This is a genomic window from Actinomadura sp. KC345, assembly GCF_004348515.1.
Lineage (GTDB): Bacteria > Actinomycetota > Actinomycetes > Streptosporangiales > Streptosporangiaceae > Spirillospora.
Genome location: NZ_SMKH01000032.1, coordinates 1 through 40,953 on the forward strand (window position 1 = coordinate 1; position 40,953 = coordinate 40,953).

The window sequence follows — 40,953 nt, forward strand, 5'->3', positions numbered from 1 at the left end:
GCGGGGAAGTGGGAGGCGAGGAGGTCGGGGGACTCCTCGCGGCCGTCCAGGACGCGGTTGGTGCGGTTCACCGCGCGCCAGCCGTCCGGGGTGCGGCGCAGGGTCCAGTGGTTGGCGGTGGCGCGGCGGAGGGTGAAGCCGTCCGGGGTGTTGACGATCATGAGGGTGTAGCCGACCGCGGTGGCGTCGTCGCCGGAGACGGTCACGTGCGGGGGGCCGACGACGTGGGCGCAGCCGCCGGTGATCCAGCGCTGGTGGGGCGCGGAGCGGACCATGGCCTCGATCTCCGCCTGGCCGTTCATCATGATCTCGTCCACGTCGTACACGCCGTCCTCGGTCCAGAGGGCGGCGACGCCGGCGGCGCATCCGCTGTCGACGAGGGGGCCGTAGGAGAGGACCAGCCGGGTGATCTCCCGCTCGTCCTCCAGGGCGCGAAGGCGTTCTTCCAGCACGTCGAAGCGTTCTTCCGGGGTCACCGCTTCTCCTCGAAGGTCAGGCCGTGCGGGTCCGCCAGGTCGCGGAGCGCGGCGAGCTGCTCGCAGTGGTGGGCGGGGGACGAGGACGCCAGCCGGACGCCCGCGATCGTGGCGCCCGCCTCGCGCAGGCGGGTCAGCGCGGCGCCGGCGGCGTCCGGGTCGCCGATCGGATCCAGCGGGCGGGACGGGGCGAGCACCACGTCGAAGCCGGGCGGGAGGTCGGCGTCCGCGAGCATCTCCGCGAGCGTGCGGAGCGGGATGCCGAACGGGACCCAGCCGTCGGCGGTCAGGGCGCGCCGCAGCGAACGGGCCGTCCGGCCGCCGATCCACAGCGGGACGTGCTCCTGGACGGCGTGCGGCTCGACGATCATGCCGGAGAAGCCGTAGTGCGGGCCGCGGTACTCGGGCGCGCGCCGGGACAGGGCGGCGCGGAGCGCGGCGAGGGCGTCGTCGGCGCGGGCGCCGCGGCCGGCGAACGAGGCGCCGAGCAGGTCGAACTCCTCCTCCAGGCTGCCGACGCCGAGACCGAGCGTGAGGCGCCCGCCGCTGACGCGGTCGAGCGTCCCGTACCGCTTGGCGATCGCGAGCGGATGGTGGTAGCCGAGCACGAGCACCTGGGTGGCGAGCCGGATCCGGGACGTCCGCGCGGCGAGGTACCCGAGCGTGGCGAGCGGGTCCCAGTAGGCGCCGCCGCGCCGCTCGGCCGCCTCGGCGGGGACGGCGACGTGCTCGCTGCAGGTCACGTGGTGGTAGCCGAGCCGGTCGGCGGTCTCGGCGATCCGGGCGATCTCCTCGATCCCCGCCTCCGGTTCCCATGCGCAGTGGCCGGGAGGCTGTGCCACCACCGGCGTGACAAGGCCGACACGCATCGTCGCTCCCCTCCAAGGCAGGAAAACGTTCTATCACCCTGTCCTGCGGGTGCCGGACCATGATCCCGGTGGGTGGAACTCCGGCTGACCTGGCTAAACCTGGCCCCTTCCCATGGAAGCAAGTGGTTGCTACATTCCAGGTAACAAGAATTCATTTCAGTCATGTGCTGGGAGGGTGCGATGAGCGAGGTCCTGACCACCGAGCACGAGGCGGCCGCGCGGCGCGAGTCGCCGCCGTCGATGATCGAGCGGATGACCCTGATCCTCGACGCGTTCAGCGGGCCGACCGTCCGGCTCACCCTGGAGGACGTCGCCCGCCGCACCCGGCTGCCGCGCTCCACCGCGCACCGGATCCTGGACCAGCTCGTCCGGCAGCGCTGGCTCGCGCACCACTCGTTCGGCTACGGCCTCGGCCCGCGCGCCCTCGGCCTCGGCGGCCAGGACGGCGGGCACGGCAAGATCCGCGAGGCGGCGGCGCCGCTCCTGCACGAGTTGCAGGTCACCACCGGGCTCGTCGCCCACCTGGCCGTGCTGGACGGCGCCGAGGTCTTCTACCTGGACAAGCTCGGCGGGCGGCTCGCCGCCTCCGTGCCGTCGCGGGTCGGCGGCCGGGCCCCGGCGCACTGCACCGCGCTCGGCAAGGCGATGCTGGCGTGGCTGGAGCCCGAGCAGGTGGACGCGCTGCTCGGCGCCGGCATCAGCCGGCTCACCAGCCGCACCATCAGCGAGCTGGGCACCTTCCACCAGGAGCTGCACCGGGTCCGGCAGCGCCGCGGCCTCGCCTTCGAGCGCGGCGAGGCGTTCCCCGGCATCGCGTGCGTCGCGGCGGCGATCCAGGGCCCCGAGGGTCCGGTCGGCGGCATCTCCCTGGTCGGCGACATCCGCACCCCGCTGGAGAACGTCGCCCCGCTGGTGGTCACCGCGGCCCGCGAGACGTCGCAGATCCTGTTCCCTGGCTCGGCCCCCGCCGCCGGGCGTTCGGGCGGCCGTGCCCGGCGCGGCGCCGGCACCGCGAGCCGGGAGGCGACGTGGTCGCCCGAGACCATGAACCGGCTGCTCGCCGTGGACGGCCGGGGCGACTGGATGTGACGCGTCAGCCCCAGCCCCACCGGTCGCCCAGGCCCCACGGGTCGGGGGCGATCGGCGCGTCGGGCTCGTTGACGCCGAACCGGCTGCGGAAGAAGACCATCGGGCGCCGCCAGACGCCGTCGCGCACCTCGTGCCGCTCGACCCCGAGGACCCGCCCGATCACGACCTCGTGGTCGCCGGCCTCGTGCACGTCGTGGACGACGGCGTGCAGGCCCAGCAGGACGTCGGGCAGCCGCGGGGTGCCCCACTCGGACACGTCCCAGTCGAGGCCCTCGAACTTGGCGCCCCGGCTCGACCCGAAGCGCTCGCACAGATCGCGCTGCTCCTCGGCGAGCACGTTGACGCAGAAACGTCCCGCCGAGCGAATCCGCGGCCAGGAACGGCCCCGCTTGTCCGCGCAGAACAGGATGAGCGGCGGCTCAAGGGACACCGACGCGAACGACTGGCACGCGAAGCCGGCCGGCTCCCCGCCGTCCAGGGCGGTGATCACGGTGACGCCCGTGGCGAACTCCGCCATCGCCTTGCGGAACTCGGCCGGCTCGGGCGCGGCGGCGTCGGAGGTCGGGAGTCCGGTGGCTGCGGAGAGCGCTGGCTCGGCTGACATGCGTTCACCTCGGTGTCGTGCGGGACGCGGTCTCTGTCGTCGGGCGATCGGTCCCTGTGGTCACACTGTCTCTGTCGCCAACAAAATGTCCAGCGAACAAAATCCATCCGGACCGGTGGACCTGAAACGTAGGCAGCGCCCGCGGAGAGGGTCCGGGCGTATCCCGTTGAGTGGAAGCGGGCCGCGGCGGCCCGGGGTCCCCGCGGGCGGGACGGGCCGGGATGAGACGCGGGTCCCGCTGATCGGGATCGGCGGCGCTGCCCGGCCGCCGCGACCGATTACGTTCCCGTCAAGCCACCGTCGAAGGACTGGGAGATCATGCCTGCGGAGCTGACCTACGAGTCGACGTTGCGCGAGCTCGCCACCGGCCAGGGCGTCCTGCGCTACCACGAGGCAGGCGACGGCCCGCCGCTGCTCATGCTGCACGGATCCGGCCCCGGCGTCACCGGCTGGCGGAACTTCCGCGGCAACCTCGCCCGGTTCGCCGAGCACTTCCGGTGCCTGGTCCTGGAGTTCCCCGGCTTCGGGGTCAGCGATCCGACCGACGAGCACCCGATGATGGCGGCGGGCGGCGCGGTCGGCCGGTTCCTGGACGGGCTGGGCCTCGACCAGGTCGACGTGATCGGCAACTCGATGGGCGGCATCATCGGCACCCAGTTCGCGCTGCGGCGGCCCGACCGCGTCCGCCGCCTCGTCACGATCGGCGGGATGGGGACGAACGTCTTCAGCCCGTCGCCCGGCGAGGGCATCAAGCTGCTGATGGAGTTCACCGACGAGCCGACCCGCGAGCGCCTGGTCCGCTGGCTGCACTCCATGGTCTACGACCGGCGCATCGTCACCGAGGAGATGATCGAGGAGCGCTGGGCGCAGGCCACCGACCCCGACACCCTCGCGAGCGCCCGCCGCATGTACGGGTCGAAGGCGATGGCAGCCCGCGCGAAGGCGATGGCGCAGTCGGACGAGCCGCCGTACTGGTCGATGCTGCACAAGCTGAAGGCCGAGACCCTGATCACCTGGGGACGCGACGACCGGGTCAGCCCCGTCGACATGGTCCTGGTCCCGATGCGGACGATCCCCGACGTCCAGGTGAACATCTTCCCGAACTGCGGGCACTGGGTGATGATCGAGCAGAAGGCCGCCTGGGAGAGCGCCGTCCTCGCCTTCCTCACCAGGAAGGACGACCGGTGAGCGACGCGGACCGCGAGAGCGGCTGGGACCACGAGTACGACCTCGTCATCGTGGGCAGCGGCGGCGGCGGGATGGCCGCGGCGCTGACCGCGCACGACGCCGGGATGCGGGTGCTGATCGTCGACAAGGGCAAGCGGTTCGGCGGGTCCACCGCGCTGTCGGGCGGCGGCATCTGGGTCCCGAACAACCCGACGCTGAAGGCGCGCGGCCACGACGACAGCCGCGAGTCGATCCGCCGCTACCTGGACCTCCTCACCGAGGGACGCGTCCCCGCGGCGCGGCTCGACGCGTTCGTCGACCACGGCCCCGCCGCGATGGAACTGATCTGCCGCAGCAAGTGGATGCGGTTCTTCTGGACGAAGGGCTACGCCGACTACCACCCCGAGCTGGAGGGCGGCCGCCCGCTCGGCCGGTCCATCGAGGCCAAGCCGTTCGACACCCGCAAGCTCGGCGAGGACGAGCAGTACCAGCGGCCGAACAACATGAAGGGCCCCCTCGGCCTGTGGGTGACCGCCAAGGACTACCACGACCTCGCGATGGCCAAGCGCACCTGGGCGGGCCGGCGCGCGTCGCTGGTCGCGGCCTGGCGCGTGTCGTCCAACATGATCCGCCGCCGGCACATGTCGACCGGCGGCCGGGCGCTCGTCGCCCGGATGCGGATGGCGCTGAAGGACGCCGGCGTCCCGCTGTGGCTGAAGACCGCCATGACCGAGCTCGTCACCGGCGAGGACGGCCGGGTCACCGGGATCGTCGCGGCCCGGCGCGACGGGACGGTGCTCCGCATCCGCGCCCGCAAGGGCGTCCTCCTGGCGACCGGCGGCTTCGACCACAACCAGGAGATGCGCGACAAGCACCTCCCGGAGGGCGGCCGGGCCGACTTCGCGATGGGCGCCCGGGAGAACAAGGGCGACGGCATCACCGCGGGCGAGGCCCTCGGCGCGGCGGTGGACCTGATGGACGACGCGTGGTGGATGCCCGCCGTCCGGCACCCGGCGGGGGCGACGATCCCGCTGGTGTCCGAGCGCGCCATCCCGCGCCAGGTCATCGTGTCCAACGACGGGACGCGGTTCACCAACGAGGCGGCGCCGTACGTCAACTTCGTCCACGACCAGCTCGAAGGCGGCCACGTCCCGGCGTGGTTCGTGATGGACGCCAAGGCCCGCGCCCGCTACCCGTTCGCGCAGATCCTGCCGGGCGCGCCGATCCCGAAGGCGTTCTACGACGCGGGGATCGCGTTCAAGGCGGACACGCTCGCCGGGCTCGCGGAGAAGATCGGCGTCCCCGCGGACGCGCTCTCCGCGACCGTCGAGAAGTTCAACGGGTACGCCCGCGCGGGCAAGGACCCGGACTTCGGCCGCGGCGACTCCGCCTACGACCGCTACTACGGCGACCCGAACCTGAAGAACCCGAACCTCGACGCCCTCGAGACGGCGCCGTACTACGCGTTCCGGCTGGAGGTCGGCGACCTCGGCACCAAGGGCGGGCTGGTGTCGGACGAGCACGCCCGCGTCCTGCGCGAGGACGGCTCGGTCATCGAGGGCCTGTACGTGACGGGCAACTCGTCGGCGTCGGTGATGGGCAACGAGTACGCGGGGCCGGGCGCGACGATCGGCCCGTCCATCGTGTTCGGCTACATCGCGGCACGGCACGCCGCTGGAAAGGCCACAGAACGGTCATGACGGCACTCAAGGCGCGGGTGGTGGAGGTCGTCCAGGAGACGGCCGACGCGCATTCGCTCGTCCTCGAACCCGCCGAGGGCGACCGGGACCGGTTCTCCTACCGGCCCGGGCAGTTCCTCACCGTCCGGGTCCCGTCCGGGGACGGCTGGGCGGCGCGCTGCTACTCGTTGTGCAGCTCACCGCTCACCGACGACCGGCTCAAGGTGACGGTGAAGCGGGTCGCGGACGGCCTCGGGTCCAACTGGATCTGCGACAACGTCACGGCGGGCGACGTCCTGGAGGTGCTGAGGCCCGCGGGCACGTTCACGCCGTCCTCGCTGGACGAGGATCTGCTGCTCGTCGCGGGCGGCAGCGGCGTCACGCCGGTCATGTCGATCCTCAAGTCGTGCCTGGCGGGCGGGAGCGGGCGCATCGCCCTCCTCTACGCCAACCGGGACGAACGCTCGGTGATCTTCGCGGACGAGCTGCGGACGCTCACCGAGCGCCACCCCGAGCGGCTCACGGTCGTCCACATCCTGGAGACGGTGCAGGGCCTCCCGACGCCCGCCACCCTCCGGTCCCTGGCCGCCCCCTACACCGGACGCCAGGCGTTCGTGTGCGGCCCGGAGGTCTTCATGGACATGGTCACGGAGATGTTCACCGGCCTCGGCATGCGGGTCCACATCGAGCGCTTCTTCTCGCTGGAGAACGACCCCTTCGAGGAACCCGAGCCCCCTGAGGAGGCGCAGGACGCGGGTGACGCCGGTGAGATCGAGGTCGAGATGGACGGCGAGACGCAGACCGTCCCGTGGCCCAAGTCCGAGAAGCTCCTCGACGCGCTGCTGCGCGCCGGGGTGGACGCGCCCTTCTCCTGCCGTGAGGGGAACTGCTCGGCCTGCGCCTGCGTGGCCCTGGAGGGCGAGGTCACCCTGGACGCCAACTCGGTCCTCGACGAGCAGGATCTCGCCGACGGCCTCATCCTCGCCTGCCAGGCGAGGCCGGTCACCGACCGGCTGAAGATCACCTACGACGGCTGACGACACCCACGGGAGACAGGCGATGGCGAACCGCGCGCTAGACACGATCATGGAACGAGCGGACCAGATTCGCGAGCTCGGTCCCGCCAACGAGAAGCTCGGCCGGCTCGACGACAAGGCCGCCACGGTGCTGCGCGACGCGGGGGTCGTCCGGCTGCTGCAGCCGGAGGCGCACGGCGGCCTGGAGGTGCATCCGCGCGAGTTCGCCGAGACCGTGCTCGGGATCGCCTCCCTCGACGGCTCCACCGGCTGGATCGCGGGCATAGTCGGCGTCCACCCGTGGGAGATGGCCTACGCCGACCCGAAGGTCCGCGAGGAGGTGTGGGGCGAGGACCCCGACACCTGGATCGCGTCCCCCTACGCGCCCATGGGCATCGCCCGCCCGGTGGACGGCGGCTACGTCTTCAACGGCCGCTGGCAGTTCTCCTCCGGCACCGACCACTGCGACTGGATCTTCCTCGGTGGGATGCTCGGAGACGAGGAGGGCGCGATGGTCCAGCCGCCGCAGTCGCTGCACCTGATCCTGCCGCGCTCCGACTACGAGATCGTCGAGGACTCCTGGAACGTCGCGGGCCTCCAGGGCACCGGCAGCAAGGACATCATCGTCAAGGACGCGTTCGTCCCCACCTACCGGACGCTGGAGTACTCCAAGGTCGTGGACGGCTCCGCGGCGCGCGAGGCCGGGCTGACCAACCCGTCCTACCTGATGCCGTTCTCCTGCGTGTTCCCGCTCGGCATCAGCGCCGCCGTGATCGGCATCGCCGAGGGCGCGCTGCACCACCACATGGCCTACCAGCGCAACCGCGTCCAGATCACCGGCACGAAGATCAAGGACGACCCGTACGTGCTGTACGCGATCAGCGAGGCCGCCGAGGAGATCAAGGCGTCCCGGACCGCGCTGCTCGACAACTGCTCGCGCACGTACGACATGGTCGCCGCCGGACACGTGCCGACGTTCGCCGAGCGGGCGGCCGGCCGCCGCACCCAGGTCCGCGCGGCGTGGCGGGCGGTGCAGGCGATGAACGAGATCGTCGTCCGGTCCGGCGGGAACGCGATGCGCACCGACAACCCGATCCAGCGCTTCTGGCGGGACGCCCACGTCGGCCTCGCCCACGCCATCCACGTCCCGGGCTCCGTCTACCACGTGAGCGCCCTGACGGACCTGGACATAGAACCCCCGCAGGGCCCGATGCGCTCCATGATCTGAGGCCCGCCCACCCCGTTGACTTGCGGCGTGTTGTTGTTATGAGCGCCTTCATAACAACAACACGCCGCAAGTCAACGGAGGAGGGCGTGGTCGGCGACCAGCTTGGGGGTCCAGATGACGCGGGCCCGGAGCTTGTCCGCGGCCGGGTCGGTGACCAGCCAGACCACGGCGGCCGCCGGGGCCTCCTCGGGTGTCGGCTCGAAGCCCTTGCCCTTGAGGGCGTCGAGGCCGCCTCGGGCCGCGCCCGCCTCGGTGACGACGAAGCCGGGGTCGAGGTTGAAGGCGCGGACCCCGCGCTCCCGGTACTCGGCGTTGACCGCGCCCGCGAGCCGGCCGAACGCCGCCTTGGACGCCGAGTACGCCACGCCCCAGCCGCCCTCACCGGGCGGCCCCGGCGGATCGCTGGTGGCCGACCCGGAGCACAGGTTGACGATCGTTCCGCCTCCCTGGTCCAGCATGGCCGGGAGGACGGCCTGGAGCAGGACGATCTGGTTCAGGTAGTTGGCGGTGACCGTCCGCTCGGCCACCTCCACGTCGAGGTCGAGGAAGCGCTCGTGGGTGCCCGCGATGTGCGCCACCGCGTTGTTGACGAGAACGTCGACGCGTCCCCAGGTGTCCAGGACGGTCCGCGCGGCGGCCCGCACGCTCGCCCGGTCCAGCAGGTCCATCCGGACGGGCAGCGCCCGCGCGCCGAGCGCCTCGATCTCCGCCCGCGTCCGCGCCAGGCTGCCGGGCACCGGAATCGCGCCGGACGTGCCGTGGCGCGGCGGGATCCGCCCCGCGCCCTCCTCGGCGGTGCGCGCGGTGAAGGCGACGTCGTGCCCGGCGGCGGCCAGCGCGAGCGCCGTCCGCCGCCCGATGCCCCGGCTCGCGCCGGTCACCAGCGCCACCGGTTTCGTTTCCGTCATACCCCGATGACACCCGCTTCCGCCCGGACCCGCCGCGCGACTCTCACTGAGCGGGAAGGCCCCGGCGGCGGGCGGGCGGATTTGGCAGGTTGAGGACCGACGCCCGCCGTACAAGCCGTGCTATCGAAGGGATCCAGGACAGTGACGCAGATCCGAGGGCTGGGATATCTGAGGGTCCAGACCCGGCACATCGAGCGCTGGCGCGAGTTCGCCCTCGACGGGCTCGGGTTCGCCGAGGGCGGCGGTCCCGATCCGGACGGGCTCTACCTGCGCATGGACGAGCGCCGGTCGCGGCTCCGACTGCTGCCGGGCGACTCCGACAAGGTGCTCGCCGTGGGCTGGGAGGTCCGCGACCAGTACGCGCTGGCCGCCGTCCGCGAGGCCGTCGAGAAGTCCGGGACGGCCGTGACGGCGCTCAAGCCCAAGGAGGCGGCGGAACGCGACGCCGAGGAGGTCATCGCGTTCACCGACCCGGGCGGCACGCCCGTCGAGGTGTTCTTCGGGCCGGTCCTCGACCACAGCCCGGTCATCACCGGCTTCGCGCAGAAGTTCGTCACCGGCGCGATGGGGATGGGCCACGTCGTGCTGCCCACCGCGAACTTCGCCGAGACCGCCGCGTTCTACAACGAGGTGCTCGGCTTCCTGCCGCGCGGCGCGATGAAGGTCGGCGGCCCGGTGCGGATCCGGTTCATGGGCGTCAACCAGCGCCACCACAGCCTCGCGGTGTGCCCGGCGCCGCACGACGGCGATCCCGGCCTCGTCCACCTGATGGTGGAGGTCGACACCCTGGACGCGGTCGGGATCGCTCTCGACACAGTCAAGGAGAAGGGCTTCTCCATCTCGTCCACGCTGGGCAGGCACACCAACGACAAGATGGTGTCGTTCTACGTGCGCGCCCCCGGCGGCTGGGACATCGAGTACGGCTGCGAGGGCATGCTCGTCGACGAGACGTACTACACCGCCGAAGAGATCACCAAGGACAGCTACTGGGGCCACGACTGGTCGGGGTCCGAGCCGCTCGCCGCGTTCGCTCCCGTCGAGAAGTGACCCCTCCCCGGTCTTCGGTCGAGCCGGTCGCGCTGAGCGGCGTCGGGGAGTTCGACCACGAGTGCGACGTGCTGGTGGTGGGCTTCGGCGCCGCCGGTGCCGCCGCGGCGTACGAGGCCGCGGCGGCGGGCGCGGACGTGCTCGTCCTGGAGCGGTCGAGCGGCCCCGGCGGGACGTCCGCGCAGTCGGGCGGGGAGCTGTACCTCGGCGGCGGCACGCGGGTGCAGAAGGCGTGCGGCTTCGACGACACGCCGGACGACATGTTCGCCTTCCTCAAGGCGGCGCTCGGCCCGCACGCGGACGAGGAGAAGCTCCGGCTGTACTGCGACGGCAGCGTGGAGCACTTCGAGTGGTTCCGCTCTCGCGGCGTGCCGTTCAAGGAGAGCCTGTTCGACGCGCCGGGCTGGATGCCGTACACCGACGACGGCCTGATGTGGCTCGGTGAGAACGCCTGGCCGTACACCACGATCGCCCGGCCCGCGCCGCGCGGGCACCGCCCGGAGACGCCGATGTTCGCCGGCGGCGTCCTGATGGACAAGCTCGTCGCGGCCGTCGCGGAGGCGGGAGCCGTCACCCACCACGACACCTACGCCACGAACCTCGTCGTGGACGGCGGCCGCGTCGCCGGCGTCGTCGCGCGCAGGTTCGCCGAGGCGGTGACCTACCGGGCGCGCAGGGGCGTCATCCTGACCTCCGGCGGGTTCGTCGACAACGAGGAGATGCTCGCCGACCACGCCCCCGTGCTGCTCGGGCACGACAAGGTCAGCGACGGCACCAGCGACGGATCCGGCATCCGGATGGCGACCGCGCTCGGCGCCGCGACCCGCCGCATGGCGACCGTGGAGATCGCGCTCACCGCCAACCCCGCCGTGATCTGCCGGGGCATGCTCGTGGACGGCCTCGGCCGCCGCTTCATCAACGAGGACGTCTACCCGGGCCTGTTCAGCCACCGGGCCGTCCTGCACCAGCCCGGCCCCTACTGGGCGATCATCGACGAGGCCGGTCACGACGAGATCGCCGAGGCCGACATGTGGGGCGTCCGCCCCAAGCACGCGGCGGAGACGCTCGCGGAGCTGGAGGAGTCCCTCGGGCTGCCGTCCGGCTCGCTGGAGGCGACCGTCGAGACCTACAACAGGTTCGCGGAGAAGGGCGAGGACCCCTACTTCCACAAGGACCCCAGGTGGCTGCGTCCCCTGAAGGGGCCGTTCGCGGCGATCGACCCGGCCGACGGGTTCTTCGGCGCGGGCAGGCACGGCGCCGGGACGGGGGCCGGCGGGTTCACCCTCGGCGGGCTGGACACCACCGTGGACGGCGAGGTCCTCAACCACTCCGGTGAGCCGGTCCCCGGCCTGTACGCCGCGGGGCGCACCGCCTCCGGCATCCACGGCGAGGGCTACATCAGCGGGACGTCCCTGGGCGACGGCACGTTCTTCGGCCGCCGCGCGGGACGCGCCGCCGCGATCACGAAAGGTTCTGCATGAAGTACGCCGTCCTGCTCCCCGTCGCGGCGGGCGTGACCGCCGATCCGCAATGGATCGGCGCCTATGTCCGGCACGCCGAAGCCTGCGGCTTCGAGTCCGTCGGCGCGGTCGAGCACGCGGTGGTCGCGAGCGGCTACTCCAGCGTCTACCCGTACGACGCCTCGGGCCGCATGGAGCTGGCCGACGACCTGGACATCCCCGACCCGCTTGACCTGCTCGCGTTCCTCGCCGGGCAGACGTCGCGGATCGGGCTCGCCACCGGTGTGCTCGTCCTGCCCGACCACCACCCGGTGGTGCTCGCCAAGCGGGTCGCGACGATCGACGCGCTGTCCGGCGGGCGGCTGCGGCTGGTCGTCGGCATGGGCTGGATGCGCGAGGAGGTCGAGGCGTGCGGCGCGGACTTCGACTCGCGGGGGCGGCGCGGCGACGAGCAGCTGGAGGTCCTGCGGAAGCTGTGGGCCGACACCGCGCCCGGCGGGGCGACGCACGACGGCGAGTTCTTCCGGTTCAAGGGGGCGATGAGCTACCCGAAGCCCGTCCAGAAGGGCGGCGTGCCGATCCACGTCGGCGGGCACACCAAGGCCGCCGCGCGCCGCGCCGGCCGCTACGGGGACGGCCTCCAGCCGCTCGGTGTGGCGGGGGACGAGCTTCGTTCCTTGGTCGCGCTGATGCGCGAGGAGGCCGAGAAGAACGACCGTGACCCGGACGCGCTGGAGCTGACGCTCGGCCACTCGCTGTCGGCAGTCACCCCGGAGAAGGCGGGGAAACTGGGCGCCCTCGGGGCGGGACGGCTCGTCCTGCGTGGCAAGCCGACCACGGACCTGAACGAGGCGTGCGACGAGCTGTCGGCCTGCGCCGAGCGCCTCGGCCTCTCATGACGCTCGGCGCCGCCGACCGGATCGCCCTCGGTGACCTGGTCGCCCGGTACGCGCTTTACGCGGACCGGCGTGAGATCGACGCGATGGCCGCGCTGTTCACCCAGGACGCGGTGCTCGTCCTGCCCGACGCGCCCGGCGTGCTCGATCCGGTGCGCGCCTTCACCGGACGTGCGGAGATCACCGGCACCCTCGCGGTGCTGCGCGGCATACCGGTCACGTTCCACGCGCTGGCCGGGGAGGTGTTCGACGCGGGCGCCGGGCCGGGCACCGCCACCGGGGAGGTCGCCTGCGTCGCCCACCACCTGACCGAACGCGGCGACGGCGGGACGTCGGACCTGGTCTGGCACTGCCGCTACACCGACGCCTACCGGCTGGAGGACGGCATCTGGCGCATCGCCCGGCGCGAGCAGCGGATCGACTCGATCGAGACCCGTCCCGTCAGGCGATGGCGCGGGTGAGTGGGGACCCGAGGACAGCGCCACCGCGTCCAGGTGCTCGCGCCAGCGGCCGGAAATTGAACCCCTCACCGTGACCAGCACGTAGTGGAAGCCGATGGCATCCATCATCTTCTGCGGCGAACAGGCCACGGAAGCAGTCACAAACCAGAAGCAGTCACAAACCAGAGAGGAAAACGAAATGCCTCAGTTGTCGCGGCAGCAAGTCGAGCAGACGATGGCCAACGGCGGGACGCTGGAGTTCGGCGGAGACGTGGTCGCCGCCTACAGTGCCATGAATCTCGCCCGTGCGTGCGAGCATCTCAGCGGTGGCAGCCTCACCTCCAAGGACCTGACATACCTGCGTCTGGCAGGCGGCCAGGCCCACATCACGATGAGCCTGGAGATCGTGCCGGCGGAGGCCAGCGCGGGGGCGCAGACCCACACATTCAGCGGAAACATGTTTTCCGTCCACAGAGTGACTCTCGCCGTTGCGTGCGAGCGCCTCAGTCGTCTCCACGGTGGCAACTTCACCGTCAACGACCTGAGATACGCGCGTCTGACAGGCCGCCAGGCCCACGTCACAGTGAGCCTGGAGATCGTGCCCGCAGGCTCGTAGCGGCACGTCATCCTGGTGACGCGCCGCCCAACCCACGAGCCGGTCTCCCTCCAAGGGAGACCGGTCTTTTGGTGCGATCGAACACGTCATCCCGGCAACACCATGCCGCAGGTGAACGTGTCTCGGTGGAGGTTCATACGTGGTGGCAGGCCACGTGGTGGCCTTCGGTCGTCTGGCGTAGCTTCGGTTCTTCTTTCGCGCAGCGGTCGGTGGCTAGGGGGCAGCGGGTGCGGAAGCGGCATCCGCTCGGCGGGTTCAGCGGTGACGGAAGCTCGGCGTTCTCCTGCTCGCCCCCCTGCTCGCCCTCGCCTTGGGCGGCCTCCGGCACCGAGGCGAGGAGGAGGCGCGTGTAGGGGTGCAGCGCCGAGCCGGCCAGCGCGCCGGACGGGACGACCTCGCAGACCTTGCCCAGGTACATCACCATGATCCGGTCGCTGACGTTCTTCACCACCGCGAGGTCGTGCGCGATGAAGATCATGCTGAGGCCGTGCCGCTCCCGGGCGGCCTCCAGGACGTTGAGGATCTGCGCCTGCACGGAGACGTCCAGGCTCGACACCGGCTCGTCGCAGATCAGCACCCGCGGGTCGAGCATCAGCGCGCGGGCGATGCAGACGCGCTGGCACTGGCCGCCGGACAGCTCGTGCGGACGGCGGTCCCAGACGGTGGCCGGGTCCAGGCCGACCGACTCCAGCACCGCCTCGATCCGGGCCCGATCCGGCTTGCCGCCCCACACCGACGGCCCCTCGGCCACGAGGTCGGCGACCTTGCGGCGCGGGTTCAGCGCGGCGACCGGGTTCTGCAGGATCATCTGCATGGTCCTGCGCCGCTCGCGCAGGTCGGCGCGCCCCAGCCCGGTCAGCTCCGCGCCGTTCAGCCGCACCGAGCCGCCGACCGGCGGCGGAAGCTGCATCACCGCGCGTCCCGCGCTCGACTTCCCGCAGCCCGACTCGCCCAGGATGCCGAGCGTCTCCCCGTCCACGAGGTCGAAGCTGATCCCGGAGACCGCGTGGACCTTCTGCCCGCGTCCCGCCGGGAACTCCACGACGAGGTCCTCGACGGCCAGGACGCGGTCGCCGGACTCGCCGGGCCGCAGGTGCGTCGTACCGGTCCCTGCCATCAGGAGCCTCCAACGTTGACGGGGTGGTGGCAGGCGAAGGCGCGGCCGCCGTCGGCGCGGAGCGGCGGCGGCGTCTCGCAGGTGGGCGACGCGTGCCGGCAGCGGGGCGCGAAGGCGCAGCCCTCCGGCGGATCCACCATGTTCGGCGGCGCGCCGTCGATCGTCCGGAGCGTGGAGTGGGGCGGGTCGGCCAGGCGCGGGACGGAGGCCAGCAGCGCCTCGGTGTACGGGTGCCGCGGGCCGGCGAACAGGTCGCCCGCCGGGGCCAGCTCCGCGAGCCGCCCCGCGTACATCACCGCGACCCGGTCGGCGCGCCCGGCGACGACCGCGAGGTTGTGGCTGATCAGGACGATGGCCGTCCCCAGCTCCGACTGGAGCCGCCCCAGCAGGTCGAGGATCTGCTTCTGGACGGTGACGTCCAGCGCGGTCGTCGGCTCGTCGGCGATCAGCAGGGACGGCTCGCCGGCCAGCGCGATCGCGATCACGACGCGCTGGCGCATGCCGCCCGACAGCTGGTGCGGGTACTGCCCGAGCCTGCGGCGCGGCTCGGGGATGCCGACCATGCGCAGCAGTTCCTCGGCCCGGTCGCGGGCGGCGGCGCGCGACAGCCCGCGCATGCCCTCGGTCAGATGGCGGCCGATCCGCTTGACCGGGTTGAGGGCGGTCCCCGGATCCTGGAAGATCATCCCGACCTCGGACCGCCACAGCCTGCGCCGTCCGGAGGCGCTGAGGGCGTGCACGTCCTGGCCGTTCAGGACGACCTTCCCGGTCACGGTCATCGACGGCCCCGACGTGTACAGGCCCATCGCCGTCCGGCCGAGCACCGACTTGCCCGAGCCGGACTCGCCGACGATGCCGAACATCTCCCCGGGCCCCACGGTGAAGGACACGCCGTCCACCGCCTTGAGCGGACCCCGGGGCGTGTGCATCTCGGTGTGCAGGTCCTCCACGGCGAGGACGGGTGCGTCGTTCATACCGGCTCCCTAGAGCTTCGCCTGGCGGGGGTCCCAGCGCTTGCGGGCCTTCTCGCCGATGAGGTTGAACGCGAAGACGGTCAGGAAGAGGGTGATGCCGGGCACCAGCACGATGTGCGGGTACCGGGTGAAGGCGTCGTTCTCCTCACCCTCGGCGATCATGTTCCCCCAGGACGGCGCGGGCGGCTGGACCCCGAGGCCGAGGAAGCTCAGCGACGCCTCCGCGACGATCAGCACCGACACCATCACCATGCCGTAGGACGCGAGCGGCAGCACGACGTTGGGCAGCAGCTCCCGGGTCATGATCCGCCACCGGGACGCGCCGATCGCGTCGGCCGCCACGACGAACTCGCGCTGCGCGAACGCCATCGTGCTCGCCCGCGCCATCCGGATCATGCTGGGGATCGCGAGCAGCGACAGCGCGAGCGCGATGTTGCGCAGGTTCGGCTCCAGGACGGTGCCGAGCGCGATCAGCAGAATCAGCGGCGGGACGGCCAGCAGCGAGTTCGTCAGCACACCGACCGTGGCGTCGGCGCCGCGCCGGAAGTACCCGGCCGCGATCCCGATGGCTCCGCCCACGACCATGCCGATGGCGACCGCGCCGAGCGACACGACGAGCGACGACCGCGCGCCGTGGACGACGCGTGCGAGCAGGTCGAGCCCGAAGTTGTTCGTGCCGAGCGGATGCGGGGTCGACAGGTCGGGGACGGCCATGCCGGGCGTCCCCAGCGTCTTGACGATGTCCTGGTGCTCGCCGAGCGGCAGCAGCGGCGCGGCGACGGCCGTGGCGGCCAGGACGGTCACCCAGCCGACGCAGAGCCAGAACAGCAGGTCGAAGGAGCCGCCGAACACCGCCCGTCCGAGCGCGTTCAGCCCGAGGTAGGCGGCGGCGAGGCCGATGACGACCGCGGCGGCCTGCGCCCAGCCGTCCCCGGCCAGGACGGTCACCGACAGCCCGAACACGACGAGCCCGGCGGCGGCCAGGGCGGAGCCCCACCACCGGGGCCCCCAGCGGGGGCCGGACCCTCGCGCGGCTGCGTCGATCGTGTGCGCCTCAGACATGTGCCCGCCTGATTCGTGGGTCGAGACGGCCGTAGGACAGGTCGATCATCGCGTTCACCAGCACGTAGATCAGCGCGATCACCAGGACCGCCCCCTGCACCATCGGGACGTCGCCCTGGTCGGCCGCGCTGATGATCAGCGTGCCCATGCCGGGCAGCGCGAACAGGTACTCGACGATCACCGTGCTGCCGATGAGCCGGCCCAGGCTGATCCCCATCAGCGTGATCAGCGAGAAGGACGAGGGGCGCAGAGCGTCCCGGAAAAGCACGTGCAACGGCGTCATCCCCTTCGCCTTCGCCGACAGGATGAAGTCCTCCTGCAGCGTCGTGATGAGGTCGCCGCGCAGGACCCGCGTGAACGTCGCCGTCTCCATCAGCGCGATCGTCAGCGCGGGCAGGAACGCGTGGTACAGGTTGTCGCCGATCCCGTCGCTGAGCCGCGACCACTCCAGTCGCGGGAACCAGCCGAGCCGCTCGGCGAACAGCGCGATGAGCAGCATGCCCGCGAGGAAGCTCGGCACCGACAGCGTTCCGAACGTCACCGCGCTGACGACCCGGTCCACCACCCCGCCGGACCGGTACGCCGACCACATCGCCAGGGGGACCGCCAGGAGCAGCGCCATCACCATCGCCAGGACGGCCAGTTCCACGCTGACCGGCAGCGCCGCCGCGATCCGCCCGGCGACATCGCTGTACGGCGGGATGAACGACTCGCCCAGATCGCCGGTGAGCGCGTCGCCCACCCAGTGCCCGTAGCGGACGGGGAGGGGGTCGTTCAGCCCCATCGACTCCCGCTGCTCCTCGTACTCCGCGGCGGTGTGGCCCTCGCCGAGCACCACCACCGCAGGGTCGCTGGGCATCAGGCCCACCAGCGCGAACGTGCCCATGCTGACGATCAGCAGCACCAGCGCCAGCTCGATCAGCCGTCTCGCCAGATCGCGCCCCATGTCGTCTCCCAGCCCTGTCCGATTCGGCCCTGTCCGGTTCAGCCCTGTCCGGTTCAGCCCTGTCCGGTTCAGCCCTGTCCGGTTCAGCCCTGTCCGATCCAGGCGTCGTCGAGCAGGACCATGCTGTTGACGGTCCCGACGACGCCGTGCACGGTGTCCGGCCAGGCGACCAGCTCGGGCTGGGGCCCGAGCACCAGGGCCGGGACATCCTCGTTCCACTGCCGCTGGATGCGTCCCATGACCTCCCGCTGCTCCTCGGTGGTCGCCGCGCCCCGCAGCTCCTCGATCAGCGCGGACATCGCCGGGGTGGTGGGCATCCCGACCGTGAGGTTGCCCTCGGTGTGGAGCGTGGCGTACATGCGGGCGAACGGCCCGGCCTCGCGCCAGCTCAGCGCCCAGCCGGCCACGTCGTAGCTCTTGCGGACGGCCACCCTCGTGATCTGGTCGGAGACGGAGCGGACCAGGTCCAGTTCGACGTCGAAGCCGACGTTCTCCAGCATCGCCTTGGCCGCGAGCGCGGTCGTCCGGGACGCGGGGTCCTGGGAGTCCAGCCAGGAGACCTTGCCGTCGTAGCCGTCGGCCTTGGCCTCCCGCAGCAGGCGGCGGGCCTTGCCCGGGTCGTAGGGGAGCGGCTCGGCGTCCGTGTGCCAGACCGAGAACTCGGGGAACAGCGCGTTGCTCGCGAGGCCGGTGCCGGGGTAGGCGCGCCGGTAGACCACCTCGGGCTGGATCGCGTGGTGCATCGCCTTGCGGACGCGCGGGTCGGCGCCCGGGTGGCCCGGCAGCGCGTTGACCACGGCGGCGTTGCCGAGCGCGACCATGCTGAGGTAGCCGTGGTGCCCGGCCTTCAGCGCCTTCTGGACGGCGACGGGATCGCGCAGGAACGCGCCCTGGATCCGCCCGCTGCTCAGCGTGGCCAGCGCGGCGTCCGGGTCGTCGACGTACACGATCCGGATCCGGTCGAGGTTCGGCTTCCCGTCCCAGTAGCCGGCGCGCGCCTTGAGGACGGTCTCCTCCTTCGGCCGGTACCGCTCGAAGGCGAAGGCGCCCGCGCCGACGGGGGTGAACTCGCCCCCGTCGTCGGACGACTTCGCGACGATCATCCCCGGGCCGGTGGTCAGCATGAACGGGAACGTCGGCCACGCGTGCCGGAGCTTGAACTCGACCGTCAGGTCGTCGGGCGTCTCGACGGCCGCGACGTTGCTCTTCCAGAGCGCGGCCTCGTCCGCGCCCTTCTTCACGTAGCGCTCGATGCTCCACTTGACGGCCTTCGCGTCGAGCGGCGTCCCGTCGCTGAACGTCACGCCGTCCCGCAGGGTGAGCGTGAACGCGGTGGAGTCGCCGTTGGCCTCCAGGTCCTCGGCGAGCTGCGGGTGGATCTCGCCGGTCTCGCTGTCCCCGCGCATCAGGACGTCGTAGATCGCGGCCATCTCCATGCCGCCGGTGGAACCGGCGACGATGGTCTCGGCCGGATCGAGGAGCCCGGCCTCGGCGTAGGCGGCGAGCGTCATCGTCCCGCCCTTGACGGGCGCGCCGTCCTCGTCCTCGCCGATCATGCCGGCCTTGTACTCGGCCGGCGGCCCGGCGGGCCGCTCCCGCCCGCCGTTCTCGCTCTGCCAGGCGCATCCCGTCGCCGCCATCGCGACGATGAGCAGCCCGGCGGAACGACGGCGCCATCTCCACCCGGACGTCTTCACGATCCTCCCGCGAACCCTCTGCGAACGCCCCCGCTGCCCCCTGCCTGGCCAGGTGTCTTTCGGTAGACCAAAACGAGGAAACAACGAAGACCGGATCAGGGGGAGCGCCGAGTCCCACTGAGTGGGATCCGGTTGACATCCGTGCCGCCGGTTGGCCGAGGTTGTCCCAGGGGGGTGCGCATGCCAGACGAGAAGACCGCCCTGCTGGGCGACGACCGCCCGGCCGGTGAGGTGACGTTCGCCGAGCTGGTCGCGGCCCGCGCGGCCGACGACCGGACGGCGCTGGGCTTCGAGGACGCGTCCTGGACGTGGCGGGAGGTCGTCACCGAGTCCCGCCGCCGCGCGACCCTGGCCCGCGCCGCCGGCGGCCACGTCGGCCTCTTCCTGGAGAACGGCCCGGAGCACCTGTTCTGGCTCCTGGGCTGCGCCCTCGCCGGTGTCCCGGCCGTCGAGCTGAACCCGACCCGCCGGGGCGCCGAGCTGGCCCGCGACATCGCCCACACCGACTGCGCCCTGCTCGTCACCGAGACCTCCCGCGCCCCCTTGATCGAAGGGCTGGCGGACGTCCCGGCGCTCACCGTCGACACGGGCGACCACACCGGCCGCCTGGCCGGAACCCACCCGGCGGAGGTCGCGCCCGTCACCCCTGAGACGATCTTCTCCCTCGTCTTCACGTCCGGGACGACGTCGGCTCCGAAGGCGGTGATCTGCACGCAGGGGCGGCTCGGCCGCATCGCCCTCCAGCAGCGCGACCGGCGCGGCCTCACCCGCGACGACGTCTTCTACGTCGTCATGCCGATGTTCCACTCCAACGCCCTGATGGCCGGGATCGCCCCGGCGGTCGCCACGGGCGGGCGCCTGGTGCTGCGCCGCAAGTTCTCCGCGTCCGGGTTCCTGCCGGACGTCCGCCGCCACGGAGTGACGTTCTTCAACTACGTCGGCAAGCCGCTGAGCTACGTCCTGGCCACCCCCGAGCGGCCGGACGACGCCGACAACCCGCTGCGCATCGCGTTCGGCAACGAGGCGGCCGAGCGCGACATCGGCGAGTTCGCCCGCCGCTTCGGCTGCACGGTCATCGACTCCTACGGCTCCAGCGAAGGCGAGATCCGCCTGAACCGCGTCCCGGGCACCCCCCCGGGCTCGCTGGGCGTCGCCGAAGCGGGCACGCTGGTGATCGACCCGGAGACGCTCCGGGAGTGCCCGCCCGCCGAGTTCGACGAGCACGGCGTCCTGCTCAACGCCGACGAGGCCATCGGCGAGATCGTCGACACGACGGGCGCCGGGAAGTTCGAGGGCTACTACAACAATCCCGAGGCGACGGCGAAGCGCGTCCGCAACGGCTGGACGTGGTCGGGCGATCTCGCCTACCGCGACGCGGCCGGCTACTGGTACTTCGCCGGGCGCGACGACGACTGGCTGCGGGTGGACGGCGAGAACTTCGCGGCGGCGCCCCTCGAACGCCTCCTCGCCCGCTTCGACGCCTTCGCGGACGTGGCCGTCTACGCCGTTCCGGACGAGCACGTCGGCGACCAGGTGATGGCGGCGGTCGCACTGGCACCGGGCCGCACGTTCGACCCGTCCGCGTTCACCGCCTTCCTGGCCGCCCAGCCCGACCTGGGCACCAAGTGGACACCCCGCTACATCCGCCTCGTCGAGGCACTGCCCCGCACCCCCACCAACAAGGTGATCAAGCGCGGCCTCCGCAAGGAAGCCCAAGACACGACAGACCCCGTCTACGAACACCGGAACGCCACGTACACCCCCCGAACCCAACGCCAACGGGCACGTTGACTTGCGGCGTGTTGTTGTTATGGAGCGCCCCATAACAACAACACGCCGCAAGTCAACGAGGCGGGTCAGAGTTGGGCGGAGGCCGCCGCGGCCGCTGTGAGGAGTCCGTAGTCGCGCATCCGGTCGGGCGACATCCGGTCGGCCGGGCCGCAGACGACCAGCGCGCCGAGCGGGAGGCCGTCGGCCCCCGCCAACGCGGCGGCGACGGCCCGTGCGCCCTCCTGGACCTCCTCGTCGTTGGAGGACCAGCCCCGCGACCGCACCCGCTCCAGCGCGGACTCGTCGTCGAACCCGGGATGGGCCGCACGCAACCGCTCCACCTCGCCGGGCGGCAGGAGCGCGGCGATCGCCCGCGCCGCCGCGCTGCCGAGGACGGGCATCTCCGCCCCGGCGGGCATGCTCAGCCGCAGGGGCCGCCGGCTCTCCGCCACTTCGGCGACGGTCAGGCGGTCGCCCTCCAGGACCGCGAGAAGGACGGTCTCCCCGGTGTCGTCGCGCAGCCGCTCCATGACGGGGCGGACGGTCGCGACCAGGCTCGCCGTGCCTCCCTTGCGGGCGAGGCCGAGCAACGCCGGTGCCAGCTCCCACCGGGTGGCCGGCCCGCCGGCGGGCCGGATCCATCCGACCTGGTGGAGCGTCACCGCGGTCCGGTGCACCGCGCTCTTGTCGAGTCCGGTGGTGCGGGCCAGCTCGCTCACCCCGACCGGCTGCCCGTCCGCGATCGCCTCCAGCAGCACGCACGCGTTCCGGACCGACCGCACCTGCTTGACCGTGCTCGTCTTGACCGTGCTCATCTTGACCGTGCTCATCCCGCCAACCTACGATCGACATAGAGAAACAAACGTGTCACATAGTAACACAGCGAGGTGGTCATGTCCGGGTCCCTGTTCCTGCCCGAGCCCGAGCCGCGTGCGGTCAAGTACACGATCGTCTCGGTGGACGACCACGTGGTGGAGCCTCCGCACACGTTCGACGGCCGGCTGCCGGCCAGGCTTCAGGAACGGGCGCCGCGGATCGTGGAGACGCCCGAGGGGAACCAGGTCTGGGAGTTCGAGGGCGACCGGTACACCCAGGTCGGGATGAACGCGGTCGCCGGACGCCGGCCGGAGACCGTCACGTTCGAGCCGTTCCGCTTCGACCAGATGCGCCAGGGCTGCTACGACGTCGAGGCCCGCGTCCACGACATGGACATCAGCGGCGTCTGGGCGTCGGTGAACTTCCCGTCCCAGATCACGGGTTTCTGCGGGCGCGTCTTCTTCGCCACCCATGACCAGGAACTCGGGCACGCCTGCGTGCGCGCATGGAACGACTGGCTGTACGACGAGTGGCACTCCAAGTACCCCGACCGGATCGTCCCGCTCGGCATCACCCACCTCACCGACCCGGATCTCGCCGTCGAAGAGATCCGGCGCAACGCAGCCCGCGGCTTCACCTCGGTGACGTTCCCGGAACGGCCGCACGCCATCGGCCTGCCCTCGCTCTGGGACCGGGACCACTGGGACCCGATCATCCAGGCGTGCGTCGACACCGACACGGTCGTCTCCCTGCACGTGGGCAGCTCGGGGCTGCAGAACCACCCGCCCGGCGCCCCGCGCCTGCAACTCGGCGCCACGCTCTTCGGGCAGCAGTCGCTGCGCGCCTGCGCCGAATGGCTGTGGTCGGAGTACCCGCTGCGGTACCCCGACCTCAAGATCGCGATGAGCGAGGGCGGTATCGGCTGGGTGGCGATGCTGCTCGACCGGCTCGACAACATCGTGGACCGCTCCGGGTACGGCAGAGGCTGGGAGGTGCGTCCCGCCGACGTGCTGCGCCGCAACTTCTGGTTCTGCACGATCGACGACCCGTCCACGATCGACACCCGGCACCGGATCGGCGTGGAGAACATCATGGTCGAGACCGACTACCCGCACGGCGACAGCACCTGGCCCGACACCCAGTCCGTCCTCGAAGAGGCCTGGGGGCACATAGACCCGGCCGAGCTCCGGGCGATGTGCTCGGAGAACGCCGCCGCCCTCTACCGGCACCCGCTGCCCGCCACCGTGCTCCCTCTAAGCTGAAGGAGGACGCGTGTTCGAACCCACGCCCGGCAAGCTCATCCCCGACCTGACCCTCCGGGAGGAGCTCGTCCTCCTCGCCCGCTGCCTCTGGCGCGAGGGCTACAACGACCACCTCGCCGGTCACATCACCTGCGCGCTGGGGGACGGCACCCTCCTGTGCAACCCGTGGCTGATCACCTGGAACGAGCTGCGCCCCCACCAGGTCATCCGCATCGACCTGGAGGGCGGCCTCGTCGAAGGCGACTGGCCGGTCCCGCTGGGCATCCCGCTCCACCTGGCGCTGCACCAGCAGCGCCCCGACGTCGGGTGGGCCGTGCACAACCACCCCCTGTACGGGACCGTCTGGGCCGACATGCGCGAGGTGCCCCCCGCCATGGACCAGAGCTCCATCCTGGGCGGCGGCGAGGTGACCCTGGTGGACGAGTACGACGAGCCGGTCAACAGCATGGAGGCCGCCCGCGCCGCCGTCGCCGCGATGGGCGAGGCGGACCTGGCGCTCCTCGCCGGCCACGGCGTCTTCGTCGTCGGGGGCTCGGCCCGCGCCGTACACCAGCGCGCCACCGCGCTGGAGCAGCGCTGCCAGCGCGCCTGGCACATCCGCGCCGCCGGCGGCGCCCTGGAATCGCCGCTGCCCACCTGGTGGGCCGACAAGATGCGGCGCAGCGACGGCAACGGCTTCGCCGGCTTCTGGGAGGCCATGGTCCGCCAGGAACTCCGCGCGGACCCGGACCTCCTGTCCGGCTAGCCGTACCGGTCGTCCCGGTGGTCCCCGCCGGGCCGGCGCTCGTCGTCGCCCCGCCGGGGCGACTCGATCACCAGGCCCTCGAACTGTTCCGCCACGGCCTGGTACACCTGGGCCCGCCCGGCGCACACGCCCGCGCCCCACACCCGGCCCTGCCGCGACCAGACCCGGGACCGCGCGGTCTCCATCTCCGCGAGCGTCCGCCAGGCCCGCACCTCGCCCGTGAAGACCACCAGCGATTCGCCCGAATCCGGCTCAGGGTCTCCGAAGAGGAACACCGACACCGGGGACGACGCCGGAAACACCGGCCGGACGGCCCCGCGCCCGCCTCGGTGCCATCGGCGCGACCTGGAGCGCCGCCGCGCCGCCCACGCATCGCGCAGCCTCCGCACGGTGATCATCGAACGACCTCGAACCACACGGTGTGCTGCCCGTCCTCCCCGCGCAGCACGCCCCAGCGGTCGGCGAGCCGGCTCACCAAGAGCAGCCCGCGCCCGGTCTCGTCCCATGCCGAACTCCGCGCCGGAATCGCCGGACTTCCTTGCGAGCCGCCGTCGTCCCTGATCTCCACCCGCAGCCGGTCGGACGACATGAGCACGGTCACCCGGACGCCGCCGCCGGGCCTGCCGCTGGCGGTGTGCTGTACGGCGTTGGTGACGATCTCGCAGACCATCAGGTCCACGTCGTCCAGGTCGAAGCCGTCCGCACATCGGGTGAGCCCCCGCAGCACCCGTGTGCGGACGTCCCGGACGTCCAGAGTTCCGGACGAGCACATCCGCTCGGTGCGCTCCCGGTCCCAGACGATCACCACGTGACCCGGGCGACCTGATCGGGCGTCAGCCGGACCGGCCCGCCGGCCACCCGGTGAGCGGTGTCCCGTGGGAACGACCACTCGCCGCCGTCCTGGCCGGCGAGCACCCCCGGTCGTGGTCGCCGCGACGGCACAGCCGGCGGGCGGGTTGGCAGGTTCGACATGGTCCGACTCCTTTCACCCGGGTGAAGGCCCGGGTGCGGGCACCGCCCCCGGGCCCGCTCGGCTTCTGGTCGATCGCCTGCGGCTGGTCGGCCGCTTGTGGAACTCTCTGCATAGGATGCATCACTCAGCGTATTAATGCAAAGGTTGCATCTACATTGCTTGCATTCGCGATCCCCGGGGTGCGGACGGGGCCCCGGCCGCGCTCGCGCCCCGGGCCGACCCGTGGAAAGGAGCCGCAATGGGGGCACCGACGGTGCGACTCCGGCGTCTCGCGGCAGAGCTTCGCCGGCTGCGCAGGACCGCTGAACTCACTCGCGAGCAGGTCAGCGAGCAGACCGGCATCAACGTGGCCACGCTCTACCGGATCGAGACCGCCCGCGTCCGCCCTCAGGCGCGTACGCTGTCCGGGCTCCTGGACGTGTACCGGGTGGAAGAGCCGAAGCGGTCCGAACTGAGGACCCTGCTCAAGCAGGCGGCGACGCGCGGCTGGCTGCACACCTTCGCCTCGGACCTTCCGGAACGGTACGCCTCCTACATCGAGTTCGAGTCCGAGGCGTGCGAGGTGCTGAACTACGAGTGCCTTTTCATTCCCGGGCTTCTCCAGACCGAGCGCTACGCGCGGGCCGCCATCAACGGCGCATTTCCCGAGTCCACCGACGAGGAGATCGAGAGCAGGGTCGACGCGAGGATGCGGAGACAGGCGGCCCTCACGAAAGATCAGCCGCTGAAATTGTGGGCGATCGTGGACGAAGCCGCCATCCGTCGCATTGTGGGTGGAGCGGAGATCATGCGGGAGCAGCTCGACCACCTCCGGGCCGCCACGGCGCGTTCGAACGTGAACCTCCAGGTGATCCCGTTCGACGCGGGAAGCCACCCGGGCATGCCCGGCTCCTTTGTTGTCATGAACTTCGTGGAGGAGATCGGGCCCGACATCGTGTATATCGAAAGTCAAGCAGGAGACATTTTTCTGGAAGAAGACGCGGACATCGCGCGTTATAACCTGGTCAGTGCGCATCTTCGTGCCGTTGCGCTCAGCCCGAGCGCTTCCGATTCACTGATCGCCGCAGTTGGGAAAGAACTGGACTCGGAAAGGGGAGCATGATGATCACCCCGCATGACACATCAAACGCTCTGTGGAGAAAAAGCAGCCGGAGCGGCGGTGGCAACTGCGTCGAGGTCGCCGGTGCGCGAGCCGCCGTCGCGATCCGCGACAGCAAGGCCCCCGGCAACGGGCACCTCACGCTCAGCGCCCGGACGTGGCTCACCTTCACGGCCCAGGTCAGGGCCGGGTGCCACGAGCGGAGCGCGGACGAAGGCGTCTGATCCCTCTCGCGCCGGCGCGCCTTGCCCGGACGGCCTTCACGCCGACGGGCGGTGAGGCGATCATGTATTAGATGAGACATGTACGTCTCATCTGGGTTATGGTCGTCTCATGGCTGTCGATCGTGATCAGGTGTTGCGCGCCGCCGCGGCCCTGCTCGCCCGCAAGGGCAGCGCGACCATGGACGAGGTCGCGCGGGCCGCCGGGATCGGGCGGGCGACGCTGAACCGGCACTTCCCCGGGCGGGACGCCCTCGTCCGCGCCCTGGAGGACTACGGCATCGCCGAGTGCGAGGCCGCCCTGGAGGCGGTGGACCTCGACGAGGGGGCTGCGGCCGATGTGGTGCGCCGCCTGGTACGCCGGATCGAGCCGTCCGCCGGTCTGCTGGCCTTCCTCTACAGCGAGAACCAGCTGTTCGAGGGCGAGGAGCAGAATCCGGGCTGGGCCCGTATCGACGCCCGGCTGACCGGGCTGTTCCGGCGCGGGCAGGAGAGCGGCGAGTTCCGGCTGGACCTCAGCCCGGTCTGGCTCACCGAGGCGCTGTACGGCCTCCTGGCCTCGGGCGCCTGGGCGGTGACCGACGGACGCGTGGCGCGCAACGACTTCAGCCACATGGTCACCGAGCTGCTGCTCGGCGGCGTCGCCCGGCAAGCGGAATCGTGACCGGCACCCGCCGGCCCGCCGGCCCGCCGGAGACGGAGAAGCACCCCGCACGCTGGCTGGCGCTGGCCGTGCTCGTCCTGGCGGTGCTGCTGGTGGCCGTCGACGCGACCGTCCTCGCGCTGGCGACCCCCTACCTCAGTGAGGACCTGCGGCCGTCGGGGACGCAACTGCTGTGGATCGGCGACGTCTACTCCTTCGTGATCGCCGGGCTGCTGGTGTCCATGGGCAGCCTCGGCGACCGCATCGGCCGCAGACGGATCCTGCTCCTCGGCGCCACGGCGTTCGGCGCGATATCGGTCCTCAACGCCTACGCGACCACGCCGGAGATGATGATCGCGGCCCGCGCGCTGCTCGGCGTCGCCGGCGCCACGCTGATGCCCGCGACCCTCGCCCTGATCCGCAATCTCTTCCACGACCCGCGCGAACGCAGCCTCGCCATCGGCCTCTGGGGGGCCGCCGCCTCGGCCGGCATGGCGGTCGGCCCGATCCTGGGCGGTGCGCTGCTGGAGTACTTCTGGTGGGGTTCGGTCTTCCTGATCAACCTGCCGGTGATGGCCGTCCTGGTCGTGGCCGGCCTCAAGCTGCTGCCCGAGTCGCGCAACCCCGCCCCCGGCCCGTGGGACCTGGTCGGCGTAGCCCTGCTGCTGGTCGGCATGGTGGGCGTCGTGTACGCGATCAAGGAGTCCGCCGCGCACGGGTTCGCGCGGGGCGCGCTCGCCGCGGGCCTGCTGGGCGCCGCCGCCCTGCTCGGGTTCGTCCGGCGCCAGCTCACGCTGTCCGCTCCGCTGCTGGACATGCGGATGTTCCGCAACCCCGGCTTCAGCGGCGCGGTCCTGGCCGACCTGATGACCATCTTCGGGCTGGCCGGCGTGATCTTCTTCCTCTCCCAGTACCTGCAACTCGTACAGGACAGGAGCCCCCTGGAGGCCGGCCTGGCCGAACTGCCCGTCGCGGTCGGCGCGGTGGTGGCCGGGCTGCTGGCCGGGCGCGCGGCCCGGCGCTTCCCGGTCCGCGCCGTGGTCTGCGGCGGGCTGGCCGCCGTCGGCCTGGGGCTCGCCCCGCTCACCGTGATCGACCCGTCCACCGGGTATCCGCTGCTCGGGACCGCCTTGCTGGTCGTCGGCATCGGCGCCGGCTTCGCCTTCACCGTCACCGCCGACGTGATCCTCTCCAGCGTCCCCAAGGAGCAGGCGGGCGCCGCCTCCGCGGTGTCGGAGACGGCGTACGAACTCGGCACCGCCCTCGGCATCGCCCTGCTCGGCTCGATCGTGACCGGCGTCTACCGGGGGTTCGACGGCCCGGCCGGAACCCCGGACGCCGCGCACGAGTCGCTGGGCGCGGCCGTGCAGATCGCCGAGCACCTGCCGCCCGGCACCGCCCCGGCGCTGCTGGAGGCGGCCCGCGACTCCTTCGTCGACGGTCTGTCTCTCGCCGCCGGCGCGGGGACGGCGACCCTGCTGGCCGCCGCCACCGTCACCTGGTTCCTGCTACGGGGCCGGAAACTCGACGACGAGCCCGCGGAACACTGACCCGGACCGGCCGGCGGCGTCCGTCCCCACGGGCGAGGGGGCGGTGCCGTGCCGCGGCTATGACGGGTCGGGGAGCATGCGGCGCATCGCCTCGTGGGCGGCCAGGACCTTGCGGTCGCGGGGGAAGCCCGCGCGCTTCCGGGCGGCCTCGTCGTTGCCGCCAGCGACCCAGACGGGGCCGTCCTTGAGGTGGTCGAGGCCCTCGCGGGCGATGTCGTCGGGCTCGGCGACGTTGAGGCCCGGCATGTCCATGTTCAGGCCGGCGCGTTCCATCGCCGGGGTGCGGGTCACGCCGAGGACGAGTTCCAGGACGTCCACCCCGTGCTCGCGCATCTCCAGCCAGAGGCCCTCGGCGAAGACGCGGCCGAACGCCTTGACGGCCGAGTAGATGCTGATCTGCGCCTGGCCCATGTAGCCGGCGAGGGAGCCGACCAGCAGGAGGCCGCCGCGTCCGCGCTCCTTCATGAGCGCGCCGAAGTGGTGGGTGAAGGCAAGCTGCGCGGTGATGTTGAGGTCGATGACGCCCTGGAAGCGGTCCAGGTCGCCGGTGACGAACTCGTGGCCGTAGCTGTTGGCGCCCGCGTTGAAGACGAGAAGCCCGACGTCCAGGTCGTCGGTGACCTCGCGGAGCGCCTTGAGCGGGTCGGGGGCGACGAGGTCGAGTTCGAGGGTGCGGACCTCCACGCCCTTCGCGCGGACGGCCTCGGCGGTCTCCGCCAGGGGGCCGGGCTTGCGGGCGATGAGCACGAGGTTCAGGCCCGCGTCGGCGAGCCGGTGCGCGAACGCGGCGCCGACCCCCTCCGAGCCGCCCGCGATGACGGCCCACGGGCCGTATTCGTCGATCATTGTTCTCCGTCCAGGTCCGGGGACCAGGCGACGCCGTTGATGTGCGAGCCGCCGTCCGCGAACAGGGTGTTTCCGGTCAGGTAGCGGGCGTCCTCGGACGCGAGGAACACCGCCACGGGCGCGATGTCGGTCTCCGGGTCGCCGAGGCGGCCCATCGGGTTGGCCCGGTCGGCGGCGGCCTCGATCTCCGGGTGCGCGGCCGCCATCCGGTGGAACGCGGCGCTCTTGGCGCCGGGGCAGATCGCGTTGACGACGACGCCGGCGGGCGCCCACTCGCGGGCGGCCGTGCGGGTCAGCGTCCGGAGCGCCTCCTTGGCCGAGTTGTACTCCAGGGTCCCCATGTGGGCGTTGACACCGTTCAGGGAGCACATGTTGATGATGCGGCCCCAGCCGTTCGCCTTCATGTGGGGGAACGCGGCCTGCATCGCCCACAGCGGGCCGTAGTAGCCCATGGCGAAGCCGCGGGCCAGGGCTTCGTCGGTCTTGGTCTCGACGCGGCCGACCGTCCCGGCGCCCCAGGCGTTGTTGACCAGGATGTCCACGCCGCCCCAGGTGCCGACGGCTGCCGCGACCATCGCGTGCACCTGCGCCTTGTCGGTCACGTCCGTCGGGACGAACCGGGCGTTCTCCCCGATCTCGGCGGCCACCCGCGTGCCGGTCTCCTCGTTCAACTCCGCCACCAGGACGCGGGCGCCCTCGGCGGCGAAGCGGCGGGCGACGCCGCGTCCGATGCCGTCGCCCGCGCCGGTCACGACCGCGACCCGCCCCGCGACCCGTCCGGCCGGTCCGTCCGCCGTCACTCGACCACCTTGATGGCGCCGGTCAGCGCCGCCTCCTGGATCGCCGAGCGCAGCGCCGGGCAGGTGTCGTGCGGGTCCTGGATGCCCGCGCACGCGGCCCTCGCCTCGGCGTTCCACTGGATGCTCGTCTGCTCCCAGCTCGCCTTGCGCACCAGCACCTCGGCGGCGCAGCGGCGGCACCGGACGGGCAGCAGCGGGCCGTCCAGGAGGCGCTCGTCCCGCAGAGCGCCCTCCCGGCTCGTCATGCCGAGGCCCCCTCGGAGTCCAGGCGGGCGAGGTTCTCGTCGACCTCCTTCTGCCACGATTCGACCGGACGGGTCGTGTCGATCTCGAACTCGAACCGGTCGGTCATCTCCGGCCTCACGTCGGCGACGTCGACGTAGAACTGCTCGTACCAGCGGCGCAGCTGGTAGACGGGGCCGTCCTCCTCGCACAGCAGCGGGTTGTCGATGCGGGCCTTGTTCTTCCAGATCTCGACGTCCTGCTGGAAGCCGAGCAGGATGAACTCCGACAGCTTCTGCGCCGTCGCCTCGGCCGCCTCCGCCGGCAGCGTGTCGCTGTGCTGGACGATGATCCCCGAGTGCAGCGAGAACGAGTTCTGGTCGATCGGGTAGTGGCAGTTGATCAGGACGGAGTTCAGGTCGTACCCGTCGTAGTGGTACGTCAGCTCGTCGATCATGAAGGACGGGCCGTGGTAGGACGCGACCGAGGTGTTGCCGAGCATCCGCGGCCCGCCGCCGCCCGAGCCCTCGCGCCTGCGGCGGGAGTCCTCCCTGGTCACGCCCTTCATGATCTGGGTGGCGACCTGGCCCTCGAAGATGTTCTTGAAGAACGTCGGGAAGGACTGGTGGATGTAGAAGAAGTGCGCCATGTCCACGACGTTGTCGATGACCTCGCGGGCGTTGGTGTGGACCACCTGCTCCGTCCAGCGCCAGTCGGTCCAGTCGTCGCGGGTGGCGCCCTCGATCACCGGGATCGTCACGTCCGCCGGGGGGTTGTTCCCCTCCGGGTCGTTCCAGACGAACAGGAGCCCGTCCTGCTCCATCGTCGGCCACGACGCGGTCCGGGCCCGCAGCGGGACGCGCCGCGCGTAGGGGATCGACTTGCAGCGCCCGTCGCCGCCCCAGCGCCAGTCGTGGAACGGGCAGGCGATCTCGTTGCCCTTGACGGTGCCCTGCGACAGGTCGCCGCCCATGTGCCGGCAGTACCCGTCGAGCACGTTCGTCCTGCCGTCCGCACCGGTGAAGACCACGAGCTTCTGCCCGAACGCGTTGACCGTGTGGGGCTTGCCGTCCTTGAACTTCTCGGCCAGCCCGAGGCAGTGCCATCCCCGGGCGAAACGGGAGGAGATCGCCTCCGCCTCGATGGCGCGGACGGCGTCCGACTCGGTTGCGGTCACGTGGATCATCCCTTCGAAGACGGATGGGTGATTCGAACGTTAGGTCGCAGGTCACCATCCCGTTCGGCGAGTCCCGCTGGCCGGGACGTTTCCGCCCGCCGCGGCACCCTGACATGGTGTCCTGCAAAGGCAGTGCAGAGGAAGGAGCGGGGATGAGCAACGAGGTCCTGGACGCCGTGCGCGGGCTGCTGCCGGGCATCGCCGAGCGGGCCCGGCCCGTGGACGAGAAGGGACGCATCCCCTCCGAGACCATCCGCGAGCTGACCGCCGCCGGCGTGTTCCGCATGCTCCAGCCCGCCCGGTACGGCGGAGCCGAGGACGACCCGGTCGCGTTCTACGAGGTCGTCCGGGCGATCTCCGGCGTCTGCGGCTCCACCGGCTGGGTCGCGGCGATCCTCGGCGTCCACTCCTGGCACCTCGGACTGTTCGAGGACGAGGCGCAGCACGAGGTGTGGGGCGCCGGGACGGACACGCTGATCTCCTCGTCGTACTCCCCGATCGGGCGGCTCACCCCGGTCGACGGCGGCTACGAGCTGACCGGGCGGTGGTCGTTCTCGTCCGGCTGCGAGTTCGCGTCCTGGGCCCTCCTCGGCGCCCTCGTCGTCGGCGCCGAGGGACGTCCCGTCGACTTCATGACGGTGCTCATCCCGCGCGAGGACTACGAGATCCACCAGGTGTGGGACTCGATGGGCCTGCGCGGCACCGCGAGCGACGACATCGTCGTGGAGAACGCGTTCGTCCCCGCCCACCGCGCGATGCGCAACTTCGAGCAGGCGCAGCTCCGCAACCCGGGCCGCAAGGTCAACACGGGCCCGCTCTACCGGATGCCGTTCGGGACGATCTTCACCGCCACGGTCACCGCCAGCGTGATCGGCATGGCGGCCGGCTGCCACGACCACTACGTGGACAGGATGCGCGAGCGGATCCGGCTGAGCCTGGGCGGCGGCCGGTTCGTCGAGGACCCGTTCGCGCAGGTCGCCGTCGCCCGCGCCGCGTCCGAGATCGACGCCGCGGTCCTGCAGACCGACCGGAACGTCCGGGAGATCCACGAGTACGCGGTCCGCAACGAGAAGATCCCGATGGAGCTGCGCCTGCGCGCCCGCCGCGACCAGGTCCGCGGCACCGAGCGCGCCATCGAGGCGATCGACATCCTGTTCAAGACCGCCGGTGGCAACTCCCTCCACCGCGGCAACATCATCGAACGCACCTGGCGCGACGCCCACGCCGGCAGCGTCCACGTGGCGAACGACGTGGAACACGCCCTGTCCATGTACGGCCGCGGCGAATTCGGCCTCAAGGTGGAGGACAACCTCGTCTGACTCCGCCGGGTCTCCCCGGGACCTACGTAGGCCGCGTCTATGTAGATGGAATCTACATAGATACCGTCCGTGGGGGCGGGCAAGGCCGGGCTCGGTCAGCAGTCGCTCGGTGGGGTTCGGCCTGTGCGGAGGGCTTGGACGTAGTTCAGGCCCTCCTCGAACGACACGTCCATCAGGCCGCGGTGGTCGGCGCCGTCGAACATGCCGTACGTGATGCCGCTGTACCTCTTGCACAGGTCGGTCACCACTTGGTCGGTCGCCCCCGGCGTGACCTCTGCGTCGTCCATGCCCTGGAGGACGAACGTCGGCACCTTCAGGTTCAAGCCGATGGGCTCCTGCGAGCGGAGGTAGGTCTCCAGCGGCGCCAGGTCCGCGTCCGGGCGGAACACGTCCTCTGTCGGCAGGTCCGCGCTCAGCTCCCTGAGCTGGGCCGTGCACGCGCTGGTACGGGTCGCTCGGACGAGCGGGGCGGCCCGCTCGGTCACCAGGTCCTCCGGCACGAGGGACGGGTCGGCGGCCTGGGAGCCGGTGAGCATGACGAACAGGAACGGCAGCGCGCCCCTCGCACCCGGCAGCCCCGCCTTCACGTAGCCGGGGGTCTGGCTCATGAAGGAACCGGGGGCCAGCGCCAGGGAGCCCTTGAGCCGGACGTCCTGGGGCGTCCGCCGCTGCGCGGCGGTGAACAGGGCCGCCTGGCCGCCCTGGCTGTGGCCGGCGGCGAACCAGTCGCGTCCGATGCGCCGGTCCAGCCTGCGGGCGGCGCGCACGATGTCGGTGACGGTGTTCGCCTGGCTGACGCCGTTCATGTACGGGTGGCCGCCCGGGGTGGCGAGGCCCTCGTAGTCGGTCTGCACGACGGCGTAGCCCTCGGCCACCCACTTGTCCAGGTACCGCTCGGTGTAGGCGAGGTAGTCGTGGGCGGGGCCGTCGGCGGTGTCGGCGGACGGGGCGCACACGTCGGCGGTGCCGGTCGTGCCGTGCGCCCAGCTGAGCACGGGCCAGCCGCCGCGCGGCGCCTCGCCCTCCGGGATCGCCACGGTGCCGGTCACGGTGATCCGCGTGCCGCCCACGCCCTCCGACGTGTAGGTGATCTTCCGGTTGACGGCGGCGCTGGGCAGTGCCGCCGCGTTCGTCAGCGGGTCGCTGTCGAGCAGCCTTCCGCGGTGCCCCGGCGGGACTCCGTGGTCTCCGGCCTGGGCGGGGACGGCGACGATTCCGGCCGTCCCGGCGAGGGTGATGGCCGCGGTGGCGAGGACCGCGGTGCGTCTCCTGGCAGATCTCATGGGGAGTTCCTCGTGATGTCCTGGACGGCGCGGTAGGCGAACGCCATCGCCGAACCGATGGGGATGCCCGGACCGGGATAGACGGGGCCGGTGAAGGAGGCGCTGGTGTTGCCCGCCGCGTAGAGCCCGGGGATGGGACGGTCCGTGCCGTCCAGGACGCGGCCGTCCGGGTCGGTGCGCAGCCCGCCCTTCGTCCCGAGGTCGCTCAGGACGACCTCCGCCGCGTAGAACGGCGGCTGGCCGACGGCGACCACGCACGGCCTGCCACCGGAGAAATAGCGGTCGTAGGGGTCCTCGCCCCGGTGGAAATCCTGGTCCACGCCCTTCTCCGCGAAGCCGTTGAACCGCTCGACGGTCGAGGTCAGCGCGTCCGGGGAGAGGTCGATCCTCCCGGCCAGCTCGTCCAGGGTCCCGGCCTGGACCCAGTGGCCCGACGCCACCTGGTCGTCCGGCGCCAGCGGCGGGACGGAGATCGCCGGGAGCCCGCCGGAACGGGCGTCGAAGACCAGGTGGAAGGGGCCCTGGGCCGCGGCCATCCGCCGCCCCATCCGGTCGTAGGGGAGGGACTCGTTGGCGAAGCGGCGCCCCGACCCGTCCACGATGAGCCCGCCCCGGAAGCCGAGCGTGAAGGCGGGCCGCCCGTCCGGGGTCAGCAGGCCGGGGCAGTACCACGCCTGGTCGAGCAGCCCGGTGGACGCGCCGATCCGCACGGCCGCCTCGATCGCGTCGCCGGTGTTCGCGCCGTCCGGGGCCATCGTCCAGTTCGCGTCGCCGTGCACGCCGCCCGCCTCCCGCAGCGCCACCGACGACTCGAACCCGCCGGCGGCCAGCAGCACCCCGCGCGCCGCCCGCAGCCGGAGGGAACCGGCCTCCACGCCCACGACCCGGCCGTCCTCCACGATCAACCCGGTCAGCGGGGTCTCGGTCCGCACGACGCCGTTCCCCGTCGCGGTGAGCGCCAGCAGGAGCCGCCCGATCAGCGAACGGCCCTGCGCCATCGGCTTCGACGCGTGGCCGCGTCCCGCCCGGTCCCGGTCGACCGGCGGCCGGACGAGTCCGGCCAGGTCGCCGAGCTCCTCGACCGGCAGTTCCGGCGGCACGAACGAACGCCCCATGTCCAGGCGTCCGGGCGCGTCGAAGTAGTCGGGAAACGCCTGGAAGCGGAACTCGATCGCCGGGTCCTTCTCCAGGAACTCCACCAGCTCGGGCGCCGTCGCCAGGAACGCCTCGCGGCGCTCCTCCTCGGCGTCCCCGAGCAGCGCCCGGAGGTAGGCGCGCGCCGACTCCGCCGAGTCGCCGAGCCCGGCCCGCTCCTGCACCCGCGTCCCCGGCAGCCAGATCGCCGACCCCGAGTACGCGGACGTCCCGCCGAGCAGCGCCGTCTTCTCCAGGACGGCCGTCCGCAGCCCGCCCGACGCCGCCGCGAGCGCACCGGCCATCGCCCCGGCGCCCGATCCGGCCACCACCACGTCGTACTCGTCGTCCCACCGGGCGTTTCCCACGTGAATCCCCTCCGGATCTCGGCGCGGGCACAACGTAAACGCGTGCCGAGCCACGGCGGGAGGCACGGTCCCACTGACCGGTATCGCGGATCGCGGGTGCGGCCGGGAGTCCGGATATTGTTCCTTGTCAACAGCAGGAACGGACCCGGGGGGAGGACCGTGGCGAGGATCGCAGCGGGCAGGCCGTCGGCCGAGCCGAACTCGCCCGAGCAGCACGACCGCCGCAGGCGCATCCTCCGCGCGGCGGCGCGGATCGGCGCGGAGAAGCCCCTCGAACGCGTCCAGATGCACGACGTGGCCAAGGAGGCCGGGGTCGCGATCGGCACCCTGTACCGGTACTTCCCGTCGAAGGTCCACCTGTTCACCGCGGTCATGGCCGCGCAGGTCGACCGGCTCCGGGAGCAGGTCCGCGAGCCCGCCCCGGGCACCGCCCCGGAGGACGCGGTCGCCGACCTGCTGGTGCAGGCCAGCCGCAGCCTGCTGGCCGAGCCGGTGCTGTCCACGTCCATGCTGCACGCGTCCAACACCGCCCACGTCGCGACCGTCGCCGACACCGTCCACATCGACAGCACGATCCGGGAGACCCTGCTGACGACCGTCGGCATCGACAACCCGACCGTCCAGGACGTCACGCTCGTCCGGCTCCTGGTCCAGTGCTGGTACGGGGTCCTCCAGTCGAGCCTCAACGGCCGCGCGTCCATGGCCGACATCGAGGGCGACATCCGCCTCGCCTGCCGGCTGCTGCTCGCTCCCCGCTCCAACGCGCCCGGCGAATAGCCGGTGCGGCGCACCGGGCTCCCGGTGATCGGGATCGCCCCCGGCATCCGCGGCGGGCCCCGGCTAGCGTGCCGCCATGAATCGCTATGACGGCGTGAAAGTGCTGCTCACCGGGGCGGCGTCGGGCATCGGACGGGCCACGGCGCTCCGCCTCGCCGCCGAAGGGGCCGCGGTCCGCGCGGTGGACGTCTCCGAGAAGGGCCTGGCCGAGACTGCCGCCGCGGCCGCCGGGCCGGGCACGATCACCGTCCGCACGGCCGACGTCACCGACGAGCCTGCCGTCGTCGCCGCCGTGGCGGACGCCGCGGAGACGCTCGGCGGCATCGACGTCCTCGTCAACGTGGCGGGCGTCCACAAGACCACCCCGATCGAGACGCTGACGGTGGACGACCTCAACCGGCTGTTCTCCGTCAACCTCGTCGGGACCGCGCTGTTCTGCCGGGAGGCGCTCAAGCACCTCCCGGACGGCTCCGGCGTGATCGTCAACACGGCGTCGCTGGCGGCGACGCAGGGAAACCCGTACATGACGGCGTACGCGGCGTCCAAGGGCGCGGTGCTCGCGTTCTCGCTCAGCCTCGCGGCGGAGCTGACCGGCCGCCGCATCCGCGTCGTGCCGATCTCCCCGGGGTCCGTCGACACGCCGCTGATCCGGGCGGCCGGCATGTTCCCCGAGGGGCTCGACCTCGGCTACTTCTCCAAGATCCGCTCCTACTTCGGCGCGGCCGACCCGGCGCAGATCGCGGCCGCGATCGCGTTCGCCGGCTCGTCCGACGCGGGCTACTTCACCGGCGCCGACCTCCGCGTCGACGGCGGCGCGCACACCTAGAGGCGCGCACACCTAGAAGGGACACCCACATGGCACGGACCATCGCCGTCAGCGGCTCGGGGTCGGGCATCGGCAAGGCCCTCGCCGGGATGCTCCGCGACGCGGGCGACACCGTCATCGGCATCGACCTGCGCGACGCCGAGGTGTGCGCCGACCTCGCCGGGCCGGAAGGCCGTTCGCGCGCGGTCGCGGAGACGCTGGATCTGTCGGGCGGGACGCTCGACGGCGTCGTCGCCTGCGCCGGCGTCTCGGAGTTCACCGTCCTCCCGGTCAAGGTCAACTACTTCGGCGCCGTGGCGCTGCTGGACGGCCTGCGCCCCGCCCTCGCCCGCGCCGGGGCGCCCCGCGCGGCCGTCGTCGGCTCCATCTCCGGGACCCATCCGGTGGACGACGCCGTCGTCCGTGCCTGCCTGGACGGCGACGAGGCCGCCGCGCTGGAGGCGGCCGGGAAGGCCGTCGAGGCCGGTGCCGGGAACCGGACGTACTCGTCCTCGAAGGCGGCGCTCGCCCAGTGGGTGCGGTGTGCCTGCGTCACCCCGGAGTGGGCGGGGGAGGGCATCCCGCTGAACGCGATCGCGCCCGGTGTCGTCCGGACCCCGATGAGCGAGCCGCTGTTCGCCGACGAGGCCATGTTCAAGGTCATGAACGAGGCGGTCCCGATGCCGCTGAACGGCTACGCCGGCGCCGGGGTGATCGCGGAGGCGCTGCGCTGGCTGATCTCCCCGGTCAACACCCACATGACCGGGCAGATCATCTACGTGGACGGCGGCGCCGAGCCGACCCTCCGGGGCCCGGGGGTCTTCTGATCCGCACCGGTGGCCGCCCCTTCGCGCCTCGGGGCGGCCACCGGCGGTCCGGATCAGTGCCTGCTGGTCTCGGTGTTGTCGAGCCGGGCGACGCTGTAGGCGGCGTAGGTCCGGTGCGGTTCGCGTCCCTCGAAGTAGGGGGTGAGCTGCTCGCCGAGTTCGCCGACGGAGAAGACGCCGTCCGCCGCGGTGAACTTCTGCTCCACGGTCGGCGCCGCCATCAGCGCGACCATGTCGCCGTAGACGACGAACACCTGCCCGGTGATCTTCTCGGACGCGGGGGAGGCCAGGTAGCCGACGAACGTCCCGACCCGCTCGGGCGCCATGGCGTCGAGCCCGCCGGGCGCGGTGCCCTCGGCGAACGTCGCCTCGGTCATCGCGGTGCGGGCGCGGGGGCAGATCGCGTTGGCGCGGACCCCGTACCGGCCGAGGCCCGCGGAGGTCGACAGCGTGAGCGCCACGATCCCCGCCTTGGCCGCCGAGTAGTTCGGCTGGCCCGGCGACCCGAACAGGAACGCCTCCGACGCGGTGTTCACCACCCGTCCGTAGACCGGGCCCCCGGCGGCCTTGCTCGCGGCGCGCCAGTGCACGGCGGCGGCGCGGGACACGGCCGCGTGCCCCTTCAGGTGGACGTGGATGACGTCGTCCCAGTCCGACTCGGACAGGTTGAACAGCATCTTGTCGCGCAGCACGCCCGCGTTGTTGACCAGGACGTCCAGCGAGCCGTACGTGTCGACGGCGGCCGACACCAGCGTGTCGCCCATCGACCAGTCGCCGACGTCCCCCTTCACCGCGACGGCCTGCCCGCCCGCCTTCCGGATCTCGGCGACGACGTCGTCGGCCGCCGGTCCCATGTCGTTCACGACGACGGCGGCCCCCTGCGCGGCGAGGGCGAGGGCCTCGGCGCGGCCCAGCCCGGCGCCCGCGCCGGTGACGACGGCGGTGCGCCCCGCCAGGGACAGGTCAGCGTTCATCGGAGCCTCCGGTTCGATGGTCAGAGTCGCACGCCGGAGGCTAGTACGAATTCTAGTTCGGGGGACGCCCCGTCCCGCTGAGCGGGGCCGGGCACGTGCCCCGAACGGCCGGGACCGCTGAGTGGGACGGCGCTTGCCCGCCGATGAGAACGAATTCTAGTCTCGGCCATGCCCTCCCCGGCGCGCGGCGCCGAGGGGGGCGCGTCCTGTGCGTGCTCGTCTCGTTCGTCGTTCTAGGGAGAGTTCATGGCCGAGGCCGTCATCGTCGACGCCGTCCGGACGCCGGTCGGCAGGCGTTACGGGGCCCTGTCGGGCCTGCACCCGGCCCAGCTGCTCGGGTCGGCGCAGCGCGGGCTCCTGGAACGTTCCGGGCTCGCGCCGGACGCGGTCGGGCAGGTCATCGGCGGCTGCGTGACCCAGGCGGGGGAGCAGTCCAACAACGTGACCCGCAACGCGTGGCTGTACGCCGATCTGCCCCACGCGACGGCGTGCACGACGATCGACTGCGCGTGCGGGTCGTCCCAGCAGGCGGTGCACCTCGTCGCCGGGCTGATCGCGTCCGGGGCGATCGACGCCGGCATCGGGTGCGGCGTCGAGGCGATGAGCCGGGTGTTCCTCGGCCAGGCCCTCATCCCCGGGACCGGCGGCCCCGCCCCCGACGGGTGGGAGATGGACATGCCGGACCAGTTCACCGCCGCCGAGCGCATCGCGGAGAAGCGCGGCATCACCCGGGAGGACGCGGACGCGTTCGGGCTGGAGTCACAGGCCAGGGCGAAGGCGGCGTGGGCGGACGACCGGTTCGCCGGGCAGGTCCTCCCGGTCGAGGCGCCGGTCATGACCAGGGAGGGACCGACCGGCGAGACCGCCGTCGTCACCCGCGACCAGGGATTGCGCGACACGACCGCCGAGGCCCTCGCCGGTCTGAAGCCGGTCGTCCCGGGCGGCGTCCACACCGCCGGGAACTCGTCCCAGATCAGCGACGGGGCGGCCGCCGTGCTGCTGATGTCGCGCGAGCGCGCCGCCGGGCTGGGCCTGCGTCCCCGCGCCCGGATCGTCGCGTCCGGGATGGTCGGGTCCGACCCGTACTACCACCTGGACGGGCCGGTCGAGGCGACGCGGCACGTCCTGGACAAGGCCGGGATGAAGCTGTCCGACATCGACCTGGTCGAGATCAACGAGGCGTTCGCGTCGGTCGTCCTGTCGTGGGCGTCCGTCCACGAGCCGGACATGGACAAGGTCAACGTCAACGGCGGCGCCATCGCCCTCGGCCACGCGGTCGGCTCGACCGGCGCCTGCCTCATCACGCAGGCCGTGCACGAACTGGAGCGGTCGGGCGGGTCCACCGCGCTCGTCACGATGTGCGCGGGCGGCGCGCACTCCACGGCCACCATCATCGAACGGATCTGAGGGGCACATGACCATCGGACCGACGAAGGAGGCCCGCGGCCCGCGCGAGCACTCCGGGACCCGGCCGGCCGGCGTGGACGCGGCCTCCGCCGCCGCCCGCCGCGTCATCGACGCCCTGCTCCGGTCCGGCGACATGACGGATGCCGACATGGCGGCCGTCGCCGACCGCCTCAACGCCGTCGCCGACGACCTTGAGGTGGGGGCCCCGCCGCTGGAGGACCGCTTGGTCGACATGTGGCGCGGTGACGGCATGACGCGCCACGACCCGGTCGCCGGCCCGGAGAACCCGATCGCGCCGCCGCTGGAGTACGAGGCGGTGGACGCCCGGACGATCGAGGCCACCGCGACGCTCGGCCTGCCCTACCAGGGCCCGCCGTCGAGCGTCCACGGCGGGATCTCCGCGCTGCTGCTCGACCACACCCTCGGCGTGGCGAACGGCTGGGCCGGCACATCGGGCATGACGGCCGAGCTGACGCTGCGCTACCACCGCCTGACGCCGCTGTTCGAGCCGCTCACGATCAGCGCCCGCCAGCTCTCCGTGGACGGCCGCAAGATCCGCACGGAGGGCGCCATCAGCGCGGGCGGCGAGACCTGCGTGACCGCCGAAGCCCTCTTCATCGCCAAACACCCGCCCCGCCCCCGCT

General features: G+C 72.1%; 43 protein-coding genes. 23 read left to right on the plus strand and 20 right to left on the minus strand.

Features of this window, described 5'->3' with window-relative positions; translation table 11 throughout:
• On the minus strand, window positions 1–476 hold a 476-nt coding region (locus tag E1281_RS08130; protein WP_131876543.1), incomplete at its 3' end, for a nuclear transport factor 2 family protein.
• Window positions 473–1,345 (minus strand): TIGR03619 family F420-dependent LLM class oxidoreductase, encoded by an 873-nt coding sequence (locus E1281_RS08135; protein WP_131876546.1) that lies wholly within the window; start codon window positions 1,343–1,345, stop codon window positions 473–475. The genes E1281_RS08135 and E1281_RS08130, both read right to left, overlap by 4 nt.
• 180 nt (window positions 1,346–1,525) lie before the next feature.
• Between E1281_RS08135 and E1281_RS08140 the strand changes: the two genes are divergently transcribed.
• Window positions 1,526–2,434: an IclR family transcriptional regulator gene (locus E1281_RS08140; protein WP_131876548.1), complete on the plus strand. Its 909-nt coding sequence runs from the start codon at window positions 1,526–1,528 to the stop codon at window positions 2,432–2,434.
• A 4-nt stretch (window positions 2,435–2,438) separates the two neighbouring features.
• Here E1281_RS08140 and E1281_RS08145 read toward each other — a convergent pair whose 3' ends face one another.
• On the minus strand, window positions 2,439–3,038 hold the full coding sequence (locus E1281_RS08145) for a flavin reductase family protein (RefSeq protein ID WP_131876550.1): 600 nt from the start codon (window positions 3,036–3,038) through the stop codon (window positions 2,439–2,441).
• A gap of 318 nt (window positions 3,039–3,356) precedes the next feature.
• Between E1281_RS08145 and E1281_RS08150 the strand changes: the two genes are divergently transcribed.
• Genes E1281_RS08150 through E1281_RS08165 form a run of 4 tightly spaced genes read left to right on the plus strand, consistent with a single transcriptional unit; the run spans window position 3,357 to window position 8,128 of the window.
• Window positions 3,357–4,226 (plus strand): alpha/beta fold hydrolase, encoded by an 870-nt coding sequence (locus E1281_RS08150; protein WP_131876551.1) that lies wholly within the window; start codon window positions 3,357–3,359, stop codon window positions 4,224–4,226.
• Window positions 4,223–5,905, plus strand: coding sequence for an FAD-binding protein (locus E1281_RS08155; RefSeq protein ID WP_131876553.1), 1,683 nt, complete (start codon window positions 4,223–4,225; stop codon window positions 5,903–5,905). Before E1281_RS08150 ends, E1281_RS08155 begins: the two co-directional genes overlap by 4 nt.
• A complete protein-coding gene (locus E1281_RS08160; protein ID WP_131876555.1) occupies window positions 5,902–6,921 on the plus strand; it encodes a ferredoxin--NADP reductase in 1,020 nt (339 codons plus the stop codon). Before E1281_RS08155 ends, E1281_RS08160 begins: the two co-directional genes overlap by 4 nt.
• Window positions 6,922–6,943: 22 nt before the next feature.
• Window positions 6,944–8,128 (plus strand): acyl-CoA dehydrogenase family protein, encoded by a 1,185-nt coding sequence (locus E1281_RS08165; RefSeq protein ID WP_131876557.1) that lies wholly within the window; start codon window positions 6,944–6,946, stop codon window positions 8,126–8,128.
• A gap of 71 nt (window positions 8,129–8,199) precedes the next feature.
• On the opposite strand, the gene E1281_RS08170 is transcribed toward E1281_RS08165, so the two are convergent.
• On the minus strand, window positions 8,200–9,036 hold the full coding sequence (locus E1281_RS08170) for an SDR family oxidoreductase (protein ID WP_131876559.1): 837 nt from the start codon (window positions 9,034–9,036) through the stop codon (window positions 8,200–8,202).
• A 141-nt stretch (window positions 9,037–9,177) separates the two neighbouring features.
• Between E1281_RS08170 and E1281_RS08175 the strand changes: the two genes are divergently transcribed.
• From E1281_RS08175 to E1281_RS08195, 5 genes are all read left to right on the plus strand, one after another.
• Window positions 9,178–10,083 carry a VOC family protein gene (locus E1281_RS08175; protein WP_131876561.1) on the plus strand — a complete coding sequence of 302 codons (906 nt, stop codon included), beginning with the start codon at window positions 9,178–9,180 and terminating at the stop codon, window positions 10,081–10,083.
• A complete protein-coding gene (locus tag E1281_RS08180) occupies window positions 10,080–11,564 on the plus strand; it encodes an FAD-dependent oxidoreductase (RefSeq protein WP_131876563.1) in 1,485 nt (494 codons plus the stop codon). Before E1281_RS08175 ends, E1281_RS08180 begins: the two co-directional genes overlap by 4 nt.
• The gene (locus tag E1281_RS08185) at window positions 11,561–12,442 is read left to right on the plus strand and encodes an LLM class F420-dependent oxidoreductase (protein ID WP_131876565.1); all 882 of its coding nucleotides are present in this window, start codon (window positions 11,561–11,563) and stop codon (window positions 12,440–12,442) included. The genes E1281_RS08180 and E1281_RS08185 overlap by 4 nt, the downstream gene beginning before the upstream one ends.
• A complete protein-coding gene (locus E1281_RS08190) occupies window positions 12,439–12,900 on the plus strand; it encodes a nuclear transport factor 2 family protein (RefSeq protein ID WP_131876566.1) in 462 nt (153 codons plus the stop codon). Before E1281_RS08185 ends, E1281_RS08190 begins: the two co-directional genes overlap by 4 nt.
• 94 nt (window positions 12,901–12,994) lie before the next feature.
• Window positions 12,995–13,495 carry a hypothetical protein gene (locus E1281_RS08195; RefSeq protein WP_131876567.1) on the plus strand — a complete coding sequence of 167 codons (501 nt, stop codon included), beginning with the start codon at window positions 12,995–12,997 and terminating at the stop codon, window positions 13,493–13,495.
• Window positions 13,496–13,628: 133 nt separating this feature from the next.
• Here E1281_RS08195 and E1281_RS08200 read toward each other — a convergent pair whose 3' ends face one another.
• The 5 genes from E1281_RS08200 to E1281_RS08220 form a co-directional block, all read right to left on the minus strand.
• The gene (locus E1281_RS08200) at window positions 13,629–14,612 is read right to left on the minus strand and encodes an oligopeptide/dipeptide ABC transporter ATP-binding protein (RefSeq protein ID WP_131876569.1); all 984 of its coding nucleotides are present in this window, start codon (window positions 14,610–14,612) and stop codon (window positions 13,629–13,631) included.
• Window positions 14,612–15,586, minus strand: coding sequence for an ABC transporter ATP-binding protein (locus tag E1281_RS08205; protein ID WP_131876571.1), 975 nt, complete (start codon window positions 15,584–15,586; stop codon window positions 14,612–14,614). Before E1281_RS08205 ends, E1281_RS08200 begins: the two co-directional genes overlap by 1 nt.
• Window positions 15,587–15,595: 9 nt before the next feature.
• Complete coding sequence (locus E1281_RS08210) at window positions 15,596–16,648, minus strand: ABC transporter permease (RefSeq protein ID WP_131876572.1); 1,053 nt, start codon at window positions 16,646–16,648, stop codon at window positions 15,596–15,598.
• Window positions 16,641–17,594, minus strand: a complete 954-nt coding sequence (locus E1281_RS08215; protein ID WP_131876574.1) for an ABC transporter permease — start codon at window positions 17,592–17,594, stop codon at window positions 16,641–16,643. The genes E1281_RS08210 and E1281_RS08215 overlap by 8 nt, the downstream gene beginning before the upstream one ends.
• A gap of 83 nt (window positions 17,595–17,677) precedes the next feature.
• Window positions 17,678–19,291, minus strand: coding sequence for an ABC transporter substrate-binding protein (locus E1281_RS08220; protein ID WP_243716707.1), 1,614 nt, complete (start codon window positions 19,289–19,291; stop codon window positions 17,678–17,680).
• Window positions 19,292–19,471: 180 nt separating this feature from the next.
• Between E1281_RS08220 and E1281_RS08225 the strand changes: the two genes are divergently transcribed.
• Window positions 19,472–21,082, plus strand: coding sequence for an AMP-binding protein (locus tag E1281_RS08225; protein ID WP_207943175.1), 1,611 nt, complete (start codon window positions 19,472–19,474; stop codon window positions 21,080–21,082).
• A 65-nt stretch (window positions 21,083–21,147) separates the two neighbouring features.
• Here the strand turns inward: E1281_RS08225 and E1281_RS08230 are convergent, their stop codons facing one another.
• Complete coding sequence (locus E1281_RS08230; RefSeq protein ID WP_131876575.1) at window positions 21,148–21,891, minus strand: helix-turn-helix domain-containing protein; 744 nt, start codon at window positions 21,889–21,891, stop codon at window positions 21,148–21,150.
• A 63-nt stretch (window positions 21,892–21,954) separates the two neighbouring features.
• Here E1281_RS08230 and E1281_RS08235 point away from each other — a divergent pair, with 63 nt between their 5' ends.
• Together E1281_RS08235 and E1281_RS08240 are read left to right on the plus strand one after the other, a co-directional pair.
• Window positions 21,955–23,139: an amidohydrolase family protein gene (locus E1281_RS08235; RefSeq protein WP_131876576.1), complete on the plus strand. Its 1,185-nt coding sequence runs from the start codon at window positions 21,955–21,957 to the stop codon at window positions 23,137–23,139.
• 10 nt (window positions 23,140–23,149) lie between these two features.
• Window positions 23,150–23,884 (plus strand): class II aldolase/adducin family protein, encoded by a 735-nt coding sequence (locus E1281_RS08240; protein ID WP_131876578.1) that lies wholly within the window; start codon window positions 23,150–23,152, stop codon window positions 23,882–23,884.
• On the opposite strand, the gene E1281_RS08245 is transcribed toward E1281_RS08240, so the two are convergent.
• From E1281_RS08245 to E1281_RS40065, 3 genes are read right to left on the minus strand one after another with little or no spacing between them, the layout of a single operon-like run.
• On the minus strand, window positions 23,881–24,282 hold the full coding sequence (locus E1281_RS08245; protein ID WP_131876579.1) for a hypothetical protein: 402 nt from the start codon (window positions 24,280–24,282) through the stop codon (window positions 23,881–23,883). The genes E1281_RS08240 and E1281_RS08245 overlap by 4 nt on opposite strands.
• The gene (locus E1281_RS08250; protein WP_131876580.1) at window positions 24,279–24,692 is read right to left on the minus strand and encodes an ATP-binding protein; all 414 of its coding nucleotides are present in this window, start codon (window positions 24,690–24,692) and stop codon (window positions 24,279–24,281) included. The genes E1281_RS08245 and E1281_RS08250 overlap by 4 nt, the downstream gene beginning before the upstream one ends.
• On the minus strand, window positions 24,686–24,856 hold the full coding sequence (locus E1281_RS40065; RefSeq protein ID WP_165958827.1) for a hypothetical protein: 171 nt from the start codon (window positions 24,854–24,856) through the stop codon (window positions 24,686–24,688). The genes E1281_RS08250 and E1281_RS40065 overlap by 7 nt, the downstream gene beginning before the upstream one ends.
• A gap of 239 nt (window positions 24,857–25,095) precedes the next feature.
• Here E1281_RS40065 and E1281_RS08255 point away from each other — a divergent pair, with 239 nt between their 5' ends.
• The 4 genes from E1281_RS08255 to E1281_RS08270 all read left to right on the plus strand — a co-directional run bounded on the left by E1281_RS08255 (window position 25,096) and on the right by E1281_RS08270 (window position 28,370).
• Window positions 25,096–25,959 (plus strand): helix-turn-helix transcriptional regulator, encoded by an 864-nt coding sequence (locus E1281_RS08255; protein WP_131876582.1) that lies wholly within the window; start codon window positions 25,096–25,098, stop codon window positions 25,957–25,959.
• Complete coding sequence (locus E1281_RS08260; protein WP_131876584.1) at window positions 25,956–26,180, plus strand: DUF397 domain-containing protein; 225 nt, start codon at window positions 25,956–25,958, stop codon at window positions 26,178–26,180. The genes E1281_RS08255 and E1281_RS08260 overlap by 4 nt, the downstream gene beginning before the upstream one ends.
• Window positions 26,181–26,289: 109 nt before the next feature.
• Entirely contained in the window at window positions 26,290–26,841 is a 552-nt protein-coding gene (locus E1281_RS08265) for a TetR/AcrR family transcriptional regulator (protein WP_165958828.1), read from the plus strand.
• A complete protein-coding gene (locus tag E1281_RS08270) occupies window positions 26,838–28,370 on the plus strand; it encodes an MFS transporter (protein ID WP_131876588.1) in 1,533 nt (510 codons plus the stop codon). The genes E1281_RS08265 and E1281_RS08270 overlap by 4 nt, the downstream gene beginning before the upstream one ends.
• A 57-nt stretch (window positions 28,371–28,427) precedes the next feature.
• On the opposite strand, the gene E1281_RS08275 is transcribed toward E1281_RS08270, so the two are convergent.
• The 4 genes from E1281_RS08275 to E1281_RS08290 are packed head-to-tail and all read right to left on the minus strand — an operon-like array spanning window position 28,428 to window position 31,424.
• Window positions 28,428–29,216 (minus strand): SDR family NAD(P)-dependent oxidoreductase, encoded by a 789-nt coding sequence (locus E1281_RS08275; protein ID WP_131876589.1) that lies wholly within the window; start codon window positions 29,214–29,216, stop codon window positions 28,428–28,430.
• Window positions 29,213–30,016: a glucose 1-dehydrogenase gene (locus E1281_RS08280; RefSeq protein WP_131876590.1), complete on the minus strand. Its 804-nt coding sequence runs from the start codon at window positions 30,014–30,016 to the stop codon at window positions 29,213–29,215. Before E1281_RS08280 ends, E1281_RS08275 begins: the two co-directional genes overlap by 4 nt.
• A complete protein-coding gene (locus tag E1281_RS08285) occupies window positions 30,013–30,261 on the minus strand; it encodes a ferredoxin (RefSeq protein ID WP_131876592.1) in 249 nt (82 codons plus the stop codon). The genes E1281_RS08280 and E1281_RS08285 overlap by 4 nt, the downstream gene beginning before the upstream one ends.
• Window positions 30,258–31,424 carry a Rieske 2Fe-2S domain-containing protein gene (locus E1281_RS08290; RefSeq protein WP_131876593.1) on the minus strand — a complete coding sequence of 389 codons (1,167 nt, stop codon included), beginning with the start codon at window positions 31,422–31,424 and terminating at the stop codon, window positions 30,258–30,260. Before E1281_RS08290 ends, E1281_RS08285 begins: the two co-directional genes overlap by 4 nt.
• 143 nt (window positions 31,425–31,567) lie before the next feature.
• Here E1281_RS08290 and hsaA point away from each other — a divergent pair, with 143 nt between their 5' ends.
• Window positions 31,568–32,734 carry a 3-hydroxy-9,10-secoandrosta-1,3,5(10)-triene-9,17-dione monooxygenase oxygenase subunit gene (hsaA, locus tag E1281_RS08295; protein ID WP_131876595.1) on the plus strand — a complete coding sequence of 389 codons (1,167 nt, stop codon included), beginning with the start codon at window positions 31,568–31,570 and terminating at the stop codon, window positions 32,732–32,734.
• A 95-nt stretch (window positions 32,735–32,829) separates the two neighbouring features.
• Here hsaA and E1281_RS08300 read toward each other — a convergent pair whose 3' ends face one another.
• The gene (locus tag E1281_RS08300; protein ID WP_131876596.1) at window positions 32,830–34,017 is read right to left on the minus strand and encodes an alpha/beta hydrolase; all 1,188 of its coding nucleotides are present in this window, start codon (window positions 34,015–34,017) and stop codon (window positions 32,830–32,832) included.
• On the minus strand, window positions 34,014–35,519 hold the full coding sequence (locus E1281_RS08305) for an FAD-binding protein (RefSeq protein WP_131876598.1): 1,506 nt from the start codon (window positions 35,517–35,519) through the stop codon (window positions 34,014–34,016). Before E1281_RS08305 ends, E1281_RS08300 begins: the two co-directional genes overlap by 4 nt.
• Window positions 35,520–35,678: 159 nt before the next feature.
• Here E1281_RS08305 and E1281_RS08310 point away from each other — a divergent pair, with 159 nt between their 5' ends.
• From E1281_RS08310 to E1281_RS08320, 3 genes are all read left to right on the plus strand, one after another.
• Window positions 35,679–36,296: a TetR family transcriptional regulator gene (locus tag E1281_RS08310; RefSeq protein WP_131876599.1), complete on the plus strand. Its 618-nt coding sequence runs from the start codon at window positions 35,679–35,681 to the stop codon at window positions 36,294–36,296.
• A 76-nt stretch (window positions 36,297–36,372) separates the two neighbouring features.
• A complete protein-coding gene (locus E1281_RS08315; RefSeq protein WP_131876601.1) occupies window positions 36,373–37,122 on the plus strand; it encodes an SDR family oxidoreductase in 750 nt (249 codons plus the stop codon).
• 29 nt (window positions 37,123–37,151) lie between these two features.
• Window positions 37,152–37,928: an SDR family oxidoreductase gene (locus E1281_RS08320; protein WP_131876602.1), complete on the plus strand. Its 777-nt coding sequence runs from the start codon at window positions 37,152–37,154 to the stop codon at window positions 37,926–37,928.
• 53 nt (window positions 37,929–37,981) lie between these two features.
• Here the strand turns inward: E1281_RS08320 and E1281_RS08325 are convergent, their stop codons facing one another.
• On the minus strand, window positions 37,982–38,902 hold the full coding sequence (locus tag E1281_RS08325) for a 3-oxoacyl-ACP reductase (protein WP_131876604.1): 921 nt from the start codon (window positions 38,900–38,902) through the stop codon (window positions 37,982–37,984).
• A 246-nt stretch (window positions 38,903–39,148) separates the two neighbouring features.
• On the opposite strand from E1281_RS08325, the gene E1281_RS08330 reads away from it, so the two are divergent.
• Both E1281_RS08330 and E1281_RS08335 read left to right on the plus strand, forming a co-directional pair.
• Entirely contained in the window at window positions 39,149–40,309 is a 1,161-nt protein-coding gene (locus E1281_RS08330; RefSeq protein WP_131876606.1) for a steroid 3-ketoacyl-CoA thiolase, read from the plus strand.
• Between the two features lie 7 nt (window positions 40,310–40,316).
• Window positions 40,317–40,953 (plus strand): PaaI family thioesterase (locus tag E1281_RS08335; protein ID WP_207943176.1); only part of this gene is annotated, 637 nt, incomplete at its 3' end.

Coding starts and splice junctions, on each gene's coding strand:
- E1281_RS08135 (WP_131876546.1), bottom strand. CDS start 1,345: ATGCGTGTCGGCCTTGTCACGCCGGTGGTGGCACAGCCTCCCGGCCAC.
- E1281_RS08140 (WP_131876548.1), top strand. CDS start 1,526: ATGAGCGAGGTCCTGACCACCGAGCACGAGGCGGCCGCGCGGCGCGAG.
- E1281_RS08145 (WP_131876550.1), bottom strand. CDS start 3,038: ATGTCAGCCGAGCCAGCGCTCTCCGCAGCCACCGGACTCCCGACCTCC.
- E1281_RS08150 (WP_131876551.1), top strand. CDS start 3,357: ATGCCTGCGGAGCTGACCTACGAGTCGACGTTGCGCGAGCTCGCCACC.
- E1281_RS08160 (WP_131876555.1), top strand. CDS start 5,902: ATGACGGCACTCAAGGCGCGGGTGGTGGAGGTCGTCCAGGAGACGGCC.
- E1281_RS08165 (WP_131876557.1), top strand. CDS start 6,944: ATGGCGAACCGCGCGCTAGACACGATCATGGAACGAGCGGACCAGATT.
- E1281_RS08170 (WP_131876559.1), bottom strand. CDS start 9,036: ATGACGGAAACGAAACCGGTGGCGCTGGTGACCGGCGCGAGCCGGGGC.
- E1281_RS08185 (WP_131876565.1), top strand. CDS start 11,561: ATGAAGTACGCCGTCCTGCTCCCCGTCGCGGCGGGCGTGACCGCCGAT.
- E1281_RS08190 (WP_131876566.1), top strand. CDS start 12,439: ATGACGCTCGGCGCCGCCGACCGGATCGCCCTCGGTGACCTGGTCGCC.
- E1281_RS08195 (WP_131876567.1), top strand. CDS start 12,995: ATGGCATCCATCATCTTCTGCGGCGAACAGGCCACGGAAGCAGTCACA.
- E1281_RS08200 (WP_131876569.1), bottom strand. CDS start 14,612: ATGGCAGGGACCGGTACGACGCACCTGCGGCCCGGCGAGTCCGGCGAC.
- E1281_RS08205 (WP_131876571.1), bottom strand. CDS start 15,586: ATGAACGACGCACCCGTCCTCGCCGTGGAGGACCTGCACACCGAGATG.
- E1281_RS08210 (WP_131876572.1), bottom strand. CDS start 16,648: ATGTCTGAGGCGCACACGATCGACGCAGCCGCGCGAGGGTCCGGCCCC.
- E1281_RS08215 (WP_131876574.1), bottom strand. CDS start 17,594: ATGGGGCGCGATCTGGCGAGACGGCTGATCGAGCTGGCGCTGGTGCTG.
- E1281_RS08225 (WP_207943175.1), top strand. CDS start 19,472: ATGCCAGACGAGAAGACCGCCCTGCTGGGCGACGACCGCCCGGCCGGT.
- E1281_RS08230 (WP_131876575.1), bottom strand. CDS start 21,891: ATGAGCACGGTCAAGATGAGCACGGTCAAGACGAGCACGGTCAAGCAG.
- E1281_RS08235 (WP_131876576.1), top strand. CDS start 21,955: ATGTCCGGGTCCCTGTTCCTGCCCGAGCCCGAGCCGCGTGCGGTCAAG.
- E1281_RS08245 (WP_131876579.1), bottom strand. CDS start 24,282: ATGATCACCGTGCGGAGGCTGCGCGATGCGTGGGCGGCGCGGCGGCGC.
- E1281_RS40065 (WP_165958827.1), bottom strand. CDS start 24,856: ATGTCGAACCTGCCAACCCGCCCGCCGGCTGTGCCGTCGCGGCGACCA.
- E1281_RS08255 (WP_131876582.1), top strand. CDS start 25,096: ATGGGGGCACCGACGGTGCGACTCCGGCGTCTCGCGGCAGAGCTTCGC.
- E1281_RS08260 (WP_131876584.1), top strand. CDS start 25,956: ATGATGATCACCCCGCATGACACATCAAACGCTCTGTGGAGAAAAAGC.
- E1281_RS08265 (WP_165958828.1), top strand. CDS start 26,290: ATGGCTGTCGATCGTGATCAGGTGTTGCGCGCCGCCGCGGCCCTGCTC.
- E1281_RS08275 (WP_131876589.1), bottom strand. CDS start 29,216: ATGATCGACGAATACGGCCCGTGGGCCGTCATCGCGGGCGGCTCGGAG.
- E1281_RS08285 (WP_131876592.1), bottom strand. CDS start 30,261: ATGACGAGCCGGGAGGGCGCTCTGCGGGACGAGCGCCTCCTGGACGGC.
- E1281_RS08290 (WP_131876593.1), bottom strand. CDS start 31,424: ATGATCCACGTGACCGCAACCGAGTCGGACGCCGTCCGCGCCATCGAG.
- hsaA (WP_131876595.1), top strand. CDS start 31,568: ATGAGCAACGAGGTCCTGGACGCCGTGCGCGGGCTGCTGCCGGGCATC.
- E1281_RS08300 (WP_131876596.1), bottom strand. CDS start 34,017: ATGAGATCTGCCAGGAGACGCACCGCGGTCCTCGCCACCGCGGCCATC.
- E1281_RS08315 (WP_131876601.1), top strand. CDS start 36,373: ATGAATCGCTATGACGGCGTGAAAGTGCTGCTCACCGGGGCGGCGTCG.
- E1281_RS08320 (WP_131876602.1), top strand. CDS start 37,152: ATGGCACGGACCATCGCCGTCAGCGGCTCGGGGTCGGGCATCGGCAAG.
- E1281_RS08325 (WP_131876604.1), bottom strand. CDS start 38,902: ATGAACGCTGACCTGTCCCTGGCGGGGCGCACCGCCGTCGTCACCGGC.
- E1281_RS08330 (WP_131876606.1), top strand. CDS start 39,149: ATGGCCGAGGCCGTCATCGTCGACGCCGTCCGGACGCCGGTCGGCAGG.